This window comes from Pseudonocardia ailaonensis, from assembly GCF_039531635.1.
Classification (GTDB): Bacteria; Actinomycetota; Actinomycetes; order Mycobacteriales; family Pseudonocardiaceae; genus Pseudonocardia; species Pseudonocardia ailaonensis.
This window is the reverse complement of the sequence record NZ_BAAAQK010000007.1, coordinates 11,548-67,003: the sequence shown is the minus strand read 5'-3', so window position 1 is coordinate 67,003 and position 55,456 is coordinate 11,548. Positions and strand designations below refer to the sequence as shown.

57 protein-coding genes, 1 pseudogene and 1 riboswitch (1 of these 59 cut by a window edge) are annotated in these 55,456 nt (G+C 73.9%); of the genes and pseudogenes, 27 read left to right on the top strand and 31 right to left on the bottom strand.

The annotated features are described in order from the left end of the window. The 6 genes from ABD324_RS15005 to ABD324_RS14980 form a co-directional block, all read left to right on the top strand. Positions 1-465, top strand: the end of a protein-coding gene (locus tag ABD324_RS15005; protein ID WP_425565855.1) for a nitrite/sulfite reductase. Its footprint begins 1,212 nt before the window's first position; only the last 465 of its 1,677 coding nucleotides appear in the window; the start codon falls outside the window, past its left edge; the stop codon is at positions 463-465. After that, a complete protein-coding gene (locus ABD324_RS15000; RefSeq protein ID WP_344416885.1) occupies positions 462-629 on the top strand; it encodes an Insertion element protein in 168 nt (55 codons plus the stop codon). The genes ABD324_RS15005 and ABD324_RS15000 overlap by 4 nt, the downstream gene beginning before the upstream one ends. Next, the gene (locus tag ABD324_RS14995; RefSeq protein ID WP_344416883.1) at positions 626-1,309 is read left to right on the top strand and encodes a phosphoadenylyl-sulfate reductase; all 684 of its coding nucleotides are present in this window, start codon (positions 626-628) and stop codon (positions 1,307-1,309) included. Before ABD324_RS15000 ends, ABD324_RS14995 begins: the two co-directional genes overlap by 4 nt. Continuing rightward, positions 1,306-2,205: a sulfate adenylyltransferase subunit CysD gene (gene cysD, locus ABD324_RS14990; RefSeq protein WP_344416881.1), complete on the top strand. Its 900-nt coding sequence runs from the start codon at positions 1,306-1,308 to the stop codon at positions 2,203-2,205. The genes ABD324_RS14995 and cysD overlap by 4 nt, the downstream gene beginning before the upstream one ends. After that, a complete protein-coding gene (locus tag ABD324_RS14985) occupies positions 2,205-3,506 on the top strand; it encodes a sulfate adenylyltransferase subunit 1 (protein ID WP_344416879.1) in 1,302 nt (433 codons plus the stop codon). The genes cysD and ABD324_RS14985 overlap by 1 nt, the downstream gene beginning before the upstream one ends. Positions 3,507-3,685: 179 nt before the next feature. Beyond that, complete coding sequence (locus ABD324_RS14980; protein ID WP_344416877.1) at positions 3,686-4,378, top strand: sirohydrochlorin chelatase; 693 nt, start codon at positions 3,686-3,688, stop codon at positions 4,376-4,378. Positions 4,379-4,789: 411 nt separating this feature from the next. On the opposite strand, the gene ABD324_RS14975 is transcribed toward ABD324_RS14980, so the two are convergent. Next, entirely contained in the window at positions 4,790-6,643 is a 1,854-nt protein-coding gene (locus ABD324_RS14975; RefSeq protein WP_344416875.1) for an FAD/NAD(P)-binding protein, read from the bottom strand. Positions 6,644-7,061: 418 nt separating this feature from the next. Between ABD324_RS14975 and ABD324_RS14970 the strand changes: the two genes are divergently transcribed. After that, positions 7,062-8,045: an LLM class flavin-dependent oxidoreductase gene (locus ABD324_RS14970; RefSeq protein ID WP_344416872.1), complete on the top strand. Its 984-nt coding sequence runs from the start codon at positions 7,062-7,064 to the stop codon at positions 8,043-8,045. Between the two features lie 40 nt (positions 8,046-8,085). Here the strand turns inward: ABD324_RS14970 and ABD324_RS14965 are convergent, their stop codons facing one another. The 3 genes from ABD324_RS14965 to ABD324_RS14955 all read right to left on the bottom strand — a co-directional run bounded on the left by ABD324_RS14965 (position 8,086) and on the right by ABD324_RS14955 (position 10,645). Continuing rightward, positions 8,086-9,444 (bottom strand): phenylacetate--CoA ligase family protein, encoded by a 1,359-nt coding sequence (locus ABD324_RS14965; protein WP_344416870.1) that lies wholly within the window; start codon positions 9,442-9,444, stop codon positions 8,086-8,088. Positions 9,445-9,478: 34 nt separating this feature from the next. Next, complete coding sequence (locus ABD324_RS14960; RefSeq protein WP_344416868.1) at positions 9,479-10,339, bottom strand: LLM class F420-dependent oxidoreductase; 861 nt, start codon at positions 10,337-10,339, stop codon at positions 9,479-9,481. Between the two features lie 114 nt (positions 10,340-10,453). Next, positions 10,454-10,645 (bottom strand): hotdog domain-containing protein, encoded by a 192-nt coding sequence (locus tag ABD324_RS14955; RefSeq protein WP_344416866.1) that lies wholly within the window; start codon positions 10,643-10,645, stop codon positions 10,454-10,456. Between the two features lie 35 nt (positions 10,646-10,680). Between ABD324_RS14955 and ABD324_RS14950 the strand changes: the two genes are divergently transcribed. From ABD324_RS14950 to ABD324_RS14935, 4 genes are read left to right on the top strand one after another with little or no spacing between them, the layout of a single operon-like run. After that, positions 10,681-11,496: a helix-turn-helix domain-containing protein gene (locus ABD324_RS14950; protein WP_344416864.1), complete on the top strand. Its 816-nt coding sequence runs from the start codon at positions 10,681-10,683 to the stop codon at positions 11,494-11,496. Positions 11,497-11,548: 52 nt separating this feature from the next. Beyond that, a complete protein-coding gene (locus tag ABD324_RS14945) occupies positions 11,549-11,968 on the top strand; it encodes a VOC family protein (RefSeq protein ID WP_344416862.1) in 420 nt (139 codons plus the stop codon). A gap of 1 nt (position 11,969) precedes the next feature. Beyond that, positions 11,970-12,374 (top strand): MmcQ/YjbR family DNA-binding protein, encoded by a 405-nt coding sequence (locus ABD324_RS14940; protein ID WP_344416860.1) that lies wholly within the window; start codon positions 11,970-11,972, stop codon positions 12,372-12,374. Position 12,375: 1 nt separating this feature from the next. Next, complete coding sequence (locus tag ABD324_RS14935; RefSeq protein WP_425565854.1) at positions 12,376-13,155, top strand: enoyl-CoA hydratase-related protein; 780 nt, start codon at positions 12,376-12,378, stop codon at positions 13,153-13,155. A 16-nt stretch (positions 13,156-13,171) separates the two neighbouring features. Here the strand turns inward: ABD324_RS14935 and ABD324_RS14930 are convergent, their stop codons facing one another. After that, entirely contained in the window at positions 13,172-13,762 is a 591-nt protein-coding gene (locus ABD324_RS14930) for a TIGR03086 family metal-binding protein (RefSeq protein ID WP_344416855.1), read from the bottom strand. 56 nt (positions 13,763-13,818) lie between these two features. On the opposite strand from ABD324_RS14930, the gene ABD324_RS14925 reads away from it, so the two are divergent. After that, positions 13,819-14,685, top strand: a complete 867-nt coding sequence (locus ABD324_RS14925) for a Sir2 family NAD-dependent protein deacetylase (protein ID WP_425565858.1) — start codon at positions 13,819-13,821, stop codon at positions 14,683-14,685. A 50-nt stretch (positions 14,686-14,735) separates the two neighbouring features. Here ABD324_RS14925 and ABD324_RS14920 read toward each other — a convergent pair whose 3' ends face one another. Then, complete coding sequence (locus tag ABD324_RS14920; RefSeq protein WP_344416849.1) at positions 14,736-14,900, bottom strand: hypothetical protein; 165 nt, start codon at positions 14,898-14,900, stop codon at positions 14,736-14,738. Between the two features lie 43 nt (positions 14,901-14,943). On the opposite strand from ABD324_RS14920, the gene ABD324_RS14915 reads away from it, so the two are divergent. Continuing rightward, a complete protein-coding gene (locus ABD324_RS14915) occupies positions 14,944-15,909 on the top strand; it encodes a quinone oxidoreductase family protein (RefSeq protein ID WP_344416847.1) in 966 nt (321 codons plus the stop codon). 78 nt (positions 15,910-15,987) lie between these two features. Beyond that, on the top strand, positions 15,988-16,485 hold the full coding sequence (locus ABD324_RS14910) for a MarR family winged helix-turn-helix transcriptional regulator (protein ID WP_344416845.1): 498 nt from the start codon (positions 15,988-15,990) through the stop codon (positions 16,483-16,485). Positions 16,486-16,583: 98 nt separating this feature from the next. Here the strand turns inward: ABD324_RS14910 and lepA are convergent, their stop codons facing one another. Continuing rightward, entirely contained in the window at positions 16,584-18,425 is a 1,842-nt protein-coding gene (lepA, locus tag ABD324_RS14905; RefSeq protein ID WP_344416843.1) for a translation elongation factor 4, read from the bottom strand. A 129-nt stretch (positions 18,426-18,554) separates the two neighbouring features. Here lepA and ABD324_RS14900 point away from each other — a divergent pair, with 129 nt between their 5' ends. After that, entirely contained in the window at positions 18,555-19,949 is a 1,395-nt protein-coding gene (locus tag ABD324_RS14900; RefSeq protein ID WP_344416841.1) for a TIGR04086 family membrane protein, read from the top strand. Here the strand turns inward: ABD324_RS14900 and ABD324_RS14895 are convergent. Both ABD324_RS14895 and ABD324_RS14890 read right to left on the bottom strand, forming a co-directional pair. After that, positions 19,901-20,884 (bottom strand): maleylpyruvate isomerase N-terminal domain-containing protein, encoded by a 984-nt coding sequence (locus tag ABD324_RS14895; RefSeq protein WP_344416839.1) that lies wholly within the window; start codon positions 20,882-20,884, stop codon positions 19,901-19,903. The genes ABD324_RS14900 and ABD324_RS14895 overlap by 49 nt on opposite strands. 166 nt (positions 20,885-21,050) lie before the next feature. Beyond that, complete coding sequence (locus ABD324_RS14890) at positions 21,051-22,493, bottom strand: FAD-dependent monooxygenase (protein ID WP_344416837.1); 1,443 nt, start codon at positions 22,491-22,493, stop codon at positions 21,051-21,053. 81 nt (positions 22,494-22,574) lie between these two features. Here ABD324_RS14890 and ABD324_RS14885 point away from each other — a divergent pair, with 81 nt between their 5' ends. The 3 genes from ABD324_RS14885 (at position 22,575) to ABD324_RS14875 (ending at position 25,481) form a co-directional block, all read left to right on the top strand. Then, on the top strand, positions 22,575-23,273 hold the full coding sequence (locus ABD324_RS14885) for a TetR family transcriptional regulator (protein WP_344416835.1): 699 nt from the start codon (positions 22,575-22,577) through the stop codon (positions 23,271-23,273). 60 nt (positions 23,274-23,333) lie between these two features. Further along, the gene (locus tag ABD324_RS14880) at positions 23,334-24,752 is read left to right on the top strand and encodes an MDR family MFS transporter (protein WP_344416833.1); all 1,419 of its coding nucleotides are present in this window, start codon (positions 23,334-23,336) and stop codon (positions 24,750-24,752) included. A gap of 63 nt (positions 24,753-24,815) precedes the next feature. Continuing rightward, positions 24,816-25,481: a Clp protease N-terminal domain-containing protein gene (locus ABD324_RS14875; protein ID WP_344416831.1), complete on the top strand. Its 666-nt coding sequence runs from the start codon at positions 24,816-24,818 to the stop codon at positions 25,479-25,481. Position 25,482: 1 nt separating this feature from the next. Here the strand turns inward: ABD324_RS14875 and ABD324_RS14870 are convergent, their stop codons facing one another. From ABD324_RS14870 to ABD324_RS14860, 3 genes are read right to left on the bottom strand one after another with little or no spacing between them, the layout of a single operon-like run. Next, complete coding sequence (locus ABD324_RS14870; RefSeq protein ID WP_344416829.1) at positions 25,483-26,325, bottom strand: transglutaminase family protein; 843 nt, start codon at positions 26,323-26,325, stop codon at positions 25,483-25,485. Between the two features lies 1 nt (position 26,326). Continuing rightward, positions 26,327-27,271, bottom strand: a complete 945-nt coding sequence (locus tag ABD324_RS14865; protein WP_344416827.1) for an alpha-E domain-containing protein — start codon at positions 27,269-27,271, stop codon at positions 26,327-26,329. Beyond that, a complete protein-coding gene (locus tag ABD324_RS14860) occupies positions 27,271-28,917 on the bottom strand; it encodes a circularly permuted type 2 ATP-grasp protein (RefSeq protein WP_425565853.1) in 1,647 nt (548 codons plus the stop codon). Before ABD324_RS14860 ends, ABD324_RS14865 begins: the two co-directional genes overlap by 1 nt. 228 nt (positions 28,918-29,145) lie before the next feature. Here ABD324_RS14860 and rpsT point away from each other — a divergent pair, with 228 nt between their 5' ends. Then, the gene (gene rpsT, locus ABD324_RS14855; protein WP_344416823.1) at positions 29,146-29,412 is read left to right on the top strand and encodes a 30S ribosomal protein S20; all 267 of its coding nucleotides are present in this window, start codon (positions 29,146-29,148) and stop codon (positions 29,410-29,412) included. Between the two features lie 261 nt (positions 29,413-29,673). On the opposite strand, the gene holA is transcribed toward rpsT, so the two are convergent. Next, positions 29,674-30,642 carry a DNA polymerase III subunit delta gene (gene holA, locus ABD324_RS14850; RefSeq protein ID WP_344417254.1) on the bottom strand — a complete coding sequence of 323 codons (969 nt, stop codon included), beginning with the start codon at positions 30,640-30,642 and terminating at the stop codon, positions 29,674-29,676. A 211-nt stretch (positions 30,643-30,853) separates the two neighbouring features. Further along, a riboswitch (SAM riboswitch) is annotated at positions 30,854-30,999 on the top strand. 6 nt (positions 31,000-31,005) lie between these two features. Here holA and thrC point away from each other — a divergent pair. Continuing rightward, positions 31,006-32,268, top strand: coding sequence for a threonine synthase (gene thrC / locus ABD324_RS14845; protein WP_344416821.1), 1,263 nt, complete (start codon positions 31,006-31,008; stop codon positions 32,266-32,268). A gap of 399 nt (positions 32,269-32,667) precedes the next feature. Here thrC and ABD324_RS14840 read toward each other — a convergent pair. From ABD324_RS14840 to ABD324_RS14805, 8 genes and pseudogenes are all read right to left on the bottom strand, one after another. Then, positions 32,668-34,110: pseudogene (locus tag ABD324_RS14840) on the bottom strand (ComEC/Rec2 family competence protein); the annotation flags it as partial. A gap of 686 nt (positions 34,111-34,796) precedes the next feature. Then, positions 34,797-35,843, bottom strand: coding sequence for a ComEA family DNA-binding protein (locus ABD324_RS14835; RefSeq protein ID WP_344416819.1), 1,047 nt, complete (start codon positions 35,841-35,843; stop codon positions 34,797-34,799). 295 nt (positions 35,844-36,138) lie between these two features. Next, positions 36,139-36,996 (bottom strand): DegV family protein, encoded by an 858-nt coding sequence (locus ABD324_RS14830; protein WP_344416816.1) that lies wholly within the window; start codon positions 36,994-36,996, stop codon positions 36,139-36,141. A gap of 10 nt (positions 36,997-37,006) precedes the next feature. Beyond that, entirely contained in the window at positions 37,007-37,759 is a 753-nt protein-coding gene (octT, locus tag ABD324_RS14825) for a diglucosylglycerate octanoyltransferase (protein ID WP_344416813.1), read from the bottom strand. A gap of 8 nt (positions 37,760-37,767) precedes the next feature. Further along, positions 37,768-38,391, bottom strand: coding sequence for a histidine phosphatase family protein (locus ABD324_RS14820; protein ID WP_344416811.1), 624 nt, complete (start codon positions 38,389-38,391; stop codon positions 37,768-37,770). Next, positions 38,388-38,777 (bottom strand): ribosome silencing factor, encoded by a 390-nt coding sequence (rsfS, locus tag ABD324_RS14815; RefSeq protein WP_344416808.1) that lies wholly within the window; start codon positions 38,775-38,777, stop codon positions 38,388-38,390. Before rsfS ends, ABD324_RS14820 begins: the two co-directional genes overlap by 4 nt. 91 nt (positions 38,778-38,868) lie before the next feature. Beyond that, positions 38,869-39,480 (bottom strand): nicotinate-nucleotide adenylyltransferase, encoded by a 612-nt coding sequence (gene nadD / locus ABD324_RS14810; RefSeq protein WP_344416806.1) that lies wholly within the window; start codon positions 39,478-39,480, stop codon positions 38,869-38,871. Positions 39,481-39,497: 17 nt separating this feature from the next. Then, positions 39,498-40,118, bottom strand: coding sequence for an alpha-ketoglutarate-dependent dioxygenase AlkB (locus tag ABD324_RS14805; protein WP_344416803.1), 621 nt, complete (start codon positions 40,116-40,118; stop codon positions 39,498-39,500). Positions 40,119-40,215: 97 nt separating this feature from the next. On the opposite strand from ABD324_RS14805, the gene ABD324_RS14800 reads away from it, so the two are divergent. Further along, entirely contained in the window at positions 40,216-41,412 is a 1,197-nt protein-coding gene (locus tag ABD324_RS14800; RefSeq protein ID WP_344416801.1) for an MFS transporter, read from the top strand. On the opposite strand, the gene ABD324_RS14795 is transcribed toward ABD324_RS14800, so the two are convergent. Continuing rightward, positions 41,375-41,968 (bottom strand): TetR/AcrR family transcriptional regulator, encoded by a 594-nt coding sequence (locus ABD324_RS14795; RefSeq protein WP_344416799.1) that lies wholly within the window; start codon positions 41,966-41,968, stop codon positions 41,375-41,377. The genes ABD324_RS14800 and ABD324_RS14795 overlap by 38 nt on opposite strands. Before the next feature lie 76 nt (positions 41,969-42,044). Further along, positions 42,045-42,404: an SPW repeat domain-containing protein gene (locus ABD324_RS14790; protein ID WP_344416797.1), complete on the bottom strand. Its 360-nt coding sequence runs from the start codon at positions 42,402-42,404 to the stop codon at positions 42,045-42,047. A 252-nt stretch (positions 42,405-42,656) separates the two neighbouring features. On the opposite strand from ABD324_RS14790, the gene ABD324_RS14785 reads away from it, so the two are divergent. Further along, complete coding sequence (locus ABD324_RS14785; RefSeq protein ID WP_344416795.1) at positions 42,657-43,469, top strand: S41 family peptidase; 813 nt, start codon at positions 42,657-42,659, stop codon at positions 43,467-43,469. Positions 43,470-43,473: 4 nt separating this feature from the next. On the opposite strand, the gene ABD324_RS14780 is transcribed toward ABD324_RS14785, so the two are convergent. Both ABD324_RS14780 and ABD324_RS14775 read right to left on the bottom strand, forming a co-directional pair. Further along, positions 43,474-44,883 carry a vWA domain-containing protein gene (locus ABD324_RS14780; protein WP_344416793.1) on the bottom strand — a complete coding sequence of 470 codons (1,410 nt, stop codon included), beginning with the start codon at positions 44,881-44,883 and terminating at the stop codon, positions 43,474-43,476. After that, positions 44,883-45,758 carry an AAA family ATPase gene (locus tag ABD324_RS14775; protein ID WP_344416790.1) on the bottom strand — a complete coding sequence of 292 codons (876 nt, stop codon included), beginning with the start codon at positions 45,756-45,758 and terminating at the stop codon, positions 44,883-44,885. Before ABD324_RS14775 ends, ABD324_RS14780 begins: the two co-directional genes overlap by 1 nt. 139 nt (positions 45,759-45,897) lie before the next feature. Between ABD324_RS14775 and ABD324_RS14770 the strand changes: the two genes are divergently transcribed. The 5 genes from ABD324_RS14770 to ABD324_RS14750 all read left to right on the top strand — a co-directional run bounded on the left by ABD324_RS14770 (position 45,898) and on the right by ABD324_RS14750 (position 50,350). After that, positions 45,898-46,326: an SRPBCC domain-containing protein gene (locus ABD324_RS14770; RefSeq protein ID WP_344416787.1), complete on the top strand. Its 429-nt coding sequence runs from the start codon at positions 45,898-45,900 to the stop codon at positions 46,324-46,326. Continuing rightward, positions 46,316-46,642, top strand: a complete 327-nt coding sequence (locus ABD324_RS14765; RefSeq protein ID WP_344416785.1) for an ArsR/SmtB family transcription factor — start codon at positions 46,316-46,318, stop codon at positions 46,640-46,642. The genes ABD324_RS14770 and ABD324_RS14765 overlap by 11 nt, the downstream gene beginning before the upstream one ends. Further along, positions 46,639-47,370 carry a DUF899 family protein gene (locus ABD324_RS14760; RefSeq protein WP_344416782.1) on the top strand — a complete coding sequence of 244 codons (732 nt, stop codon included), beginning with the start codon at positions 46,639-46,641 and terminating at the stop codon, positions 47,368-47,370. The genes ABD324_RS14765 and ABD324_RS14760 overlap by 4 nt, the downstream gene beginning before the upstream one ends. A gap of 33 nt (positions 47,371-47,403) precedes the next feature. After that, entirely contained in the window at positions 47,404-49,548 is a 2,145-nt protein-coding gene (locus tag ABD324_RS14755) for a RecQ family ATP-dependent DNA helicase (RefSeq protein ID WP_344416780.1), read from the top strand. 352 nt (positions 49,549-49,900) lie between these two features. Next, positions 49,901-50,350: a DUF6918 family protein gene (locus ABD324_RS14750; protein ID WP_344416777.1), complete on the top strand. Its 450-nt coding sequence runs from the start codon at positions 49,901-49,903 to the stop codon at positions 50,348-50,350. Positions 50,351-50,420: 70 nt separating this feature from the next. Here ABD324_RS14750 and ABD324_RS14745 read toward each other — a convergent pair whose 3' ends face one another. The 6 genes from ABD324_RS14745 to ABD324_RS14720 form a co-directional block, all read right to left on the bottom strand. After that, the gene (locus ABD324_RS14745; RefSeq protein WP_344416775.1) at positions 50,421-51,575 is read right to left on the bottom strand and encodes a methyltransferase domain-containing protein; all 1,155 of its coding nucleotides are present in this window, start codon (positions 51,573-51,575) and stop codon (positions 50,421-50,423) included. Between the two features lie 99 nt (positions 51,576-51,674). After that, complete coding sequence (gene proB, locus ABD324_RS14740; protein ID WP_344416773.1) at positions 51,675-52,787, bottom strand: glutamate 5-kinase; 1,113 nt, start codon at positions 52,785-52,787, stop codon at positions 51,675-51,677. Positions 52,788-52,854: 67 nt separating this feature from the next. After that, a complete protein-coding gene (obgE, locus tag ABD324_RS14735; protein WP_344416771.1) occupies positions 52,855-54,432 on the bottom strand; it encodes a GTPase ObgE in 1,578 nt (525 codons plus the stop codon). Between the two features lie 109 nt (positions 54,433-54,541). Continuing rightward, entirely contained in the window at positions 54,542-54,799 is a 258-nt protein-coding gene (gene rpmA / locus ABD324_RS14730) for a 50S ribosomal protein L27 (RefSeq protein ID WP_344416768.1), read from the bottom strand. Positions 54,800-54,812: 13 nt separating this feature from the next. Continuing rightward, positions 54,813-55,121, bottom strand: coding sequence for a 50S ribosomal protein L21 (gene rplU / locus ABD324_RS14725; protein WP_344416765.1), 309 nt, complete (start codon positions 55,119-55,121; stop codon positions 54,813-54,815). Between the two features lie 118 nt (positions 55,122-55,239). Continuing rightward, a partial coding sequence (locus ABD324_RS14720) for a hypothetical protein (protein ID WP_344416762.1) occupies positions 55,240-55,456 on the bottom strand: 217 nt, incomplete at its 5' end.

Genomic DNA, 55,456 nt, shown 5'->3' with positions numbered 1-55,456 from the left:
GGCCTGCAGGCGAACCCGTCGCCGTGGCGGCGCGCGACCATGGCGTGCACCGGCATCGAGTTCTGCAAGCTGGCCATCGTCGAGACCAAGGAGCGGGCGATCCGCCTGGTCACGGACCTGGAGGAACGCCTCGCGGACATCCAGGGCGACATCGACACGCCCGTCTCGATCCACCTCAACGGCTGCCCGAACTCCTGCGCCCGCACCCAGGTCGCGGATATCGGGCTCAAGGGCATGATCGTCCAGGACGCCGACAAGAAGTCGGTCGAGGGCTTCCAGGTGCACCTGGGCGGCGGCCTGGGTCTCGACGCCGGCTTCGGCCGCAAGCTGCGCGGCCTCAAGGTCACCAGCGCCGAGCTCGGCGAGTACGTCGAGCGGGTGGTGCGGAAGTACGTCGCGCAGCGCGAGCAGGGCGAGCGGTTCGCGCAGTGGGTGCTCCGCGCCGAGGAGGCGGACCTCAAATGACTTCCCGCGTCGTGCCGTACCACTGCCCGTACTGCGGCGAGGAGGAGATCTCCCCCGCCGAGCGTTCGGAGAAGGTCCCCGGCGCCGCCTGGTGGTGCGCCTCGTGCCTGCGCACCTTCGTCGTCACGTTCGTCGGTATCGGGGTACCGGAAGGAGCATCGTGAGCCTTCGTGAGCTCGCCGCACAGGGGACCGAGGAGCTCGGGCCCGACGCGAGCGCCGAGGCGGTCCTCGCCTGGGCGGACGCGACCTTCGACAAGCTGATCGTCGCCTCCAACATGCAGGACGCCGTGCTGGTCGACCTGGCCGCCAAGGCCCGGCCCGGCATCGAGATCCTGTTCCTGGAGACCGGCTACCACTTCGCCGAGACGATCGGGACCCGCGACGCCGTCGAGCAGGTCTACGACGTCACGATGGTCAACGCGCTGCCCGCGCAGACCGTCGCCGAGCAGGACGCGAGCGAGGGCAAGGACCTCTTCGCGACGGACCCCAACCGCTGTTGCGCGCTGCGCAAGGTCGCCCCGCTCACGGACACCCTCGCGAAGTACGACGCCTGGGTCACCGGTGTCCGCCGCGTCGAGGCCCCCACCCGCGCGAACACCCCGCTCGTCACCTACGACGAGAAGTTCGACCTGGTGAAGATCAACCCGATCGCCGCCTGGAGCGACGAGGAGATGGCGCAGTACATCACCGAGCACCAGATCCTGGTGAACCCGCTGGTCGACGCCGGGTACCCGAGCATCGGCTGCGCGCCCTGCACCGCCAAGCCCCTCCCCGGGGCGGACCCGCGCAGCGGCCGCTGGGCGGGCACGTCGAAGATCGAATGCGGGCTGCACGTCTCATGACCACTGCTCTGGACGCCCTCGACGCGCTCGAGTCCGAGTCCATCCACATCTTCCGCGAGGTCGCCGGCGAGTTCGACCGCCCGGTGATCCTCTTCTCCGGCGGCAAGGACTCCACGCTGCTGGTGCACCTGGCCGTCAAGGCGTTCGCGCCCGCGCCGGTGCCGTTCCCGCTGCTGCACGTGGACACCGGGCACAACTTCGACGAGGTCATCGACTTCCGGGACGCCGTCGTCGAGCGCTTCGGCCTGCGGCTCGAGGTGGCGAAGGTCCAGGACTACATCGACGACGGCCGGCTGCTCGAGCGCGCGGACCTCACCCGCAACCCGCTGCAGACCCAGCCGCTGCTCGACGCGATCGTCGACAACAAGTTCGACGCCGTGTTCGGCGGCGGGCGCCGGGACGAGGAGCGGGCGCGCGCCAAGGAGCGGATCATGTCGCTCCGGGACGCGTTCGGTCGCTGGGACCCGCGCAAGCAGCGCCCCGAGCTGTGGAACCTCTACAACGGGCGGCACGCGCCGGGCGAGCACGTCCGCGTGTTCCCCATCTCCAACTGGACCGAGCTCGACGTGTGGCGCTACATCCAGCGCGAGAACATCGAGCTGCCGACCATCTACTACGCGCACCGGCGCGAGGTGTTCAAGCGGGACGGCATGTGGCTCACCGAGGGCCCGTGGTTCGGCGCCGGAGCCGGCGAGACGCTGGAGGACCGGTCCGTCCGCTACCGCACCGTCGGCGACGGGTCCTGCACCGGCGCGGTGGAGTCCACGGCGACCACGCTGGACGAGATCATCGCCGAGGTCACGGCCTCCCGGCTGACCGAGCGCGGCGCCACCCGCGCCGACGACCGCCTCTCCGAGGCGGCCATGGAAGACCGCAAGCGCGAGGGATACTTCTAATGCCTAGGGATCTTCTGCGCTTCGCGACGGCCGGCTCCGTCGACGACGGCAAGTCCACGCTGGTCGGGCGGCTGCTCTACGACACGAAGTCCGTGCTGGCGGACCAGATCGAGGCCGTGCAGCGCGCGTCCGTCGACAAGGGACTGTCCACTCCGGACCTGTCGCTGCTGGTCGACGGCCTGCGCGCCGAGCGCGAGCAGGGCATCACGATCGACGTGGCGTACCGCTACTTCGGCACGCCCACGCGCGAGTTCGTCCTGGCCGACACCCCCGGGCACGTCCAGTACACCCGCAACACGGTGACGGGCGCGTCGACCGCCGAGCTCGCCGTCCTGCTGGTCGACGCGCGGAACGGCATCGTCGAGCAGACCCGCCGGCACGCGACCGTCCTCGCGCTGCTGAAGGTCCCGCGCCTCGTCCTGGCGATCAACAAGATCGACCTCGTCGAGTACGACGAGGGCCTGCTGCGCGCGATCGAGAAGGAGTTCACCGGGCTCGCGAAGTCCCTCGGCTTCCCCGAGGACGCCGTGCAGACGATCCCGCTCTCGGCGCTGGTCGGGGACAACGTCGTCGAGCGCTCGGCCCGCACCCCCTGGTACGACGGCCCGACCCTGCTCGGCCACCTCGAGTCCGTCCCCGTGGTGGTGCCGGAGGTGACCGCGCCCTTCCGGATGCCGGTGCAGTACGTCATCCGGCCGCGGAGCAGCGCCGATGCGGACGCGTCGCGCTGGGGCGAGCTGCACGACTACCGCGGTTACGCGGGCCAGGTCGCGTCGGGCGTCGTCCGCCCCGGCGACCAGGTGGTCGTCCTCCCGGAGGGCCGCACCACCACGGTCACCCACGTCGACACCGCCGACGGCCCCCTCGAGTCGGCCGCGGCCGGGCTCTCGGTGACGATCCGCCTCGCGGACGACATCGACCTCTCGCGCGGCGACATGCTCGTCGCGGCGGACGCGCAGCCGACCGTCACCTCGGAGATCGACGCGACGCTGTGCTGGCTGGGCGACAAGCCGCTGCGCCCCAACGCCCGGCTGCTGCTCAAGCACGGCACCCGCACGACGCAGGCCATCGTCGGCGCCCCGGACTGCCGGATCGACACGGACACCCTCACCGAGGTGGACGCGGAGACCTTGTCGCTCAACGACATCGGCCGGGTCACGATCCGCACCGCGGACCCGCTGCCGGTCGACGAGTACGCCGACATCCGCGCCACGGGCAGCTTCCTGCTGATCGACCCGCCCACCGGCAACACCCTCGCCGCGGGCCTCGTCGGCACCCCCCTCTCCCTCACCACCGCCTGAGCCGTGCGCCCCCACGACCCGCGAGCGCCCTCTCCCCCAACCCGCGAGTCGGCACTTCCGGGAGGCCGGAACACACGCTCACGACGCGAGCGCGTCTCCCACGCCCACCGAGTAGCCACGCGGGCGGAGCCCGCCGTCGGCCGGGCCACGACGCACATTCTGACGACGGGCCCCCGGCCGTGACCGCCCCCGTCCTGGTCGCGGTCGCCCACGGCAGCCGCGATCCCCGCTCGTCGACGACGGTCCGGGCGCTCGTCGACCTCGTCCGCGAGCGCGCACCGGGCACCGACGTCCGGCCCGCCTTCCTCGACTTCGACCACCCGGGCCTCACGGACGTGCTCGCCGGCCTCGGCGACCGCCCGGCGGTGGTCGTCCCGCTGCTGCTCGGCTCGGCGTACCACGCCCGCGTCGACATCCCGGCGATCGTGGCCGCGACCAGGCCGGACGTCCCGGTGGCCGACGTCCTCGGCCCCGACCCGGCGCTGCTCGACGTCGCCGCCGAACGGCTCGGCGAGCTGGGTCTCACCCCCGGCGACCCGGGGCTGGGCATCGTCCTCGCCGCGACCGGGTCCACGCACGCGGCGGCGAACGAGGTCGTCCACCGGCTGGCCGCGCGCTGGCCGGGCACCCTCGCCGGTTTCGCGACGGCCACCCCCGGGATCGGGCACGCGGTCGCGCGGCTGCGGGCGCAGGGCGCCGAGCGGATCGCCGTCGCCTCGTGGTTCCTCGCCCCGGGCCGCCTCCTGGACCGGGTCCACGAGCAGGCCGGCGCCCCGGTCGCGGAGGCGCTCGGAGCCCATCCGGCGATCGCCGATCTCGTGATCACCCGGTACCGGAGGGCGCTGACCAGCCACCTCCTCCGCGCAGCCTGACCCGCGGGCTGCGCTTCCCCGGCTCCCGCCGCACGCGAGTCGGCACGCGAACGGAGCGCGCCATCTGCGGGCCGATCGCCCGAATCGCGCACGTCCGTCGACCGTCGACCGTCGACCTGTCGACCCGTCCGCCCGGCCGCGACCGCCCGACCGCCCGACCGCTACGAGCCGGGCAGGCTCGCCCCCACTCCCCACTCGTGGTGTGCGGCGGACGACCCGGGCGCCTGTCGCTCCGCCTCGTTCCGGTCGCTCCGGTCCCTGGCCGCGCCGCGGCCGGATTCGACCGGCGAGCACAAGACCTGCTCGCGTCGTCAGCGTGTGTTTCGGCCTCCCGGAAGTGCCGACTCGCGGGTTGGGGAGGGGCGCTCGCGTGCCGGCTCGCGGGGGTGTCGGGGGCCGACTCGCGGTGGGTCAGGCCGCGGCTTCGGATTCCGCGGCCACAGACTGCAGGACGGCGCGGGCGACGGCGTCGTTGTAGCGGAGGCTCTGGGCGTTCATGCCGGGTCTGGTGAAGGCGCCGGCGACCTTGACCATGGTGTGGGGGCCGACGGCGAAGCGGTGGGGGTGGGCCTCGCCCGCCGCGTCGATGATCGCGCCGTCCGACGGGCGGACCTGGATCAGGCCGGTGCGGCGGAGCTCGGTGCCGTCGGCCGCGGTGATGATCTGCTCGCTCACCTCGCCCGTGGCGTACAGGCTCGCGAGGAGCGGATCGGCGGTGCGGTCGAGGCTGGGGTCCGGGAGGCGGGCGTCGACCAGGATCGTGGACTCCACCGGCGGGGCACCGGCCAGCGCCGTACTGCCGGCCCGGAAGACGGATCCGTCGAGGTCCACCCACATCCCCGGGCCCAGGAACTGCACGTACCCCGCCTCGGACAGCGCCAGGAGCTGGCGCACCCGGAAGCCGGGCGGCCCGCTCGCGACGCCGTTGAAGAAGCCCTGCCACCAGCCCAGGTCCCGGGCCCGCGACTCGGGCGAGAGCGCCGGGTGCAGCCGCATGAGCTCGCCGTAGACCCCGAGCATCGCGACGAAGGCGCCCAGGTGCGGGGTGTGTCGCTCGTCGACGTGCTGGCGCAGGTCCTCCGCGATCCGCTCCCGGACGAGCGGCTGCAGCTCCTCGAGCGAGTCCGCGGTGAGCCCGGCGAAGGGCCGGTCGAGGGCGTCGAAGTCGATGCGGTCCACGGGATCCGGCACCGCCGCGGCCAGGAGCTCCGCCATCGGTGCGGTGCCCCAGTCCAGCGGGGCGAAGTCCGCGAGGAACGCGGACCACGACCGCGTGACCAGCGACGGATGCCCCAGGAACAGCTCGTGGTACCAGCCGAACGCGATCTCCTTGGCGATCAACGGCCAGAGGTCGCGGTGCAGGTCGAGCGGCTGCGGCAGGGCGTCGGTGACCTCGGGGACGAAGAAGCGCGGCACGGGCGGGCGGCCGCCGAGGAGCTGGTAGTGCGTCTTCGAGTGGTAGGGCGCCCCGCGCGGGGAGCCCGCGACCAGCCGCGGTTCCCGTCCGGAGGGGATGTAGCGACCGCCGGAGAACCGCCCGCCGCGACCCTCGAACAGCAGCACCACGAGATCGACGAAGGCCAGCCCGAGCCCGCGCGCGATCACCGTCTCCCCCGGTTCGATCACGGAGAGGTCGCTGTCCGCGGTCTGCTCCGGCGGCAGATACCGCAGGCCACGGGCCTGCGCGTCCTCCAGCAGCGTCTGCTCATCGGGCGCCGGCGTGGCGTCCAGGTGGCCCGACGCGAGCACCACCGCGTCCGCCACCACCGGCGGCTCATCCTCGATCGAGACGACCTGCCGGCCGCCCCGCTCGGCGAGCCCGACGGCCCGGGCGGCGTGGACGTGCACCCGCACGGACGACGGCAGGCCGGCGACCACGGAGTCCAGCACCGCACCCAGGTAGCGGCTCTGCAGGCGCCGGCTCGGGAAGGTCGACGCCGTGACCGCGCCCAGCTCGGCCGCGAGCTCCGCGGGCCAGCCGGTGGTGTCCGCCGTCCGGGACCAATCGAAGAAGGTCGGGCCCGGCACGATCGGGCCGGCGCAGACCACCGAGTCGTCCGTGAACATCGTGACGTCCGCGGCCATGGAGTTCATCGCGAGCAGCCCGGGCTGCGCGTCCCGCCAGATCCGCCCGGCCCCCGCGGGGTACGGGTCGATCAGGTGCACGTCGAGGTCGCCGGTGGCGAGCTCGGGCGCGCTGGCGGCGATCCGTTCCAGGATCCCGACGCCGCGCGGTCCGGCGCCGACGATCGCGATGGTGGGCATGAGGGTCCTCTCTCCGGGGATGGCGACGGGAGAGGTGCGGTCAGAGCGCGGCGGCACACCGGCACAGGTCGACGTGGCGGCGCAGCGCCGGCCAGGTCGAACGTGCCTTGTCCATCGTTCGACAGTAGCGCCGGGCACCCCTGGCCGCATTCCCGTTGCGGCCCCGGTCACGCGGATCGTTGCGCCGGGCGCCGCGGCGTGCTGTCGTGGAGCCATGACGCCGCTGGTCTCCCGCCGGCACATCGACCTGGGCCGCACCGCGTCGGCCCTCTAGTTCGCCCTGCCGTCACCGATCCCCACGACGACAGGACACCCATGCCCATCGAGTTCCTCGGCATCGGAGCGACCAACGACGGGACCGAGACCCGTCCCCGCTCCGGCCCCGCCTTCGATCCCCGGTACACGCTCGCCCTGGCCCGTGCTCACGAGGAGCACGGCTGGGACCGCGTCCTCACCGCCTACTCCTCCGGCAGCCCCGATCCCGGGCAGGCCGCGGCCTACATCGCCGACCACCGAGCGGCTGCAGCTGCTGCTCGCGCACCGCCCGAACGTCTCGTACCCGACCTTCACGGCCAAGACCGTGGCGACGCTCGACGCGATGTCCGGCGGCCGGCTGACCCTGCACGTCATCACCGGCGGCAACGACCACGAGCAGCAGCGCGAGGGCGACACCCTGCCCAAGGACCGCCGCTACGACCGCACCCGCGAAGCGGTGCAGATCCTCAAGCGGGCGTGGACCGAGTCCGAACCGTGGGACTTCCACGGCGAGCACTACGACTTCACCGACTTCGTGCTCGACGTGGAGCCCGCCCAGAAGCCGCGCCCGAAGATCTCGTTCGGCGGCTCCTCGCCGGCCGCCTACAAGGTCGGCGCCGAGGAGGCGGACATCTACGCGCTGTGGGGCGAGCCGCTCGCCGGCACCGCCGAGCAGATCCAGACGATCACCCGGATCGCCGAGGAGGCCGGCCGGGACGCGCCGACGTTCCAGGTCGCCTTCCGCCCGATCCTCGGCCGCACCGAGGAGGAGGCCTGGGAGAAGGCCCACGCCACGGTGGCGCAGATCCGGGCGCGCACCGCAGGCGGGCAGCAGCTCACCCGCCGCCACAGCCTCACGGGGCCCGAGAACGCGGGCTCGCAACGACTTCTCGCGATCGAGGGCGAGCGCCACGACCGTGCACTGTGGACCGTCACGGCAGCGGCGACCGGCGGCGCGGGCAACTCGACGGCGCTGGTGGGCACCCCCGAGACGGTCGCCGCCGCACTGATGGACTACTACGACCTCGGCGTCCGGATCCTCTCCGCCCGCGGCTACGACCTCCTGGAGACGGCCCGGGAGTTCGGCGACCAGGTGATCCCGCTGGTCCGCCAGGAGGTGGCCCGCCGGGACGCCGCAGCCGCCTGACCCCGTGAGTGGCGATAGTCGCCAGAGCGACTATCGCCACTCACAGGGGCAGGAAACGGGCCAGCTTCCCCGACGCGGCGTTGCGCGGGATCCGGTCGACGAGGCGGACGTCGACCACGGCGCCGGGGAAACCGAAGCGCGCCAGCTCCGTGATCAGGGCGGCGCGGACCGCGGCGGGATCCGGGGAGCCGACCACCAGCACCTCCGCGCCCGCGCGCGTCTGGTGCACCTGGTACTCCGATATCCGCGGGTCCACGCCCAGGACCAGCCGGAACGCGCTGGCGGGCACGACGAGGGCGCCGTAGCGGAAGTCGTCGTCGCGCCGGCCCGCGACCGCGGCGATCCGGGGCATCGCGCTCCCGCAGGGGCACGGCCCGGGCAGCGGGGTGACATCGTCGCCGAGGTCGTAGCGCAGGAAGGGGAACGCATAGCCCGCGAGGCCCGTGGCGAGCGTGCGCACCGCGGGCTCGTCCGGGCCGACCGGGCGGCCCACGGCGTCGACGCGTTCGAGGATCACCTCGTCCGCGCACACGTGCAGCCCCTCACCGATCCCGCAGCCGACCGCCTGCACGCCGATCTCCGTGGAGCCCCAGAGGTTGTGCACCGGTGCGCCCCAGGCGTTCTCGATCGCCTCGCGGTCCTCCTCGGTCAGCGGCTCGGAGTTGGTGCTCACGCGTGCCGGCCGGATGTCGAGGTCCCCGGCGAGCGTGGCGCGGGCCAGCCGGCCGATCACCGACGCGTACCCGACGAGGGCGGCGGGCCGGGCCACCCGCGCGGCGGCGAGCACCTCGTCGAACGGGGCCGCCGCCGGGATGACGACGGTGCTCGCCGAGGCCGAGGCCGGCACGTCGAACAACGGGGTGCTGGCGTGCGGCGGCCCGCCCGCGGACAGGACCGCGAGCCGTTCCGGTCCGGCCGGATCGGCCCGCCGCTGCCACCGCCACGCCAGGCACGCGAGCGTCACGAACTGTTCCCAGCCCCACACGTACACCCCGCGCACCCCGCTGGAGCCACCGGAGCTGAAGACCTGCAAGGCATCCGGCGTGTAGCCGAACCACTCCTGCGTGGCGAGCACCCGCTCTGCGGCGGCCCGGTCCACGCCCGGGACGGTGACGATCGCGTCCCACTCCTGCTGCGCCTCACCCTTGAGCATGGGTGGCAGCGCGGCCAGATCGGCGACCGTCGCCGTCGCCGGGTCGAGACCGCCCATCCGGGCGGCGTGGAAGGGCGAGCGCTCGCGTGCCCATCCGAGCAGTGCCCGCAGCCGTTCGGTGCGGTGGCTCTCGATCCGCTCCGCGGACCAGTCGAGGCGTGCGACGTGGTCGTCGAGCGCGCCGCGGACCGCGGCCAGGTGGGCGGCGCGGAGCCGCTCGTACGCGGCATGTCCGGGGTGGGCCACAGGCAGGAGTGTGGCCCACCCCGGGACGGTCCGGCTAGAACTCCGCGACCGCCGGCACCACCTCGGCACCGAGCCGGCGGATCGGCTCGATCTCCGACACGTCCGGCATCAGGCCGTGGAACTGCTGGATGCCGAGCTTGCCGAGCTCCTCCAGGTGCGCGACGAGCTCCTTCGGCTCGCTCGCGTAGGCCGGGCCCATGACCGTCTTCTCGATCGTGTCGTAGTCCCGGCCGAGGTCGTCGCAGTGCTGGCGCAGCACGTCGAGCTTGTGCGACAGCTCGGGGCCGTCGAAGAGGTTGCAGGCGTCCGCGTACTGGGCGACCATCCGCAGCGTCTTCTTCTCCCCCGCGCCGCCGATCAGGATCGGCGGGTGCGGGCGGCGCAGCGACTGGGGCGAGTTCATGGTGCGCGCCAACGTGTAGTGCGTGCCCTCGTAGGCGCCCTCGTCGTCGCCCCACATCTGCAGGCAGATCTGCAGCGTCTCCTCGAGGCGCTCGAAGCGCTCCTTGGTCGACGGGAAGAACAGCCCCAGACCGCGGGACTCCTCCTCGTTCCACGCCGCGCCGATGCCGAGCATGGCGCGGCCCTTGGACAGCACGTCCAGGGTCGTCACGATCTTGGCCAGCAGGCCGGGATCGCGGTAGCTGACGGCCGTGACCCAGGCCAGGAGCTCGACGCGCTCCGTGCGCGCCGCCAGGTAGCCCAGGGTCGTGTAGGCCTCGAGCATGTCGTTCTCGATGGGGCCGACCGGCCCGATCTGGAACACGTGGTCCATCACGCTGATCCGGGACAGACCGGCCTCCTCCGCCGCGACGGCGATCCGGGTGAGGTCGTCCGCGAGGCCGGTGGGGCCGTTCGGGTAGGTGAAGTCCGCGATGTGCAGGCCGAGTTTCACGCTTCTCCTCGTAGGTGGATGGTCCTCCGTTTACGAGGTTAGTCCTCTTCCCGCGACTCCGCCCGCCCGCGCTTCGCCCGGGCCCGGAGCGTCAGAGCACGGCCTGGGACCGGGTCACCCGCGCGGTCGGGCGACCCCGGTCGTCCCGGACGTCCGCGACCCGACGATCGAGGTCCGGCCCGCGTGCAGCACGGTGGCCGCGGCCTCGATCCCGCCCTCGGTGACCGGCCGCAGGAAGGTGGTCGACGACGACGTGAGCCGACCCTGGCCCGATCCGTGCGCCCGCGCCATTACCCACGAGGTCATCGCGGCGCGTACCCCGCGGCCGTAGCGTCGCCGCCATGACGATGGCACTCGAGACGGGGTTCGGCGGGCTGCTGCGGGAGTGGCGGCAGCGCCGCCGGCTCACGCAGCTCGACCTGGGGTTGGCGGCCGAGGTCTCGGCGCGGCACCTGTCCTTCCTCGAGACCGGCCGCTCGAGGCCGAGCCGGGACATGGTCCTGCACCTGGCCGAGCAGCTCGACGTGCCGCTGCGCACGCGCAACGAGCTGCTGGTCGCGGCCGGTTTCGCGCCGGCCTACACGCAGCACTCGCTGGCGTCGTCGGAGATGGCGGAGGTCCACGCGTCGCTGAACCGGCTGCTCGCGGCGCACGACCCGTTCCCGGCCGTCCTGGTCGACGGGCAGTGGGACATGATCGACGCCAACCGGGCCGCCTCGGTGTTCGTCGAGCTCGTGGACCCGGGCCTGCTCGCCCCGCCCGCCAACGTCCTGCGGCTCTCGCTGCACCCGCGGGGGCTCGCGCGGTACGTCGACGGCCTCGACGAGTACGCCGCCCACCTGGTCTCGCGGGTACGCCGGCAGGCGGAGCGGGCCGCCGATCCCGCCCTCGGCGCCCTGCTCGACGAGCTCACGGGCTACTGCCGCACCCTCGGCCTGGACCCGCACGCCCACCCGCGCAACACGGTCGTCCTGCCGCTGCGGCTCCGTCATCCCGGCCACCCGGACGGCCCCCTGACCTTCTTCTCGACGGTCGCGGTGCTGGGCGCCCCCCTCGACATCACCCTGGAGGAGGTGGCCGTGGAGTCCTTCTTCCCCGCCGACACCACGACCTCCGGGTACCTGACCCGCCGGTTCGGCGGAGCCACGCCCTCGTGAGTGGCGATGGTCGCCATGGCGACCATCGCCACTCACGGGCATGCTCGGGCGCATGACGCGTCCGCCCTTCCACCTCGCCATCCCTGTCGACGACATCGAGGCCGCGCGGCGCTTCTACGGGGAGGTCCTCAGGTTCGGCCGGGGGCGCTCCGCCGAGCACTGGACGGACTGGGACGTCCACGGGCACCAGGTCGTCACCCACCAGGTGGCGAGCCACCCCGGGCCCGCCGGCACCAACCCCGTCGACGGGAAGGCGGTCCCGGTGCCGCACTTCGGGGTCGTGCTGCCCGTGCCGGAGTTCACCGCGCTGGCCGAGCGGGTGCGCGGCGCCGGGGTCGAGTTCGTGATCGAGCCCTACGTCCGGTTCGCGGGCGAGCCCGGCGAGCAGCACACGATGTTCTTCCTCGATCCGGCCGGGAACGCGCTGGAGTTCAAGGCCTTCGCCGATCCCGAGCAGCTGTTCGCGGTGTGAGATGGCCACTGTGGAGGACGTGCACGAGCTGGCGCTGGCGATGCCGCACGTGACCGTCGTCGAGGGTCCGAAGAGCAATCCCGTGTACCAGGTGGGCGGGAAGTCGTTCGTCTTCTTCCGCACCCCGCGCCCGGACGCCGTCGATCCCACGACCGGCGCGCGCTACGACGACGTGATCGTGTTCTGGGTCCCGTCCGAGGAGGACAAGACCGCGCTCGTCCAGGACCCCGGCTCGCCCTTCTTCACCACGCCGCACTTCGACGGCCATCCGTCCGTGCTGGTCCGGGCGTCCCGGCTCGGCGAGCTCGACCGGGCCGAGCTCGCCGAGGTCGTGCAGGACGCCTGGCTCTCCCGGGCCTCGGCCCGGCGGGCGGCGACCTGGCTCGCGGCGCACCCGTCCCAGTAACGTGCCGGGGGTGAGCTCCCTCGTGCACCGCGACACCATCGACGGCGTCGCCACCATCACGCTCGACTCCCCGGCGAACCGCAACGCCCTGTCCGCGCAGCTGCGCCGCGAGCTGATCGGGCACCTCGACGCCGCGATCGCGGACGAGAGCGCGCGGGTGATCGTGCTGACCCACACCGGCACGGTCTTCTGCGCCGGCATGGACCTCAAGGAGTCCCGGGGCGCGGGCGCCGAGCAGCAGGGCGTCACCGAGGTCCCGCGGATCCTGTCGACGATCTGGGAGTCGCCGACGCCCGTGATCGCCCGGCTGACCGGGCCCGCCCGCGCCGGCGGCGTCGGGATCGTGGCGGCCTGCGACCTCGCGATCGCGAACGAGGAGGCCACGTTCGCCTTCTCCGAGGTGCGCATCGGCGTCATCCCCGCCGTCATCTCGGTGACGGTGCTGCCGCGGCTGTTCCCGCGTGCCGCCCACGAGCTGTTCCTGACCGGCGAGACCTTCGACGCCCGCCGCGCGGTGGAGATCGGGCTGCTCAACCGCGCGGTGCCCGCCGCGGAGGTCGACGCCGAGGTCGCCCGCTACGCCGCCATGCTGCGGCTCGGCGCCCCCCTCGCGCTGGCCGGCACGAAGGAGCTGTTGCGGCGCAGCTCCTCCGGCGTGATGGCCGACGACTTCGCGGCCATGAACACGCTCTCCGCGGGCTACTTCGCCGGCGAGGAGGGCCAGGAGGGCATCCGCGCGTTCGGCGAGAAGCGCAAGCCCTCCTGGGTCGCCGCGGGCTGAGTCCGGCCGCCGCCGGTCAGGTGGTCCGGGCCGGGTCGCGGCCCGCCACACCGAGGGCCCGCTCGAACGCCGGGCGGTCCTCGGCGACGGCGACCTCCGGGCCGATCCAGCCGGCGTCGCGGCCCATGGCGGCCATGCCGGACATGGCCTCCAGCGTCACCTCGCCCAGCGCCGGCGGCACGGCGAGCTCCTGGCCGGTCGCCGTCGCGAGGTCCCAGGAGTGGACGACGAACTCGCCGGTCATCATCGCGCCGATGGCGGCGGCGGGCATGGGGCCGCCACCCAGGTGGGACTCGCCCTCCCACACGGCCGGGTCCGCCCAGGCGGCCGCCGCGGCGGCGCCCTCCTTCGCGGCGGCCTCCGCCCACTCGGCCTCGGGGAGGTCGCGCAGGAAGGGCGCCCGGTCCGTGGCGGCCCAGGACTCCGGCCAGGGTTCGCGGGTGGCGGCGTGGTGGGCGAGCAGGAAGCCGAAGGCCAGGTGGTTCACCACGTCGGCCACGGTGTAGTCCGAGCACGGCGTGGAGTCCGTGTACCGCTCCGGGCCCGCCCCACGGATGGTGGCAACGGCGAGGTCGACGGCGGCTGCGAGATCGTCTGCTGCGGTCATGGGCACCAGCCTGCCCCGGTTCCGCGGGCGCGCATTGGATTTCTGCGACACGTACGCTGGATCGGGTGCCGTCGCTGCAGCTCGCCGAGCTCGACCGGGCCCTGGACCTGCTGTCCGGGCGCCCGCTCGTCGCCCTGACCGGGGCGGGGCTGTCCACGGACTCCGGCATCCCGGACTACCGGGGCCCCGGCTCCCCGGCGCGGCGGCCGATGACCTACGGGGACTTCGTGTCCGGCCCCGCGGCGCAGCGCCGCTACTGGGCCCGCAGCCACGTCGGCTGGGCGCGGATGCGCAGGGCCGCACCGAACCCCGGGCACCATGCGCTGGCCGCGCTGGAGTCCGCCGGTGTGCTGCGGGGCCTGATCACGCAGAACGTCGACGGCCTGCACACCGAGGCCGGCAGTCGGGCGGTGATCGACCTGCACGGCCGGATCGCGGACGTGATCTGCCTGTCCTGCAAGGAGATCAGCCCGCGCGCGGCGCTGCAGGAGCGGTTCGAGCAGGCCAATCCCGGGTTCGCGGAGTCGGTCGGGCCGGAGATCGAGACCGCCCCGGACGGCGACGTGCTCCTGGAGGCCACGGACGGCTTCCGGCTGGTCGGCTGCACCACCTGCGGCGGCCCGCTGAAGCCGGACGTCGTGTTCTTCGGCGAGAACGTGCCGAAGGAACGGGTGCTGGCCTCGTACGCCCTGGTCGACGGGCTGGTGGGCGGCGGCGCGCTCCTGGTGGCGGGCTCGTCGCTGGCGGTGATGTCCGGGCTGCGGTTCGTCAAGCACGCGGAGAAGCACGGGGTGCCCGTGGTGATCGTCAACCGGGGCGAGACGAGGGGCGACCCGCACGCCACCCTCCGGGTCGACGGCGGCTGCTCCGAGGTCCTGTCGGCCTTGGCCGCCACCCGCCCAGGCCGCGTCATGGAACCATAACGCGCCCAGGAGCCGTCAGAAACTGCGTTATGGTTCCATGACGCAGTTGGTCAGCGGCGGCGGGTGAGGGCTCCGGCGATCCGGTCGACGAGGCCCGCCGTGAACCAGCAGAGCGGCAGCAGGACGACGATCGCCAGCAGCACCTGGAACGGGAAGGCGAGCTGGGTGACCCACAGCTCCACCGCGTCCCACCAGTCCGCGATCGCTCTCGACACGACTCACACGGTAGCCGGGCCTGCGGGGCGTTAGGTTCGGGGCATGTTCGCCGTGTATGCCGCTGAGCCCAACGCCGACGCTCCGCTCGACTCGCTGACCGTCGGGGAACGCCCGGACCCCGAGGTGCCCGAGGGCTGGGTGAAGGTGAAGGTCACCGCCGCCAGCCTCAACATGCACGACCTGTGGACGCTGCGCGGCGTGGGGATCAAGGCGGAGGCCTTCCCCATGATCCTCGGCTGCGACGGCGCGGGCACGCTCGAGGACGGCAGCCCGGTCGTCGTCCACTCGATCATCGGCGACCCGACGTGGAGCGGCGACGAGACGCTCGACCCGAAGCGCACGCTGCTCACCGAGGTGCACCAGGGCGCGATGGCCGACCACGTCGTCGTCCCGAAGCGGAACGCGGTGCCGATGCCCGCGGGCATCACCGCGGCGCAGGCGGCCGTGATGGGCACCGCGTGGCTCACCGCCTACCGGATGCTGTTCACCAAGTCCGGCCTCCAGCCGGGCCAGACGATGCTCGTCCAGGGCGCCTCGGGCGGGGTCTCGACGGCGCTGGTCCAGCTCGGCCGCGCGGCCGGCATGACCGTGTGGGTCACCGGCCGCACCGAGGAGAAGCGGAACCTCGCCGAGAAGCTCGGGGCGCACGCCGTGTTCGAGTCCGGCGCCCGGCTGCCCGGCAAGGTCGACGCCGTCTTCGAGTCCGTCGGCGAGGCCACCTGGAAGCACTCCATGCGGGCGCTGCGGCCGGGCGGCGTGATCGTCTGCTGCGGCTCGACCAGTGGGCCCAACCCGGGTGCAGACCTCCAGCGGCTGTTCTTCCTCCAGTTGAGCGTGATCGGTTCCACCATGGGGACCCGCCAGGAGCTCGCGGACCTCCTCGCCTTCGTCGCCAACGCGGGCATCACCCCGGAGATCGGCCTCGAACTGCCCCTGGACCAGGCGAAGGACGGCTTCCGCGCGATGCTCGACGGTGATACGGCCGGCAAGATCGTGTTCACTCACTGACACCGGTAACGTTGCTGTCCGCCCGGATTCCTCGAAGACTGAGGCAATCGGGGCGGGCAACAAGTACAGTCGGTCATCGTGTCCGAGCCACTGAGTCCCCAGGCGTCGGGGTTCCGCGGTCCCACCGCGACGATCCCGGCGCCGCGCGTACCCGGTCTCGTCGAGCTACTCGACCGGGTCGAGCGTGCTGTGTCGGCCGCGCTCACCCCGGTCACGACGCAGCACGGAGTCAGCCGAGACGGCTGGCGAGTCCTGTTGATGCTCGCCCGCGGCTCCACCTCCGGAGGCCGCAGCATGGGCGAGATCGCCACCCACACCGCGCTCCCCGCGCCCACCGCCACCCGCGTCGTCGACCGACTGGTCACGGACGGGCTGGCTTACCGGCAGAACGACCCGGTGGACCGGCGGCGCGTGCTCGTCCACCTGGCCGCGGGCGGCCGTGAGGTGGTCGAACGCGTCTGCGGGAGCATCGAACGCCGCGTCGGCACCGCCCTCGGTGCCGCCCGGACTCCGGAGCGGGTGCAGCTCGCCCGGCTCCTCGACGACCTCGCCACCGCCGGCGACGAGGTCCACTAGCTCCCTGTCGGGCCCATGGTCGGCTCCGCGAGCTCCGCCTCCGAGCCGATGGTCGGCTCCGCGAGCTCCGCCTCCGCCGGTTCAGCAGTGAGCCGGCCCTACTTCTTTGCCTTGTCCGGGGACGAGTCCGTGGACAGCGCCGCGACGAAGGCCTCCTGTGGCACCTCGACCCGCCCGATCGTCTTCATCCGCTTCTTGCCCTCCTTCTGCTTCTCCAGCAGCTTGCGCTTGCGGCTGATGTCGCCGCCGTAGCACTTCGCGAGGACGTCCTTGCGGATGGCGCGGATGGTCTCGCGCGCGATGATGCGCGAGCCGACGGCGGCCTGGATGGGCACCTCGAACTGCTGGCGCGGGATGAGCTCGCGCAGCTTCGACGCCATCGTCGTGCCGTAGCCGTACGCCGAGTCCTTGTGCACGATCGCCGAGAACGCGTCGACCGGCTCGCCCTGCAGCAGGATGTCCACCTTGACCAGGTCGGACTCCTGCTCGCCCGCCTCCTCGTAGTCGAGGCTGGCGTAGCCGCGGGTGCGGGACTTCAGCGCGTCGAAGAAGTCGAAGATGATCTCCCCGAGCGGCATCGTGTAGCGCAGCTCGACGCGGGTCTCGGACAGGTAGTCCATGCCGCCGAGCTGGCCGCGCCGGCTCTGGCAGAGCTCCATGATCGTGCCGACGAACTCCGACGGCGACAGGATCGTCACCTTCACGACCGGCTCGAAGATCTGCCCGACCCGCCCCGTGGGCCAGTCCGACGGGTTCGTGACGGTGAGCTCCACGCCGTCGTCGCGGATCACGCGGTACACGACGTTCGGCGCGGTGGAGATGAGGTCGAGGTCGAACTCGCGCTCGAGCCGCTCGCGGGTGATCTCCAGGTGCAGCAGGCCGAGGAAGCCGCAGCGGAAGCCGAAGCCCAGGGCCGCGGACGTCTCGGGCTCGTAGGTGAGCGCGGCGTCGTTGAGCTGCAGCTTGTCGAGGGCCTCGCGCAGGTCCGGGTACTGCGAGCCCTCCACCGGGTAGAGCCCGGAGTAGACCATCGGGCGCGGCTCGCGGTAGCCGGTGAGCGCCTCGGTGGCCCCGTGGCGCTGGGAGGTCACGGTGTCGCCGACCTTGGACTGCCGGACGTCCTTCACCCCGGTGATGAGGTAGCCGACCTCGCCGACGCCGAGGCCCTCGGTGGGCTTGGGCTCCGGGGAGACGATCCCGACTTCCAGCAGCTCGTGTGTGGTGCCCGTGGACATCATCTTGATGCGTTCGCGCGGGGTGATCTTCCCGTCGACGACCCGGATGTAGGTGACGACGCCGCGGTACGTGTCGTAGACCGAGTCGAAGATCATGGCGCGGGCCGGGGCGTCGGGGTTCCCGACGGGGGCGGGCACCTTGCGGACGCACTCGTCGAGCAGGGCCTCGACACCCATGCCGGTCTTGGCGCTGACCCGCAGCACGTCCTCGGGCTCACAGCCGATGATGTGCGCGATCTCGGCGGCGTAGCGGTCCGGGTCCGCCGCCGGCAGGTCGATCTTGTTGAGGACCGGGATGATCGTCAGGTCCTTCTCGAGCGCAAGGTAGAGGTTCGCCAGCGTCTGCGCCTCGATGCCCTGCGCCGCGTCGACCAGCAGGATCGCGCCCTCGCAGGCCTCCAGCGCGCGCGAGACCTCGTACGTGAAGTCGACGTGCCCGGGGGTGTCGATCAGGTGCAGGACGTGCTCGGTGTCCCCGACCGTCCACGGCAGGCGCACGTTCTGCGCCTTGATCGTGATGCCGCGCTCGCGCTCGATGTCCATGCGGTCCAGGTACTGCGCCCGCATGGCCCGCGGGTCGACCACGCCGGTGATCTGCAGCATGCGGTCCGCCAGCGTCGACTTGCCGTGGTCGATGTGGGCGATGATGCAGAAGTTGCGGATGCGCTCCGGCGGCGTGAACGTGCGGTCGGCGTACGTCGTCACTCAGGATCCATTTCCGGTACTGGGGTTCGCGTCCATCGTCCCATGTCGGGTGGTGTGGCCTCGCAGGCCGGGCGCCCGTCACCCGGGTGTGAGGCGCGACACGGCGGGGTACCCGGCGCCATGGACTCCGTGAGCGCCGGTACGCCGAGGTCGTCGCAGCCCGTCGATCCGCCCCCTGGTGAGGGACGGCGGGACGAGGACCGCGGCGGGATCTGGCGCTCGGGCCGCCATGCGGCCGAGGACCGGGCCGCGGCGGCCGGGCGGCACGCACCGGCGTCCGGGCCACGGGCGGCGGATCCGGACGGGTCCGGGCAGGCCGCGCACGGACCCGCGGGCTCACCGGACCCGTCGCACGGACCCGCGGGCTCACCGGACCCGTCGCACGGACCCGCGGGCTCACCGGACCCGTCGCACGGACCCGCGGGCTCGCCGGACCCGGAGGCCGACCCGGCCACCCGGCGGATCCCGGTCCGGCACGACGACGGCGGGGCGCCGGCCGACCTCCACCGCACCGGTCCGCAGAGCACCGGACCCCAGGACACCCGCCCCCCGGACACCGGGCCGCAGGGTGCCCGGCCGCACATGGCCGGGCCGCAGGGTGTGCATCCGCAGGGGGTGTATCCGCACGGTGCGGGGCAGCAGGGCACCGGTCCGCAGGGAGCTGAGCCGCAGAGTTCCGGACAGCAGGGTTCCGGACCGCAGGGTCCGGAGTCGCTCGTGGGGAGCACGGTCCACGATCGGTCGGGTGCCGCGCTCGGCAAGGTGACGAAGATCGTCCCCGGCCCCGACGGCAGCCCCTGGGGCGTGGTGCGGTCTCGGTTCGGCGGCTCCCGCACCGTGCCGCTCGAGGGCGCAACGCCGGGCGACCGCGACGGACACGTCTCGGTCCCCGTCGACCGGCGCACCTTCCGCAGCGCCCCGGCCGGCGGCCCGGACGCCGAGACCGCACGCCACTACACCGGCCGCGGCGCCCTCACCGCCGCCCACGAGTACCAGCACGAACGCTTCGGCGGGCTCAAGGTCGGCTCCGCCTTCTTCGGCTGGCTCGTCGCCGTCGGCCTGACGGTGCTGCTCGGCGCGCTCGCGTCGCTGGTCGTGCGGCTGGCCGGGGTCTCCCCCGCGCTCGACGCCGCACCGGGCCAGGACCCGCGGATGCTCGGGATCGCGGGCGGGATCGTCGCCGTCGTCGTGATGCTGCTGGCCTACTTCGCCGGCGGCTACGTCGCGGGCCGGCTCGCCCGCTTCGACGGCGCCCGCAACGGTGTCGCCGTCTGGGCCATGGGGGTGGTGGTGACGGTCGCGATCTCGATCGCCACCGCGGTGACCGCCACCGGCACGGGACTCTTCGCCGCCCTCCGGGTGCCGGGCATCGCGGTGTCGGGCGAGGCCCTGACCCTCACCGGCGTCATCGCCCTCCTGATCGCCGCCGCCGTCGCCCTCATCGGCGCGGTCGCGGGCGGCAAGGCGGGCGAGCGCTACCACCGCCGGGTGGACCGCGCCGCAGAGACCGCCCTGGCCCCCTGACCCACCCTGCCGCCCCGTCCCGCCCCTCCCCGCGAGTCGGCACTTCCGGGAGCGCGAGTCGGCACTTTCGGGAGGCCGAATGTGACGGTGGCGAGCGTCGGCGTCGGGTGCGCGAGGAACGCCGGGCCGAGGTGTCGCCGCCGTCGGCAGCCCATCGCGCTTCGCACGGTTCCGCGCGCTGGGCGTCGCCGGCCGTCCGCGCGCTGGGAGCCGCCGGCCGGCAGCGCGTCACCGGCAATCCGTGTCGTGCGGTGTCGGCGGTTGTCGTGCAGGGGCGGCCCCGCACACGTCGTCAGCGTGTGTTTCGGCCTCCCGAAAGTGCCGACTCGCGGGTTACGGGGTGGTGCCGTCCCACTCGTCCAGGGGGCGCAGTGCCAGCGCCAGTCGGTGAGTCTCGGGCGGTCGCCCAGGGGGGCGCGGCCGTTGGCCCAGCGGAGGGTGGGCCAGGAGCGCTCGTCGTGGGGTGCCCACGGGAAGAGCCGGCGCAGGACGTGGGCGGCGAGGTGCGCGTCGGGCTCGAAGGCCAGGCCCAGGCCACGGGCGGCGTCGTCGGTGTGCAGCAGCAGCTCGTCGCACGCCATCGCGGCGAACCCGGAGGGATCGGCGGCGCCGTCGGGGTGGTAGCCGCGGATGTCGTCGGGCGAGGCGTCGACGACCGCGGCCAGCACCGTCGCGGCCGACCCGACCGTGGCGAGCAGGACCTCCGGTGGACGGTCGGCGCGGACCGTGAGGTCCAGGGCCTCTCGCTCGGGACCGCCCTCGGGACCGCCGGCAAGGTCCGCGGCGTACCAGTACAGCGCGGCCGCCACGTGTGCGACGACCTCCGCGACCGACATGTCGAGGGTCCCGGCCCGCGCCGACCAGTCCCGCCCCACGGCCCCGCCGAGGAAGCCGGTGCAGGCCTCCGCCGCGGTACGCACGTCGTCGCTGCGCATCCGGACACGGTACGCGCGCTCCCCCTGCCGCGCGGCTCCTGCGCCACCCGCCCGTGGGACCTCCGACCCGCTCGTGGGCGATCGCGGCCGGTGCGCGAGGCCGAGATCGAGGCAGGCCTCCGACGCCGGCCCGGTGGTCGGGCGGCTGCCCGGACCGGAACCGCCGTCAGGCGGTCGGCGCGCCCTCCGGCACCGGGCTCCACCGGGCGATCTCCGCGGCGACCTGCGCCGCCGTGCCCCGCGGGCCGACGTGGCGGTCCGGGCGGATCGCGATCACCTCGCCCGGCTCCGGTGCGTAGGCCGCGGCCAGGTGCCCGTCCGCGTCGAGGACGTCCACGCCCACCTCGACGAGCCGGCCCGGGCCCTCGGGCCGCACCCCGAACCCGAGCTGGGTCCACCGCGGCACCCTGAGCAGGTCGAACAGGCGCGCCGGTTCCCCGTCGGGGGTCCGCAACGGCGCATCCGGTGCACGGTCGCCGGGGCGCGCGCCGGGCCCCGCCGAGAGGGGCGCCAGCGGGCCGCCCCGGTAGGTCAGCCCGAGCTGCATGGCCTCCTCACCTTCCGCGCCGCGGTTGCCGAGCCCGCGCGTGGACAGCAGCGACGACAGCCCCAGCACCCCGGCCGCGATCGGCAGCCGCTCCGCCTCGTAGGTGTCCAGCAGGGCGGGATCGGCGCCGCGCAGGACGCTGCCGAGCTTCCAGCCCAGGTTGACGCCGTCCTGGATCCCGGTGTTGAGGCCCTGCCCGCCCGCCGGCGAGTGGACGTGCGCCGCGTCGCCGGCCAGGAACACCCGGCCGGCCCGGTAGCGGTCGACCATCCGCACGTTCATCCGCCACCGGCTGCCCCAGGTGACCTCGCGGACCCGCACCCCGGTCGTCACGGAGTCGATCGCCGCCTGGAACGCCTCGGGGCCCGGCTCGGGCATCGCAGCCCCCGGCATCACCGCCGCCTGGAACTGGAAGGTGTCCGTGGAAGGCAAGGGGCACAAGGCCAGGAACGGGTACTGCTCCGACGCCCAGCCGTGCCAGGCGTCCCGGTCGAGCCCCTCGAGCCGGACGTCGCCGAGCAGCATCCGGGCCTCCTCGTACGTCTCACCGAGGAAGTCGACGCCGATCAGTTGCCGCACCGTGCTGCCGCCGCCGTCCGCCCCCACGACGTACCCGGCCTCGATCCGCTCCCCGCCGACCGTCGCGCCGCCGTCGTCCAGCGCCGTCACGCGCCGGCCCCACTCGACCTCCACGCCCAGCTCGGAGAGCCGCTCGCGCAGCACCTGCTCGGTCCGCCACTGCGGCACCATCAGCGAGCGGGCCCAGGGCGTGTCCGGCGTCGGCTCGGCACCCGGATGCAGGTCCACCTCGGTGCCGGTCCGGTCCGTGCGGTCGGCGTACTGCCGCAGGGGCATCCGGAACCGGCCCCACGACACGAGCCGCCCCGCCAGGCCGAGCGCATCGAGCACCTCGAGGGTCCGGGGCTGCACCCCCTTGCCGCGCGAGCCCGCGAACGGTGCCTGCGCACCGTCGACGACCCGCACCGTCGCCCCCCACTCGCGGAGCGTCACCGCTGTCGCGAGCCCGGTCGGGCCCGCCCCCACCACCAGCACATCCGTCATGCGACCGACGCTAGCACGCTTCTGATACTCAGTGTCAAAAGAATCTGAGTCTTAGATCGGACGTCGTGTCATACTCCGGACATGAGCGGCCTGCGCGAGCGCAAGAAGGCCCGCACGCGCGCCGATCTGCAGCGGCACGCCCTGCGGCTGATCCGGGACCGGGGCTGGGCCGAGACCACCGCGGACGACATCGCGGCGGCCGCCGAGGTCTCCCGCAGCACCTTCTTCCGCTACTTCCCCAGCAAGATCGACGTCGTCCTGTTCGACGACGTCGATCCCCTGATGGCGGAGGCGATGGCCGAGCAGCCTGCGGGAACCCCCCTGCTGGTCGCGCTGCGCCGGTCGCTGACCACCGCGTTCGGCCGGCTCGATCCCGAGAAGCGCGAGCTCGAGGAGCTGCGGATGCGCCTCGCCGCCGAAATCCCCGAGATCTCCGCGGCCCTGCGCGAGCGCGGCGGCCTCGAGATCGACACGTTCGCCGCGGCGCTCGGCGAGGGCTTCGGCCTGGACCCGGGCTCGATCGACGTGCAGCTGTTCTGCGGGCTGTTCCTCGGCGCCCGCTCGGCCGCCCGCTCGCTGGTGCAGCGGGAGCCCGGCCGCAGCTACATCGACACCCTCGACATGACCCTGCGGCGTCTCGAGCAGGGCGTCCCGCTGGCCGACGTCACGATCCCGGGGGACCGGGAACCACCGCCGCCCCGGCCCGTCGAGCACGACGGTGGGGCACGGTCGCCCGCGGCGCCGGCCGCTTCCCAGCGCGGATTATCGGATGGCCGATGACTTTTCGGTCCGCCTACTGTCGGTACTGCGAGACCCGCACGCGAGACTTGGAGATCCGGCATGACCGCCCACGACGCACCCCCCGCCCCGGCCGGGACGGCGCCCCGCTCGGCCTCGACGGTGGTCTGGCTGCTCGTCGGCTCGGCCTTCGTCATGATCCTCAACGAGACGATCATGAGCGTGGCGCTGCCCGTGCTCGTCACGGACCTGCAGGTCACCGTCGGCACCGCCCAGTGGCTGACGTCCGGGTTCCTGCTGGCCATGTCCGTGGTCATCCCGGTCACCGGGTACCTGCTGCAGCGGCTCACCCCGCGCACCGTCTACCTCGGGTCGATGACGGCGTTCAGCCTCGGCACGCTGATCTGCGCGCTCTCGCCGGGCTTCGCGATGCTGATGACCGGGCGCGTGGTGCAGGCGCTCGGCACGGCCGTGATGCTCCCGCTCCTGATGACCTCGGTGATGCGGCTCGTCCCCGCCGAGCGGCGCGGCGCGACCATGGGCACGATCACCGTCGTCATCGCCGTGGCGCCGGCCATCGGGCCGACCATCTCCGGGCTGGTCCTCTCGACGCTGGGCTGGCGCTGGATGTTCCTCATCGTGCTGCCGATCGCCCTGATCGCCCTGGCCGTCGGCACCGTGCTGATGCGACTGTCCGGCGAGACCCGGGCGATCCCGCTCGACTGGGTGTCCGTGGTGCTGAGCGCGCTCGGGTTCGGCGGGCTGGTGTTCGGCCTGTCGAGCATCGGCGAGGCCGCCCGCGGTGAGGCCCTGCTGCCGCCGTGGCTGCCCATGGTGGTCGGCGCCGTGGCGCTGCTGGTGTTCGTGCTGCGCCAGCTGCGACTGCAGCGCGACGGCCGCGCCCTGCTCGACCTGCGCCCGCTCACGATCCGGCCGTTCGTGGTGTCCGTGGCCCTGGTCGTCCTCGGCATGATGTCGCTGTTCGGCGCGCTGATCCTGTTGCCGCTGTACATGCAGGACGTACTGAAGGTGTCCGCGTTCGTCACCGGGCTGGCGGTGCTGCCCGGCGGGCTGGTGATGGGGCTGCTCGGCCCGATCGTCGGGCGCCTCTACGACCGGGTGGGCGCGCGCCCGCTCGTCATCCCCGGCGCGGTCGTGCTCGCACTCTCGCTGTGGGGCTTCACCACGATCGGCGCGGCCACGCCGATCGGCCTGCTCGTCGGGCTGCACGTCGTCCTGATGACGAGCCTGTCGCTGATGTTCACCCCGCTGATGACGGACGCGCTGGGCCGCCTGCCCGGCGAACTCGACTCCCACGGCAGCGCCATCCTGGCCACGCTGCAGCAGGTCGCGGGGGCCGCGGGCACCGCGCTGTTCGTCACCCTGATGGTCGTCTTCGCCGCGACCCCGGGCGTGGCGGCGGACGTGCCGGGCGCGCGGGCCGCGTTCCTGTGCGCCGCGATCATCGCGACGGTCGCGGTGCCGATCTCGCTGATGGTGAGCCGCAAGCAGGCCGCCTGAGCTTGCCCCGCCGGCCCCGTTGGGGTTATAACCCTACTTATAACCCCAACAGGGAGACGACCCGTGCCGAAGATCAACGTGTACCTGCCGGACGAGCTGGCCGCCGCCGTGAAGGAGGCCGGCATCCCGGTGTCCTCGGTGTGCCAGCAGGCGCTGGCGGACGCGGTGCGCGCGGCCGGCGGCGCTCCCCCGGCCGCAGGAGGAGCGGACATGAGCGGAACGCCGGGCTGGAACAGGTTCACCGCGCGGGCGCGCACCGCGGTCAAGGGAGCGCTCGCCGCCGAGCCGCCCACCACGACCGCGCTGCTCGCGGCGATCGTCGACGAGGGCGAGAACCTGGCGCTCACCGTGCTCGCCACCCTGGACGTCGAGCCGCCGGACCTGCTCGCCGAGGCCCGCGGGCTGGGCGAGCCGACCCCGCTGGCCGACGCGCTGGAGCGCAGCACCACCGAGGCGCTGCGCCTGGAGCACAACTACATCGGCTGCGAGCACCTGCTGCTCGGGCTCGCGACCGGCCCGCAGGACGACGCCGTGGTCCGCGCCCTGACCTCCACGGGCCTGACCGCGGACAGGCTCCGGCTGGCGGTCTCCGCCGCGGTCGCGGGCGTGGCGTTCACGAGGAGCCAGCAGGCGAGCGCGGGCCTCTCGGGCCCCGTCCGCACGATCCTCGAGGACATCCGCACCCGCCTGGGCAAGCTGGAGCGCGGCACGAGCGGCACGGCCACCTGAGTCACGCCAGGCGGGTCATCTTCACCGTCACGTCCAGGGCCTCCGCGTTGCCGCCGGAGTAGATGCCCTTCAGGGGGCTGACGTCCCCGTAGTCCCGGCCGACCCCCAGCCACACGTGCCGCTCGCCGGTCGGGATGCCGTTGGTCGGGTCGTACCCCCACCAGCCGCCGGTGCGCGCCTCGATCCAGGCGTGGCTCTCCCCGGACACCGTCTCGCCGACCGCGGTCTCCTTGCGCGGCAACAGGTATCCGGAGACGTACCGGGAGGGGATGCCCATCTCGCGCAGCAGCACGAGCGTGAGGTGCGCGTAGTCCTGGCACACGCCCTTGCCCGCCTGCCAGGCCTCGGCGGCCGAGGTGTGGACCCCGGTCGTCCCCGCCTGATAGGTCATGACCTCCCGCACCTGGTCGCACGCGGCGAGCACCGCGTCGGCCGGCTCCTTGCCCTTCTTGAGGGCCTTCGCGAGCTTCGCCAGCTCCGGATCGCGGCTGACGTACTCGGTGAACTCGAGCATCTCGGTGTAGCGGTCCCGGATCGGCTCGGACGCCAGCTCCGCCCAGGTGGTCTCGCGGACCGGCTCGGAGTCCTCCCCCGTCTCGACCACCGAGGTGCCCGTGACCAGCAGCTCCGTGTGCGGCGCGTGCAGGTCGAACGCGGTGACCTGGGTGCCCCAGTAGTCCTCGTAGCGGTAGGCCCGGGTGGCCGGGACGGTCTCGACCCGGCTGACGACGGCGTTCTGGTGCGCGTCGCTGCGCGGGGTCAACCGCACCTCGTTGTAGGTCTCCAGGACCGGGGCACTGTACTTGTACCCGGTCTCGTGCACGACCCTGATCCGCCAGCTCATCTCACACCACCTCCGGCGCCGTCCACGCCACCCAGGGGGCGGCGTGGAAGAACTGCAGCGAGACGGCCTCGCCGACCTCGCGGATGCACTCCTGCAGGCCCTCGAGCTGGGCGGGCAGGTCGTCGAGCAGTGCCTCCGGGCGCAGGAACTCGAGCTCGCTGCGCGCCCGGCCGAGCAGCCGCAGCGCCTCGGCGTTCGCCCCGACCCGGGCCGTCGGCCGGTTGTCGAGCTGGGCCAGGCACGTCTCGGCCTCCCGGAGCGCGTGGAACACCGAGCGCGGGAACAACCGGTCCATGAGCATGAACTGCACGACGCGCACCGCGTCGACGGCACCGCGATAGGTCCGCAGGTAGGTGTCCTGGGCGCCGGCGGAGCGCAGCACCAGGAGCCAGGCCGGCGAGCTCATCCGGTCCGACACCCGGCTCATCAGCAGCCGGACCACCATGTCGACGCGTTCCACCGAGCGTCCGAGCAGGTAGAAGCGCCACGAGTCGTCCCGGCTCATGGTGCTCGCGGCCAGCCCGGAGAACATGGCCGCCCGGTCCTCGATGTAGCTGAAGAAGGCGTGCGGGCCCACCCACCGCGCGTAGCGCTGTCGCTCCGGCACCGCGTTCCACGTGACGTTGAGGCACTCCCACATCTCCGAGGAGACGACCTCGCGGGCGCCGCGGGCGTTCTCGCGCGCGCTGGTGATGGAGGAGACGATCGAGCCGGCGGTCTCGGCGGAGTAGCCGAGCAGCTCGGTCAGCCCGAAGGCGTCCAGCGGCTCCGACGTGCCGGGATCCACCCCCATCACGGCGAGCAGCCGGCGCGCGGCCGCGTCGACGTCGATGGTGGCGTCCTCGAGCAGCTGGTGGACGGACACGTCGAGGATCCGGGCCGTGTCGTCGGCGCGCTCGACGTAGCGGCCGATCCAGAACAGGGACTCGGCGTTGCGGGCGAGCATCAGGCGTCCCTCCCCTGCTGTTGCTGCTGTTGCTGTTGCTGCTGGCCGATCGTCAGCTCCGGGCCCTGCTCGGCCGCCGGGCCGCTGGCCGGGGCGTCCGAGGCGATACCGCGCTCGCCCAGCTCCCGCTCGGCCTCGGTGGAGCGGCTCGCCGCCAGCACCCAGGTGTCCTTCGAGCCGCCGCCCTGGCTGGAGTTCACGACCAGCGACCCCTTCGGCAGGGCCACCCGCGTGAGCCCGCCCGGCAGCACGAACACGCCCTCGCCGTCGTTCACCGCGAAGGGCCGCAGGTCGACGTGCCGCGGGACCAGCCGGTCGTCCACCTTGGTCGGCACGGTCGACAGCTGGACGACGGGCTGCGCGATCCAGCCGCGCGGATCGGTCCGGATCGCCTTGCGCGCGTCCCGCAGCTCCTTGGCGCTCGCGTTGGGCCCGAACAGGATGCCGTAGCCGCCCGAGCCCTCGACCGGCTTGATGACGAGCTCGTGGAGGGTGTCGAGGACCTCCTCGCGCTCGAGGTCGAGCCAGCACCGCAGGGTGGTGACGTTCGGGATGACCGGGCGCTCGCCGAGGTAGTACTTGATCATCTGGGGGACGTAGGTGTAGACGAGCTTGTCGTCGCCGACCCCGTTGCCCACCGCGTTGGCGATCACCACGTTGCCCGCGCGGGCGGCGTTCATGATCCCGGCGACGCCGAGCACCGAGGTCGGCTGGAACTGCAGCGGATCGAGGAAGTCGTCGTCGATGCGCCGGTAGACGACGTCGACGCGCTGCTCCCCCTCCGTCGTCCGCATGTAGACGAGGTTGTCCCGGCAGAACAGGTCCCTGCCCTCGACCAGCTCCAGGCCCATCTGCCGGGCGAGCAGCGAGTGCTCGAAGTACGCCGAGTTGTAGACGCCCGGGGTCAGCACGACGACGGTCGGGTCGGCGACGTTCGGGGCGGCGGCCGCACGCAGCGCCCGCAGCAGGTGGGTGGAGTAGTCGCCGACCGCGCGCACCCGCTGGCGGGTGAACAGGTCAGGGAAGACCCGCGCCATGGTGCGGCGGTTCTCCATCACGTAGGACACGCCCGACGGGTTGCGGAGGTTGTCCTCCAGCACCCGGAACGTGCCCTCCTGGTCGCGGACGAGGTCGATGCCGGCCACGTGGATCCGCACCCCGTTGGGCGGGTTGAGCTGGTTGGCGGAGCGCTTGAAGTGCTCGCAGCTGGTGATGAGGCGCCGCGGGACGACGCCGTCGCGGACGATCTGGGCGTCGTTGTGCACGTCGTGCAGGAAGGCCTCGAGTGCCTTCACCCGCTGCACGATGCCGCGCTGCAGCCGGCTCCACTCGCTCGCCGAGATCACCCGCGGCACGATGTCCAGCGGGAACGGGCGCTCCTGGCCGGAGAGGCTGAACGTGATGCCCTGGTCCAGATAGGCGCGGTCGAGCGCCTCCGAGCGCGCGGCGAGGTCCGCGGCGGCGGTCGGGGCGATCGCGTCGTGCAGGTGCCGGTAGGGGGCACGCACGCTGCCGTCCGGCGAGAACATCTCGTCGAACGCGTCCGGGTTGGGCCGGTCCGGTTCGAGGTAGCCGGCGAACAGGGCGTCGTCGGCCCCCGATGTCCCTGCTGGTCTACGGTCGAGTGCGCGGCTCACGACGGTCATCTTGACCGGTCGGACGGGGCCGGGCCAGACGGGACGGGTTACGTCGATGTCAACGGCACGGCGCCGCTCACCGGGGTGGTGGGGGGCCGCAAGGGGCCGTCTGTAAGATGGACAGCCGAGTGCTCGGCGTGCTCGCTCGCATCGGAAACCACGGTCGGGATCGCCGGAGCCCCCCGAAGCGAGAGTCCACCCAGAGTCAACCGAGTACGACTGAAGAGGCACACCAGCGTGGCGAACATCAAGTCCCAGATCAAGCGCGTCAAGACCAACGAGAAGGCGCGCCAGCGCAACAAGTCGGTCAAGTCGTCGGTCAAGACCGCTGTCCGCAAGTTCCGCGAGGCGGCCGACGCCGGCGACACCGAGAAGGCCCTCGAGCTGCAGCGCGCCGCGGCCAAGGCCCTCGACAAGGCGGCCGGCAAGGGCGTCCTGCACAAGAACCAGGCCGCCAACCGCAAGTCGGCGATCGCGAAGCGCGCCGCCTCGCTCTCGGCCTGATCCCGGACCCGGCCTGATCGCAGAGTCTCCGCGCCCGACGGGGCGCGGTCGCGCTCCTCGGTGAGCGTTCCGACGACGGCGCTGCCCTTTCCCGTGGGGCAGCCCCGTCGTCGTGTCCGGGGCACCGGGCTGGGGCGCCGGGCCCGTGGATGAGCGAACGGCACTCTCGCTCATACCTAGTGAGCGAACGGCACTCTCGCTCCTGACCGGTGAGCGAACGGGCCGCCGCGCGGTACCGGGCCGGCGGGCGGGATCTCGGGGTCAGCTCGTGCCGCGGGCGTCGACGATCGCCAGGACCGCCCGTTCGAGGGCGTAGCCGGGGTCGGCCGCCGCGCCCTTGACGTCCGCGTTGACCTGCGCCGTCGCCGCGATCGCGACCGCCAGCCCGTCCGGGTGCCAGGAGCGGACCTGCCCCTGGGCCTTGCGGATCTTCCAGGGCGGCATGCCGAGGCTGCCGGCCAGCCGGTTGGGATCCCCCCGCCCGGCCGAGCCGACCTTCGCCAGCGTGCGCACCGCATCCGCCAACGCGTCGGCCACCAGGACCGGCGCGACCCCGAGCACCAACGCCCACCGCAACGCCTCGAGCGCCCCCGACCGGTCCCCCGCCACCGCCTTGTCGGCCACCGCGAAGCCGGACGACTCCGCCCGCCCGCGGTGGTAGCGGCGCACGGCGTCGCCGTCGACCCGGCCGCCGGTGTCGGCGACGAGCTGCGCGGTGGCGGCGGCGAGCTCGCGCAGGTCGGAGCCCACGGCCTCCAGCAGCGCCGCCACGGCGTCCGCGGTGATCATCCCGCCCTCGCGCTTCGCCTCGGCGCGCACGAACTCCGCCCGCTCCTCCGCCCGGGAGAGCTTGTCGCAGCGGGTGACGTTCGCGCCGCGCTTGCGCAGGTCGTCCATCAGCTGCTTGCCGCGCGCCCCGCCCGCGTGCACCGCGACCAGCACGATCCCGTCGGCGGGTTCGGCGGCGTAGGCGAGGATCGCCGCGGCGACCTCCTTGCCGGCCTCGTGCGCGCCCTGGACCACCACGACGCGGCCCTCGGCGAACAGCGACGGGCTCAGGTGCCCGGCCAGCTCGCCCGGCGTGATCTCCGACGGCTTGAACCGCATGATGTCGGCCGCGGGATCCGCCGCCCGGGCCGCCCGCAGGATGCCCTGCACGGCCCGCTCGACCAGCAGCTCCTCCTCACCCACGACCAGCTGGAGCGGGTCGGGCGGCTTCGTGGCCGGCATGGGGCTCCTCACTCGGTACCGCGCCGCGCGGGGCGGCTCGGGGCTGTCGGGGGACGGGTCCCCCGCATCGTCGCGCACCGCACCGACAATCCGTGACCCGGCTCCCAGATCCTGGATTCCGCTGGCAGGGGCGCCCCGAGGTGCCGTAACGTGCACGGCATCCGGATCTTTCGGGCCCAGTGCGGCCCGCGGCCGGGGAACAACTTCACATGGCTCATCCAGAGGGGCAGAGGGAACGGCCCGTTGAAGCCCCGGCAACCGGCGTCGAACGACGATCCGCGCGTTGCACCTTCGTGGTGTGCGCACGTCGACGAACCAGGTGCCAATTCCGGCCCGCGCGAGCGGGACAGATGAGGAGATCTGATGACTCTCACTGCTGACACCACTGCGACCTCGTACGACCTCGGCTCCGCGCGCGCCCTGTCCTGTCGGGAGTGCGGCCACCAGAGCGCGCTGGCCGCCGAGTTCGCCTGCAGCCAGTGCTTCGGCCCACTCGAGATCGCGTACGACTTCCCGAAGGTCACCCGCGAGTCCATCGAGGCCGGCCCCAAGTCGATCTGGCGCTACCAGGACCTGCTCCCCGTCCCGTCGGACGTGCGCGAGCACGCCAACACCGAGCCCGGCTTCACCCGCCTCATCCAGGCGGACCGGCTCGCCGCCGAGCTCGGCGTGCGCAAGCTCTGGATCAAGGACGACACCGGCAACCCCACGCACTCCTTCAAGGACCGGGTCGTCGCCGTCGCCCTCGCCGCCGCCCGCGAACTCGGCTTCTCCGTGCTCTGCTGCCCCTCGACCGGCAACCTGGCCAACGCCGTGGCGGCCGCGGCCGCGCGGGCCGGCTGGGACTCCGTGGTCCTGATCCCCTCCAACCTGGAGCAGGCCAAGATCACCACGACCGCCGTCTACGGTGGCACGCTGCTCGCGGTCGACGGCAACTACGACGACGTCAACCGCCTGGCCACGGAGCTGGCCGCGGAGCACGAGGACTGGGCGTTCGTGAACGTCAACGTCCGGCCCTACTACGCCGAGGGCTCCAAGACCCTGGGCTACGAGGTCGCCGAGCAGCTCGGCTGGCGGCTCCCGGACCAGATCGTCATCCCGGTCGCCTCCGGCTCGCAGCTCACCAAGGTGGACAAGGGCTTCGGCGAGTTCGTGAAGCTCGGCCTGGTCGAGGACAAGCCCTACAAGATCTTCGGCGCCCAGGCCTCCGGCTGCTCGCCCGTGGCCACCGCGTTCGAAGCCGGCGTCGACTTCATCCAGCCGGTGAAGCCGGACACCATCGCCCGCTCGCTCGCGATCGGCAACCCGGCGGACGGCCCGTACGTGCTCGACTCGGTGCGCCGCACCGGCGGTGCGGTCGGCCAGGTGACGGACGACGAGGTGCGCGAGGGCATCACGCTCCTCGCCCGCACCGAGGGTGTGTTCGCCGAGACCGCCGGCGGCGTCACGGTGGCCACCGCGCGGAAGCTGATCGAGGCCGGCCTGATCGACCGGGATGCCGAGACCGTCCTGCTGATCACCGGCGACGGCCTCAAGACCCTCGACGCCGTGTCCGACACCGCGCGCCCGACCGCCACCGTGCCGGCCACCAGCGCCGCCGTCGCGGAGGCCCTCGAGGGCCGCTGAGCGTCCTCCCACCGGGAGCGGCGGCGGGTCCACCACCGCTCCCGGGGCCTGACCTCCTCGGCCGGGTGGCGCCGCGGCAGTGCTCGGCGCCCTCACCCGGGGCTGCGGATCGGGACCGGCGCCGTCGTCGGGGTCCCGTCCACGCCGTCGCCGGCGGCGCCGCCCCCGTCTCGTCCCGCGCGGGGCCGGGAGCGGCTCGCCCCGGGCCACGATCTCGTCCGCGGCGGTCACCGCGACGTCCCCGCTCTGGTCGGTGCGCCGCACCACCGTCCCGGACCGGGTCAGCTGGTCGAGCACCCCGGCGTTGGGGTGCCGGTAGGGGTTGCCGGCGCCGACGCTGACCAGCGCCGCCCGCGGCGACACCGCCCGCAGGAAGTCCGGGTTCGTGGAGCGGGATCCGTGGTGCGGGACCTTGAGGATGTCGGCGCGCAGGTCCGCGCCCGAGTGCAGCAACGCGGCCTGGGCGTCGAGCTCGACGTCCCCGGTGAGCAGGACGCGACCCGCCGGCGTGGTCGCGCGGAGCACCACTGAGGTGTTGTTGACCGCCGTGCCGTCCTCACCATCCACGAAGGACGGTGCCGACGCCGGGGCGAGCACCTCCAGGACCAGCGAGGGCCAGGCGAGCCGGCGGCCTGCCGTGAGTTCCAGCAGCGCCGCACCGGATCCGGCCGCATCGGCCGCGATCCGGCGCAGCGCCGATCCCGGCTCGTGCGCCGGGCCGATCGCGATCCCACCCACCGACCGACCGCGCAGGGCGCCACCGAGGCCGCCCATGTGGTCGGCGTGCAGGTGGCTGATCACGACGAGGGCCAGGGAGTCCACGCCGAGCCGGCGCAGGCACGCGTCGACGGTGCCGTCCTCCGGCCCGGCGTCGACCAGCACGGCCCGGCCCGGCTCGCCGGTGGCCAGGACGATCGCGTCCCCCTGCCCGACGTCGCAGGCCACCACGCTCCAGCCCGCGGGCGGCCAGCCCGGCCGGACGACCCGGGTCGGGATCAGGACCAGTGCCAGCCCGACGACCACCGCCAGGACCAGGAGCCGGGAGCGGCGGAAGCGGAGGAGCACCACCAGCGCGAGCAGGAGCCCGGCGAGCAGCGCCGCGCCCGCGAGCCCGTCCGGCCACGGGAGCACCGCGCCGGGCAGGGCGGCCGCCCGGTCCCCCACGAACACGAGCCACTCGACCGCGGGCCCGGCCACCCACGCGCATGCCGCGGCCAGCGCCGGGCTCACCGGGGAGACGACCGCGGCGAGCACGCCCAGCACGGTCGCCGGCGCGACGGCGGGCACCACGAGCAGGTTCGCCAGCACGGTGACCGGGCTGATCTGCCCGCTCAGGCCCGCGATCAGCGGCGCGGTCGCGAGGCACGCGGCTGCCGGGATCGCCAGCATCTCCGCGATCCCGAGCGGCACGCCCCGGCGGTGCAGCGCGGCGGCCCAGGGCGGCGCGACGAGGACGAGCGCGGCGGTGGCGAGGACCGACAGGGCGAACCCCGGATCGACCGCGAGCGCGGGATCCACGAGCAGGAGCACCAGGACCGCCGCGGCCAGGGCCGGCACCGCGGACCGGCCACGACCGATCGCCAGGGCGAGCAGCACGATCCCGCCCATCACCGCGGCCCGGACCACGCTCGGCGAGGGCCGGGCCAGGACCACGAAGCCGACGACCGCGGCCCCGGCCACCAGCGCCGACCAGCGCGGATCGGCTCGCGCGAGGCGCAGGAGACCCAGCACCGCACCACCGATGACCGCGAGGTTGGCCCCGGATACCGCAGTCAGATGCGTCAGGCCGGCGGCGCGGAAGTCCTGGTCGACCTCCGCCGTCTGATCCCGGGTGTCGCCCACCGCCAGACCGGGCAGCAGGCCGGCCGGGGCCTCGGGGAGGACGTGGGCGGCGGTGCGCAGACCGTCCCGCAGGCCGCCCGCCGCGCCCTGCCACCAGGGCGGCGGCCCGGTCCCGGACGGGCTGCCGCGGACCTGCAGTACCGCGACCGTGAGATCGCTGCGCTGGGCGGGCAGCAGCAACCCCTCCGCGGTGACGGCCTGGCCCGGGAGCAGCGTCGACCAGCCCTCGGCCGGGGCGAGGAGCAGGACGCGGCCGCCGGCCGTCCACGAGTCGGCGCCGGCCTCGGCGGACTCCAGCTCCGCGGGCACCGTGACCCGCTGCACGCCGACGCTCGCGCCGAAGGACGCGGCACGGACCGGGGCCGGATCGTCCGTGAGCACGACCCGCAGGATCGCCGCCGATCCGCGCTCGGCCGCGGCCCGCAGCGGGTGCTGGTGCACCTGGAGCGCCAGGAAGGAGGAGAGCAGCCCGGTCGCGAGGGCGACCGCGGCCGCCGCCGGCACGACCGCGCGGCGCGCCGGGCGCAGCCGCGGCCGGACGACGAGGGCGGCGGCCGCGAGCAGGCAGGCGGCCAGGCCGCCCACCGGTCCGGTGAGCAGCGCCGCCAGAACCGCCGCCCAGGCCGCCAGCGCCGCCGGGACGAGCCGCAGATCGGGCCGTGTACGGGGCTCGTCCTCCCGGGCCCTCACACCGCCACCAGCTCACGGAGCTGGGCGAACCGGCGCTCCCCGATACCGTCGACCTCGCGGAGCTGGTCGACGCGGCTGAACCGGCCATGCGCGGTGCGCCAGTCGAGGATCCGCTGCGCGGTGACCGGGCCGACGCCGGGCAGGCCGTCGAGCTGGTCGACGGTGGCACGGTTGAGGTCGACCTTCCCGCCGGGCGCGGAGCCCGGCGTCCCCGCGGCGCCGCCCGCGGAGCCCTGCGCGTCGGCGGCCGCGGGGACGCCGATCGCGACCTGTTCGCCGTCGACCACCTTGCGGGCGAGGTTGACGGTGGCCAGATCGGTGCCCGGCAACGTCCCCCCGGCGGCCTCGAGCACATCGGCGACCCTCGAGCCGTCCGGGACCCGGACCAGGCCCGGCCGCCGCACCCGGCCCGCCACCCCCACGACGAGCTCCACCGGGGTGGCGGTGGGCGCGGCACTCGCGGCGGTGCTCGGCTCGGGCGCGGTGGTGGACACGGTCGGGAGTGCGGGCATCTGCTCGGCGCGCGGCCGGGCTCCCCACACCCCGACCGCCGCCACGACGGCGGCGACCGCCGCGACCAGGACCAGCGCGATCGCCCCGGCCCGGCCGGGATTCAGCCGGGCGCCGCGCCAGGCCTCCGGAACCCAGCGGGCCGCGACCCGCGCCGCGCGGCTCGGCCGGGAGCCGGGGACGTACCCCGGGCCGTCGGTCTCCTCGACGGGCTCCGGATCGGGCGGGTCCTCACCCTCCTGCACCAGGAGCGGCAGCGTCGGCGGGTCCTCCTCGGGCGCCGGGGGCAGGCCGGCGGGGCGGGGCATCCGGGGGCGGAAGGAGGCGGGGAGCGGCGGGTGGGTCGACGGCCGGCGGGGTGCGGGGATCGCCGAGACGACCGGCGGTGGGTCCGCGGGGGGCGGCGGGGCCGCGGGGGGCGGGACGGGCACGGCGGGGCCCGGGGGCGGCCCGGGATAGGGGCGGCCCAGCGGGGTGCCGAGCAGCGCGGCGAGGCGCCGGCCGGCATCGGGATGAGGGGAGCTGCGAGCCACGCGCCCGACGCTAGGACGGATCGGGCCAGGTCAGGGCACCGAGTTTCGATCTGTGGACGGAGGGGACCGGGTGGGGACAACTCGGCCCCTCGGGCACCGTCCGCCGCGGTTCTGTCGGTGCGATGCGGCAGGATCGGAGACGGGGGTTCCCCCTCTGGGAGGGCGGGCTCCGACCGCGGGACGGACCTCTGCCCGCGCGACGGGCTGCTGACTGCGCGACGGGCTCGCACCGCGGGACGGGCATCCACCGCGGGACCGGCATCCACCGCGGGACGGGCATCGGCGGCGCCGCGACCTACCCCCGCGGCACCACCACGACCCCCAGCGCCCCCACCCCCACGTGCGCCCCGATCACCGCACTGATCTCCGAGACCAGCAGCCTCGACGCGTCGGGCAGCCGTTCCCGCAGCCGGTCGGCGAGGTCCGCGGCCCGGTCGGGGACCCCGAGGTGGTGCACCGCGAGGTCGGCGTGGGCGCCCGCGGCGGCGACCGCGTGCTCGACCAGCCGCTGGGTGGCGCGGGCCGTGGTGCGCACCTTCTCCAGGGCGGTGATCCGCCCGTCGACCAGGTGCAGCAGCGGCTTCATCGCCAGCACCGTGCCGACCATGGCGGCGGCGGCGCCGATCCGGCCGCCCCGGCGGAGCCGGTCCAGGTCGTCGACGCTGAAGAAGACCTTGCAGCGCACCGCGACCGAGGTCGCGGCCGCCTCCACGTCGGCAGGGTCGGCGCCCGCCTCGGCGGCCTGGTCGGCGGCCAGCACCGCGTAGCCCAGACCCATGCCCATCGCCCGCGAGTCGACCACGCGCACCCGCGTCGGGTCGACCTCCTCGGCCGCCAGCCGGGCCGCGTCCCAGGTGCCCGAGAGCTCCCGGGACAGGTGGACGGACACCACGGCGCGGGCGCCGCCGTCGAGCAGCTCGCGGTAGAGCTCGGCGAAGGCGGCCGGGGTGGGCCGGGAGGTCTGGACGTCGAGGCGCTTGTCCTTGATCGCGGCGCCGAGCTCGGCGGGGCCGATGTCCACCCCGTCGCGCCCCACGCGGTCGCCGAGGCGCACCTCGAGCGGCACGACCCGGATCGTCCCGACGGTCCCGGGCGGCAGGTCGGCGGTGGAGTCGGTCACCACGGCGACCCGGCCGGGGGAGGAATCGGACACGAAAGCGAACCTACTGCCTGGACGGGGTCGCGGACGACGCGCCGTCGATCTCGCCACCCAGCAGTTCGGCGAGCGTCTCCCCCACCCGCCGGTGCGCCGCCCAGCCCCAGTGCATGCCGTCCGGGTTGCCGTGGCCGCCGAGCACGTGCGCGGCCACGAGCGCCGCCGTGTCGAGCACCCGAACCCCTTGTGCCGCAGCCCATTCGCGCGTCGCACGCTCGGCGGCGGCCCGGCCCGCGTGCACTCCGCCGTAGATCTCGGCCCGGTGCACGGACGGCAGCAGCGCCACGACCGGCAGCCCCGGCCGCAGGGCCGTGACGGCGGCGCGGCAGCGTTCGAGGTACGCCACGGTCAGCCGCGGGGGCAGCGCGACGGGTCCGCCGCCGGGCAGGTGCGAGAACGCCCGCGACAGCCTCGGCTGGGCCCGCTGGTACCCGGTCCGGACCTTGCGCCGCAACGACTCCGGCCGCAGCACCGGGATCAGCTCGCGCAGCGCGCTGGGCAGCGGCGAGGGCAGCGTGTCCATCCCGCCGACGCCGAGGACGAGGGCGTCCGTGCGCGGCATCGCGGCCCACACGCGCGGATCGTGGCCGAGGGCGTGCCAGGCGTGCCGGGCCGTCCAGCCGATCCCCGCGACGAGCTCGACCGAGCCGCCGAGGGCGCGGGCGGCGACCTGCGGCCAGATGTCCGGATGGTCCGCGGGCTCGGCGCGCTCCGGTCCGTGGAACGCCAGCGAGTCCGCGAGGACCAGCAGCTCGGGCACCGCCGACGTCAGACGACGCCGATGTTGTACCCGGACAGGCGCCAGCGCGGGTGGTCCGCCCGCCGGGCGATGACCGCCCACTTGCAGTTGCCCATCCCGCCGATGATCGGCCACACCGACTCGGGCAGCGCCAGCAGACCCGACACGAGCCCGCCGATCATCCCGCCGTGGGCCACGAGCAGCAACGACTGCTCCCCCGGCTCGCCCGCGAGCTCCTGGTCGATCTCCTCGACCACGGGCAGCGACCGGGCCACGACGTCGACGCGCGACTCGCCGCCGGGCGGCGTCCACCGCGGGTCCGAGCGCCAGTCGGCGATCTGGCCCGGGTAGTCCTTCTCGACCTCGGCGACGTCGTGTCCCTGCCAGTCGCCCAGGTTCGTCTCGCGCAGCCGGGAGTCGTACTTGACGGGCAGCCCGACGGCCTCGGCGACGATCCCCGCGGTGTCGACGGCGCGGCTGAGGTCCGAGCTCACGATCCGGTCGAACGGCATCGTGGCCAGCACCGGAGCGGCCAGCACGGCCTGCGCGCGGCCCTCGTCCGTGAGGTGCGAGTCGATGTGGCCCTGCATGCGGCCGGCGACGTTGTAGTCCGTCTGCCCGTGCCGCAGCAGCACGACGCGCCGCAGGGTCACGCCTCCCCCTCCGCGGGCGGGGTCGTCCGTGCCTCGGGGAAGTCGATCGCCGGGCAGTCCTTCCAGAGCCGGTCCAGCCCGTAGAAGCCGCGCTCCTCGGTGTGCTGCACGTGGACCACGACGTCGGTGTAGTCCAGCAGCACCCAGCGGCCCTCGCGGGTGCCCTCGCGCCGGGTCGGCTTGACGCCCTGCTCGCGCAGCTTCTCCTCGACCCCGTCGACGATCGCCTGCACCTGACGCTCGTTGGGCGCCGAGGCGAGCACGAAGCAGTCCGTGATCACCAGCTGGCCGGACACGTCGAGCACGACGATGTCCTGTGCGAGCTTGTCCGCGGCGGCAGCCACCGCCACCCGGGCGATCTCCACCGCTTCTTTCGTCGCCGCCACTCGGCCGCTCCTCCCGGCGGCCGGATCTCGGCCGCGCACCGCCGTACAGTGTCGCAGCACCGCGATCGCCCCACGACACGGGCCGGACGGCTCAGACCGCGGCCTCGGACGCGGTGTCCGCCGCGGAGTAGAGCCGCCGCTTCGAGATGTACTGCACCACCCCGTCCGGCACCAGGTACCAGACCGGCCGGCCCGCCGCGACGCGCTCGCGGCAGTCCGTGGAGGAGATCGCCATGGCGGGGACCTCGACAAGGCTGACCGACCCCTTGGGCAGGTGCCGGTCGACGAGCTCGTAGCCGGGCCGGGTGACGCCGACGAAGTGGGCGAGGGTGAACAGCTCCTCGACCTTGTGCCAGGACAGGATCTGGGACAGCGCGTCGGCGCCGGTGATGAAGTACAGCTCGGTGTCCGGCAGGGAGGCGCGCAGGTCGGCGAGGGTGTCCGCGGTGTAGGTGGGGCCGTCGCGCTCGATGTCCACCCGGCTCGTGGAGAACCGCGGGTTGGACGCGGTGGCGATCACCGTCATCAGGTAGCGGTCCTCGGCGGGGCTGACGGCCTTCGCGGACTTCTGCCACGGCTGTCCCGTCGGCACGAACAGCACCTCGTCCAGCCCGAAGCGGTCGGCGACCTCGCTCGCGGCCACGAGGTGCCCGTGGTGGACGGGATCGAACGTCCCGCCCATCACCCCGATCTTGCGCTGCATCGGCGCAGGATAACGGTCTACGGGCCGGGTTTCTCGTACGCGTGGCGGAACTGGACGCTGATCCGGGCGGCCGCGGCGCGCACCTTGGGCACCGAGTGCTGCCAGGTCCGCTGGCAGCTCCCACCCATCACCAGCAGGTCGCCCGGCCCGGGGAGGAACCCGACCGACGCACCACCACCGTGGGGACGCAGCCGGAACGGCCGCACGCCGCCGAGGGACACCAGCCCGACCAGCGCGCTGGGCAGCTCGCGGGCCACCCGGTCCCCGTGCCAGGCCACGCTGTCCGCGCCGTCCCGGTACAGGTTGGCCCCGACCTGCGTGAACTCCTGCCCGTAGTGCTCCGAGAGCCGCTCCGCCATCTCGTGCAGGACGGGCTCGGGCAGGCCGTCGGCGACCGCCCAGCGGTGCGTGAGCCGGGGCTCGGGCAGCGTCCGCTCGTACATCCGGACCTCGCGTTGCCCCCACGCCGTGTCCCGCAGCAGCCGCGCGAACAGCTCGTCCGCCCCGCGCAGCCAGCCGGGCACGAGGTCGACCCACGCGCCGTCGGCCAGCTCGCGGCGCCGCAGACCGTGGAACCCCCCGTCGACCTCGAGGGCGCCACCCCACAGCGACGGCTGCCACGACAGGTCCGCTCCCACACCGGCGACCGTACGCCGGAGTATCGAACATCAGTTCGATTTCTCACATCATGGTACCCGATTCCCAGGAGATAGGAAGGGGCGTAGCGTCCCGGGCATGCCCACCGCCCCCGCTCCTCCCGCCTCCCGGCGCCGCTGGGTGGTCCTCGCGATCGGCGTGCTGGCCCAGACCTCGGCGTGCGCCTTCGTCTACGGCGTGCCGTTCCTGGTCCCGGGCCTGCGGGACTCGCTCGGCCTCTCGCTCGCCGGCGTCGGCACCTACGTGGCGGCGCCGACCGTCGGGCTGCTGCTGATGCTGATCGCCTGGGGCGCCGCCGCGGACCGGTTCGGCGAACGGCGGGTCATGGCGCTGGGGCTCACGATCGCCGGCCTCGTGATCGGGACCGTCGCGCTCGCCACTCCGGCGAGCCACGGCGCCGTCCTGGCCCTGCTCGTGCTGGGCGGCGCGGCCTCGGCCAGCGTGTTCGCCGCCAACGGCCGGATGATCATGGGCTGGTTCCCGCGGACGGAGCGCGGGCTCGCGATGGGCATCCGGCAGACCGCGCAGCCGCTCGGCGTGGCCCTCGCCGGCCTCGTGCTCCCCCGGCTCGCCCAGCACGTCGGGGCGTTCCCCGCGCTGGTCGTGCCCGCGGCGGCCTGCCTGCTCTCGGCGGTGCTGGTGGCCGCCTTCGCCCCGGACCCGGCCCGCCCGCCGCGCTCGGAGGCCGGGCCCGCGCCGTCGCCGTACCGCTCGCCGGTGCTCTGGCGGCTGCACGCGGCCAGCGCGATGCTCGTGGTGCCCCAGTTCGCGATCAGCGCGTTCGCCACCGAGTACCTCGTGCGCGAACAGGGCTGGGGGGTGACGGGGGCGGGGGCGTTCGTCGCCGTGGTCCAGATCGTGGGAGCGCTGGGGCGCATCGCCTCGGGCGTCTGGTCGGACCGGGTGGGCTCGCGGCTGCGGCCCATGCGCCAGCTCGCGGTCGGCGCCGCGCTGGTGCTGCTGGTCTTCGCGCTGGGGGACGCCGTGGCGCCGTGGCTGGCGGTCGCGGCGCTGGCGGTCGGCGGGATCGTCACGGTGGCGGACAACGGGCTCGCCTACACCGCCGTCGCCGAGCTCGCCGGGTCCTCGTGGTCCGGCCGGGCGCTGGGCATCCAGAACACGGGCCAGAACGTCGTCACCTCGCTGACCCCGGTCGCGCTCGGTGCGCTGGTGGGGATCGCGGGCTATGCGGTCGGGTTCGCGGTGGCCGCCGTGGCCCCGGTGGCGGCCATCGTGCTCACCCCGGTGTCCGGCGAGGGCGAGTCCCGCTGGTAGTGGCGAGGGCCTCCGCGAGGAACCGCAGCTCGGGGGTCATGTCCGCCCGGCTGGACGACTCCTCGTCGGCGTGCCGGAAGACGGAGTGCCGGTAGCTCAGGGCGGACGCGAGCAGCATCGCCGCGCTGTCGACACCGCGCTCGTCGCCCTCCCGGGCGGCCACCAGCACGTCGCGGATCTCGGTGACCATGCGCTCGAAGCGGTCGTGCAGCGCGTCCCGCACCGCGGGATGGGTGTCGGCCTCGCGCCAGAGCAGGTGCGAGAGCACGGCGGAGGAGTCCAGCAGCGCGTCGAGCCGGGCGACGAGCCGGCAGAGGCTCTCCGAGACGTCCCCGGGCACGACGACCTCGCCGCGGTCCACCCGCTCCTCCGGCAGCCGCTCGACCAGCGCGGCGAGGAGGTCGATCTTGCGCGCGAAGTAGTAGTGCACCAACCCTTTCGGCACGTCCGCCCGCTCGGCGATCCGCGACGTGGGCGTGGCGTCGAACCCGCGCTCGGCGAAGAGCTCCTCCGCCGCGACGAGGATCCGCTCGCGGGCCGGTTCGGGTTCGGTCATGGGACATCCATCCTGGCACGGCGAAGGGGCCGGCTCCCGCGGGAACCGGCCCTCCTCGACGGCGGAGCCGAGTGGATCAGTGGGCGGCCACCCCGCGGTGGGCGGTCTGCGCGGCCGGCAGCGCGCTGGCGGCGACGATCACCGCGAGCACCCCGGCGATCCACGAGGTCCACGCCGCACCGTTCAGGTCGCTGTAGCTCAGCACCCACGGGGCGATGAACAGCAGCACGCCGAGCACGCCGTGCCCGTACTCACTGGCCACCGAGCCGGGCTGCGCGAGCGACCAGAGACCGGTCACGGCGAGCACGGCCCCGAGCACGATGAGCGTCGAGAGTGCCGCCGCATCCGTCGTCACCACGATCGGCGACAGCGCCACCAGAACGCCGATCACCACGGCGGCCCAGTCCTGCCAGCGAGTCCACGCGTTCGCGGTCATCGCGATCACTTCCCTTCAGAAGTTCTTATCGATATCTCAGGTGTACGCCTTGGTTGGCCGCCCGGTCAACTGATCGAAAGAGTGACGCCCACCTCCCCTGAGCTGGGAATACCAGCGGCTGCGGGCCGCCGCCCGCGCGCGCCCGGCGCGGTGCGGTCGAGCACCCGTGCCGAGGAAGGACGGGGCGACGGACATACTGGAGCCGTGTTCGGGCGCGAGCGTAGGGCCGGCAGGTCGGGCAGGGCAGGCAGGGTGGATGCCGAGAAGGCGGTCGAGCAGGCCCTCGACGTGCTGCAGCACCAGGCCCTGCACGCGGACCGGGTGGCCGACTGGCCGGCGGCGCGCGCCGGGGTCCGGGCGGCGCTCGACGATCCCGAGCAGCTCGAGCTGGCCCTGTTCCACCTCACGCGCAAGGCCGGCGGCCCGCACAGCGGGGTGCGACGCCCCCGCCCGGTCGCGGCCGGGGAACCCGACCTGCCGGCCGTCGAGCAGCTGGAGGACGCCGCCGTCCTGACCCTCCCGGCCTGCACCGCGGACGCGGGCGAGGCCTACGTCGCGGCCGCGCGGAAGGGTCTCGCCGGGGTCGAGGCGGCCCGCTGGGTGATCGACCTGCGGGGCAACGGCGGCGGCGCGATGTGGCCGATGCTCGCCGCCGTCGCCCCTTTCCTGCGCGGCGACGGCGACGTCGGCGCCTCCGTGTACCGCGACGGCAACCGCGACGCGTGGCGCCTGGAGGGCGGGATCGTCCTGCTGCGTGGCCGCGAGATGGCCCGTGGCGAGGCGGGCCGGCGGCCGGGCTCGGTCGCCGTGCTGACCGACGAGGTGACGGCCGACGCGGCCGAGGCCGTCGCGGTCGCCTTCCGGGGCCTGCCGGACGTGCGCTCCTACGGCACCGCCACGTTCGGGTTCCCCACCGGCAACGTGGCCCTCCCGCTGCCGGGCGGCCTGCAGCTCACCGTGACCACGAGCCGCTTCGCGGACCGGACGGGCCGCGTGCACGAGGGCCCGCTGACCCCGGACGTCCCGGGCGAGGACCCGCTCAGCCTCGCCCTCTGGGACCTGTGAGCGCTCAGACCGGCAGGAGCGCCTCGACCACGTCCGCCAGCTGGCCCGCCGTGCGGCACTCGTGCATCGGCAGGAGGTCCGCGTAGCGCAGCGCCGCGGAGTCCCCGGATCCCCACTGCCGCTTGGGTTCCGGGTTGAGCCAGTGCGCGTGCCGGGCCTGCCCGACGAACCGGCGCAGGACCGCGAGGTTCGGGTCCCGGTAGTTGGTGCGCGCGTCGCCGAGGATCAGCAACGAGGTCTTCGAGGTGATCGCCTCCGGCCAGAACTCGGCGAAGCTGCCCAGGGCGTGGCCGTAGTCGCTGTGCCCGTCGAACGTCGTGAGCTCGGCCTCGCGCAGCACCCGCTGCATCACGCCGGACAGCTCGGCGCCGGGCTCGAACAGGTGCGTCACCTCGTCCGTCCTCTCGACGAACGCGAACACCCGGACCTTCGAGAACTGCTCGCGTAGCGCCTGCACCAGCAGCAGGGTGAAGTGCGAGAACCCGGCGACCGAACCCGAGACGTCGCAGAGGATCACGAGCTCGGGGCGGCCCGGACGGCGCGTGCGGTACGCGGGCTTCATCGGCACGCCGCCCGTGGACATCGAGCGGCGCAGCGTGCGCCGCATGTCGAGCTGGCCGCGCTTGGAGTGCTTGCGGCGCACCGCGAGCCGGCTCGCCAGCCGCCGGGCGAGGGGATGGACCGTCTTGCGCAGCAGCACGAGCTGGTCCGCGTACGCCGACAGGAACTCGACCTGCTCGGCCTGCTTGGGGACCGCCGTCTTCGCCACCTGGTCGCGGCCGCGCTGCTCGGCGGTCCGGCGGCGCACCTCGTCCTGCACCATCGTGCGGAACCGGGCGATACGGTCCCGGATCTCGCGGCGGCGCACCTCGTCGGTGAAGGCGTCGTCGGGCCCGGATCCCTGGAGCCCCTCCATGATCCGCGCGAGCAGCGTCTCCGGGGAGAGCACCCGCAGCGCCTGGTAGGCCGACCAGCTGGGCCGGGCGTTCTGCCCCTGCACGCCGGTGCCGCTCGCGCCCGCCTGCCCCAGGGCGTCGACCACGGCGCGGACCAGCTCGCGCAGCCGCTCCTCGTCGTCGGCCGCCAGGAGGTCGGCGAGGATGTCGCGCAGCGCGTCGACGTCCACCGGACCGTCCGGCTCGGTGCGGGGCACCACGATCTCGGTGGACGCGGCGCCCAGCGCGGGCGGGAAGTAGAGGTCGAAGAGGGTGTCGAAGACCTGGCGCTGGCCGGAGCGGCGCAGCAGCGCGGCGGCCAGGCCCTCGCGCAGCTCCGCGCGGCGGAGCAGGTCGAGCACCGAGACGACCTCGGCCGCGTCGATCGTCTCCCCCGGGCCGACCGCGACCCCGTGCCGGCGCAGCGCACCCACGAAGTCGACGAGATGGCCCGGCAGGCCGTGGACCGGCGCCTCCATCAGTTGAGTCGCAGTTCCGCGGTCGCCTTGACCAGGTCGGACTGGTGCTTGAGGACGACGCCGAGGGTCGCCCTGACCGCCTCGTCCGTGAGGGTGTCCATGCCCAGGGCGAGCAGCGTGCGCCCCCAGTCGATGGTCTCGGCGACGGACGGGACCTTGCGCAGCTCCATCGCCCGCAGCACGCGCACGGTGCGCACCAGGGAGTCGACCAGCGCCTCCGGCAGCTCGGGCACCCGGGTGAGCACGATCCGGCGCTCGAGGTCCGCGTCGGGGAAGTCGAGGTGCAGGAACAGGCAGCGGCGCTTGAGGGCCTCGGAGAGCTCACGCGTGGAGTTGGAGGTGAGCAGGGCGAACGGCTTGCGGGTCGCCGTGACCGTCCCCATCTCGGGGATGGAGACCTGGTAGTCCGACAGGACCTCCAGGAGCAGGCCCTCGACCTCGACGTCCGCCTTGTCCATCTCGTCGATCAGCAGGACGGTCGGCTCGTCCCGGCGGATCGCGGTGAGCAGCGGGCGCGGGAGCAGGAACTCCTCGGAGAACACGTCGTCGCGGGTGGCGTCCCAGTCCTCGGTGCCCTGTCCCGCGGTGATCCGGAGCAGCTGCTTGGCGTGGTTCCACTCGTAGAGCGCGCGGGCCTCGTCGATGCCCTCGTAGCACTGCAGCCGGACGAGCCCGGAGTCCGTGGCGGCCGCGACGGCCTTGGCGAGCTCGGTCTTGCCGACGCCGGCGGGGCCCTCGACCAGCAGCGGCTTCCCGAGCCGGTCGGCGAGGTACACCGTCGTGGCGACCGCGGTCGACGCCAGGTAGCCGACGCGCTCGAGGCGCTCGGTGACCTCGTCGACCGAGCCGAACAGTGGGGTCTGGGTGGCCGTCACCCGTCCATCCTGCCTGGTGGGACCCCGGCAGGCGCTGATCGTTCGTTCAGTCCGGGTGAGGAGTGCGTCACACCTTGACGCAACTCTCTGGTTGCCATACATTGAGTCGCAACCCACTGGTTGCTACTTGGAGGTTCCGATGGGATTCCCCGACCGCATCGAGCGCACCGTCGAGATCGCCCGCCCGCCGGAGCGGGTCTGGGCCGCGCTCACCACCGCCGAGGGGCTCGCCGCGTGGTTCCCGGAGTCCGCCGAGATCGACCTGCGGGTCGGCGGGGCGGGCGCCCTCAACTGGGAGGGCCACGAGACCGACTTCCGGGTCGAGCGGATCGAGGAGCCGCGCGTCTTCGGCTTCACCTGGCGGATCTACGGCCTGCCGGACTCCGATCCGCGCCGCACCTACGTGGAGTTCACGCTGACGCCCACCGGCTCCGGGACCAGCCTCACGGTCGTCGAGACGGGGTTCGCGCAGCTCGGGCCCGCGGAGTACGACTCCTCGTTCTCCGGCAACGTGAAGGGCTGGGCGGCGGAGCTGGACGAGCTCGTGGCCTACTGCAATGGATCCTGAGTCCGTCGCGGAACAGGTCTTCGTCGCCCTCGCCGATCCCACCCGCCGCGGCCTCCTGGCCGATCTCGCGGCGCACGGGCCGTCCACGGCGACCGACCTCGCCACCCGGCTGCCCATCAGCCGGCAGGCGATCGCGAAGCACCTGGCCCTGCTCACCGACGCGGGCCTGGTCAGCGCCGAACCGGGCGAACGGCGTCGCGTCCGGTACCGGCCCGAGTCCGCACCGATGCGGACCGCCCAGCAGTTCCTCGCCGCCCTGGCGCGGGACTGGGACGGGCGCCTCGACGCCTTCGTGAAGCACGTGGAGGAATCATGATCGTCACCTCGCAGGAGTGGGAGGCGGCTCGTCTGGAGCTGCTGGTGAAGGAGAAGGAGCTGACCCGGGCCGCCGACGCGGTGGCCGCCGCGCGCCGGCGGATGCCGTGGCAGGAGGTCAGCCCGGAGTACGTGTTCGAGGGGCCGTCCGGGCAGGTCACGCTCGACGAGCTGTTCGCAGGCCGCTCCCAGCTCGTCGTCTACCGGGCCTTCTACGAGCCGGGGGTGTTCGGCTGGCCCGAGCGCCCGTGCCGGGGCTGTTCCATGATCGCCGACCACATCGGCGACCTGGCCCACGTGAACGCCCGGGACACGACGTTCGTGTTCGCCTCCCGCGCGCCCTACGCCGACATCGCCGGGATGAAGGAGCGGATGGGCTGGCGGATGCCCTGGTACTCGTTCTCGGGCACGTTCGACCGGGACCACGGTGTCGACGAGTGGCACGGCACGAACGTCTTCACGCGCTCGTCGGGGCGGATCCACCGCACCTACTTCCTGAACAACCGCGGCGACGAGTCCCTCGGCAGCACCTGGAGCATCCTCGACCTGACGCCGCGGGGCCGGCAGGAGGAGTGGGAGGACTCCCCCGAGGGCGTCCCCCAGAGCCCGCCGTACGAGTGGTGGAACTGGCACGACTCCTACGGCGCCGATCCGCGGACTGGCTGGTCGGAGCAGGTCGAACGCGGGATCGAGGCGTTCGAGGGCACGCGGGGATGCTGCTCCGGCTGAGATCCTGTCGGGGGTGGCGGCCAGTATGGGCACATGACCCCGCCGAGCGTGCCGACCGCCACGCCGACCCAGCCCGATCTGCGGACCCGTGCCGAGGAGATCCTCCGGACCCTCGCGGGCGAGGGCGCCCGGCTGCGCGAGGACCAGTGGACGGCGGTGCACGCGCTGGTCGCCGAACGCCGCCGCGCCCTGGTGGTGCAGCGCACCGGATGGGGCAAGTCCGCGGTGTACTTCCTGGCCACGGCCCTGCTGCGGGAGCAGGGCGCCGGGCCCACGGTGATCGTCTCCCCGCTCCTGGCGCTCATGCGCAACCAGATCGACGCGGCCACCCGGGCCGGGATCGTCGCCGTCACGGTCAACTCCGCGAACCTCGACGACTGGGAACGGACCTACGCCGAGATCGACGCCGGGGAGGTCGACGTGCTGCTGGTCAGCCCGGAGCGGCTCAACAACCCGGACTTCCGGGACCGGGTGCTCCCCCGGCTCACCGCGAGCGCCGGGATGCTGGTGGTCGACGAGGCGCACTGCATCTCGGACTGGGGGCACGACTTCCGGCCGGACTACCGGCGGCTGCGCGGCCTGATCGCGGACCTCCCGGAGGGCATCCCGGTGCTGGCCACCACCGCCACGGCGAACGACCGGGTGGTCACGGACGTCAGCGAGCAGCTCGGCCTGCGCTCTGCCGATGACCGCTCCGCTGCCGCTCCGCGGAGCGGTCAGCCCCTGGTCCTGCGGGGCTCGCTCGACCGGTCGTCGCTGCGGCTCGCTGTGGTCACGATCAAGAGCCCGGCCGAGCGGCTGGCCTGGCTGGCGTCGCGGCTCGACGAGCTACCCGGCGCCGGGATCGTCTACACGCTGACCGTGCAGGCCGCCGAGGAGGTCGCGGAGTTCCTGCGGTCCCGCGGCTTCGCCGTGCGGGCGTACACGGGGAAGACGGACGCGGAGGAGCGGCTCGACGCGGAGGGCGACCTGCTGGCCAACCGGGTCAAGGCCCTGGTGGCGACGTCGGCGCTCGGCATGGGCTTCGACAAGCCGGATCTCGGGTTCGTCGTGCACCTGGGGGCGCCGTCGTCGCCGGTGGCCTACTACCAGCAGATCGGCCGCGCCGGGCGTGCGCTGGAGCGGGCCGAGGTGGTGCTGCTGCCCGGCCAGGAGGACCGCGAGATCTGGGCGTACTTCGCGTCGCTGGCGTTCCCACCGGAGCCGCTGGTGCGCCAGACCCTGGCCGCTCTGTCGGAGAGCCCGCTGTCCACGGCGGCCCTCGAGACCCGCGTCGACCTCTCCCGCACGCGGCTGGAGATGCTGCTCAAGGTCCTCGACTCCGACGGCGCGGCGAAGCGGGTCAAGGGCGGCTGGATCGGCACCGGCGCCGAGTGGGTCTACGACCGGGAGCGCCACCAGCGGGTCGCCGAGGCCCGCAAGGCCGAGCAGCAGGCGATGCTGGACTTCCTCGCCACCACCGAGTGCCGGCTGGTGTTCCTGCGCCGCCAGCTCGACGACCTGGACCCGACCCCCTGCGGGCGCTGCGACGTGTGCACGGGCAGCGTCTGGACCTCCGAGGTCGCCGCCGAGGCCACGGCTGCCGCGGCCGAGCGGCTGCAGAAGCCGGGTGTGGAGATCGCCCCGCGCAAGATGTGGCCCAGCGGGATGAAGGAGCTCGACGTGCCGGCGTCGGGCAAGCTCAAGGCCACCGAGCTCGCGGAACCGGGGCGCGCGGTCGGGCGACTGTCGGACATCGGGTGGGGCATGCGGCTGCGCGAGCTGCTGGCCGGCCCGGACCAGCCCGTGCCCGCCGACCTGCTCGACGCCGTGGTCCGGGTGCTCGCCGGGTGGGACTGGGCGCAGCGGCCGGTCGGCGTCGTCGGGATCGGGTCGCGCACCCGGCCCGGGATGCTCGACCACCTGGCCCGGCGCATCGCCGAGATCGGCCGGTTGCCGCTGCTCGGCGCGCTCTCGCCGATCGGTGAGCGTCCGGGCACCCACGAGAACTCGGCGCAACGGCTCGCCGCGGTGTGGTCGGCACTCGGTCCGGCGCCGGATCTGTCCGGGATCGACGGCCCGGTCCTCCTGGTCGACGATCTCGTGGACTCCGGCTGGACGATGACCGTGGCCGCCCGGGCGGTGCGCGCCGCCGGGGCGCCGGCGGTGTTGCCGCTGGTCCTGGCCCAGGCGGGTTAGGGAGTGTCTGACGGATCGCCGTCGAGTCCGCGGCGTTCCAGGTGGGTGCCCCGCAAGGCGGCGCCGGGCCCTCATACCGGGCGTATTCGGGTTCGGCGCCAACGCCGCGGGGTGCCCGCCTGGGGCGTCGCGGGCCGGCGGGGGTCCGTCAGACGCTCCCCAGGCAGCGCCGTCCCGAGTGCGGGGGGTGGGGCCGCCTGCGGTGACGCAGGGTGCCCGGTCCCTCCTTAGCGCAATGGTCCGCGGGCGGAATGCACGGGGGCCGCGTCGGCGAATCCCGGCCGTGTAATACCTTCGCGCCGTTCCCCGTCGAGCCGCGGTCCCCCGACCCGCGAATGGAAGGACGGCCCCCGTGAGCCAGAACCTCGAGATCATCCTGACCGACCCCGCCCGGCGGCCCGCCGTCGTCTCCGACCTGAACGACCTGGTCGGCGCCGAGGTCAAGGACAAGGGTGGCGTCTCCGGCGCTGCCATCAAGCTGGGCTACAGCACCGTCACCAAGGTGCGCCCGGGCGTCGTCCCGGCCGTCGTGGACCGGATGTTGGAGCAGTTCGCCACCGCCCTGCAGCCGTACTACACGGACTACAAGGCCAGCGCGGGCACGGACTTCGGCGCCTACCTCGCCGGCCGCCCCGAGGCGGCGGACGCGCTGCTGTCCGTCACGGACCACCGCGCCGAGACCACCGACTCGGACGCGCTGCGCAAGGCGTACCAGAAGCTGCGCCCGAACGCCCGCAAGAACGTCGAGGAGGCCCTCCCGCGCCTCGGCAGCCTGATCGACAAGCACACCGCCGGCGTCTGAGCCGACCGTTCGCCGAACGCCCGCCGCCCTTCGGGGCCGGCGGGCGTTCCGCGTTCCCGGGGCCGCGGCCTCAGGGCAGGACGAGCAGGCGGCAGTGCGTCTTCTCGACGACCGTGCCGGTGCAGGGCAGGTCCGCCCCCGCGGGGACCGCGACGAGCCGCAGGTCCCGCGCGACCGGCATCCCGGCCGCCCGCCAGGCGCGCACGCAGTCCCGCAGCCGGGCCGCCGCCGCGTCGCCACCGGGGCCGTAGGCGCGGGTGCCGAGGGGATCCGCGGTCAGCGCGGCCAGGCCGTCGGGCCCGGTCAGGGCGATGGTCGCGTGCCCGTCACCGATCGGGACGAACTCGGCGCCGGCCGGATCCGTCGTCAGGATCCGCAGGGTGCCCGGGGTGTGGATCATCAGCCACAGGCCGACGCCGTGCCACACGTGCCCGTGGGTCAGCCGGCCACCGAGCTCGACGAGCTGCCCCGGCTGGTCCAGCAGCGCGCTCACCGCCCCGAGATCGGGCCGCGGGCCGTCGCCCGGTTGCGCCGTCCACCGCTCCCGCAGCAGCTCGTTCGGAGCCGGTCCGGCAGCGGAGCCCCGGAGCCGCATGAAGCCGCAGCCGTACACGCTGTCGCTGCGCAGCACGCGGTCGTCGGCCAGGTCGAAGGCCACCGAGAGCTGGCTGCCCTGCAGGGTGAGCGGCAGCAGCAGCCGGCCGCCGGGCGCCAGCTGGGCGACCCACTCCGGGCGGATGTCCCAGCTGCCGACCGTGAGGACGATCCGGTCGTAGGGCGCCGCGTCGGGCACGCCGAGGGCGCCGTCGCCGATCCGCAGGTCCACACCCTCGACGCCGGCCGCCGCGAGGTGCTCCGCCGCGCGGGCGACCAGGTCCGGATCGATGTCGATCGAGGTCACGGAGCCGCCGGGGCCGGTGAGCCGGGCGAGCAGCGCGGCGTTGTAGCCGGTGCCGGCGCCGATCTCCAGGACCCGGTGCCCGGGCCGGACGTCGAGCTGCCCGAGCATGATCGCCATCATCGAGGGCTGCGACGACGAGCTGGTCGGCACGCCGTCGGTGGTCTGGGTGGGGATCGCGCGGTCCTCGTAGGCCTCCTCGACCGGCGTCCCGGGCAGGAAGAGGTGGCGCGGGACCACGGCGAACGCGGCGAGGACCGCGGGGGGCGCGGCGCCGCCCTCGCGCAGCCGGGCGGTCAGCCCCGCGTGCGCCTGCGCCGCGTCCATGACCCGAGTGTGCCCGCACGCGGGCACCCCCGCAGCCGGACCTGACCGTTCGCGCAGGTCAGTGGGGGTCGTGCACCCCCTGGAGGGGGCCCGGCCCCCTCACAGGGGGACGAGGTCGTCGGCGTGGACGATCTCGCGGCGGTGGGCGCGCGGGAGGTCGGCGGAGCGGCGCCCGATGATCGCGGGGAGCTCCGCGGAGTCGTAGTTGACGACGCCACGCGCGACGACGACTCCCCCGGGGCCGACCAGGTCCACCACGTCCCCGGACACGAAGTCGCCCTCGACACCGTGGATCCCGGGGGCCAGCAGCGAGCGCCGGCGCTCGACGACGGCGGCGACCGCGCCCGCGTCGAGGTCGAGGCGGCCGTGGACGTCCGCGGCGTGCTTCATCCAGAACAGGCGCGCGGACATCCGGCGCCCGGAGGAGCGGAACGCGGTGCCGACCTTCGGGCCGGCGGGGTCCAGCGCGTCCGCCACGTCGTCGGCCGCGGCCAGCAGGACGGGGATGCCCGACGCGCTGGCCATCGCGGCCGCGGTGATCTTGGTGGCCATCCCGCCCCGGCCGAGGCTGCCCTGGCCCGGTTTCGCGACGGTGACGGCCTGGAGGTCCTCGGGCGAGTCGACCTCGGTGATCAGGGTGGAGCCGGGCTTGCGGGGGTCGCCGTCGTAGAGGCCGTCGACGTCGGAGAGCAGGACCAGCGCGTCCGCGCCGACGATGTGGGCGACCAGGGCGCCGAGGCGGTCGTTGTCGCCGACCCGGATCTCGTCCGTGGCCACGGTGTCGTTCTCGTTCACCACGGGCAGGACGTCGAGCCCGAGGAGGCGCTCCAGCGTGCGCTGCGCGTTCTTGTAGTGCGAGCGGCGGATCATGTCGTCCGCGGTGAGCAGGACCTGCCCGATCCGCTGGTCGTGGCGCAGGAAGCTCGCCGAGTAGGCGTGCGCCAGCAGCAGCTGCCCCACGCTCGCCGCGGCCTGCTGGGTGGCGAGGTCGCGGGGCCGCTTGGCGAGCCCGAGCGGGGCCAGTCCGGCGGCGATCGCCCCGGACGACACCAGCACGACCTGCGACCCCGCCGCGCGCCGGGCCGCCAGCGCGTCGACCAGCCGGTGCAGCCGGGCCGGGTCGAGACCGCCGGCCAGCGAGGTCAGCGACGACGACCCCACCTTGACGACGACCCGCCGCGCCTCGCCGATCAGCCCCCGCGTCGCACTCACGGGAAGATCATCCCGCGAGTCGGCACCCCCGGGACACCGAAATACACGTCCTGGTCGCCCGGGCGGCTCATCGGGCCTGGTCGGGCTCCTCCGGCCCGTCGGCCCAGACCTCGAGCTCGTCGTCACCGAGCTCGAAGGACTCCTCGTTCTCGACGTTGTCGTTCGTGCGGCGGGCCTCGTGGGCGTAGCTCGCGCCGGCGGCGAGCTCGGCGTCCGTGAGGTGTCTGCGGCGGGCGAGCCTCGACAGCTTGCGGTCCGCCGCGGAGATCCGGATGGTGCCGCCCTCCACCCGGACGTCCGTCCCGCGGCCCGACATGACCCGGGCGATGCCGGCCGGGGTGCTGGGCTGCCAGTCGAACGTGATGTCGCCGACCGTGACCGCGCAGCCGGGCTGGGCGCCGGCCTCGGCCAGCGCGTCCTCCACGCCGAGCCGGGCGAGCCGGTCCCCGAGGTAGCCGACGGCCTCGTCGTTCTCGAAGTCCGTCTGCCGGATCCAGCGCTCCGGGCGGGCGCCGCGGACCAGGAAACCACCCTCGAGCAGCGGATCGGGCTCGATGGTGAAGCCGGTGTCGTCGACCGCCAGGGGGCGGAGCACGATCCGGGTGGGCTCCAGGATCGGCTGCGCGGCACGGTAGGCCGCGACCTCCTCGGCCATGCCGAAGCTCAGCTCGCGCAGGCCCTTGCGGCTCGCCGTGGAGATCGGGAAGATCCGCCAGCCGAACCGCGCCGTCAGGTCGGCGGTGACGATCTCGACCAGGTCCGCGGCGTCCGGCACGTCGATCTTGTTCAGGGCGATCAGCCGGGGCCGGTCGGCCAGCTCGCCGCCCAGCGCCGGGGTGTAGCGGGCGAGCTCCTGCTCGAGGGCCTCGACGTCCGCGACGGGGTCGCGGCCGGGCTCGAAGGTCGCGCAGTCCACGACGTGGACCAGCACGGAGCAGCGCTCGATGTGGCGCAGGAAGTCCAGGCCGAGACCGCGGCCCTCGGAGGCGCCGGGGATGAGGCCCGGCACGTCCGCCACGGTGTAGATCTCGTCCCCCGCGGTGACCACGCCGAGCTGCGGGACCAGCGTGGTGAAGGGATAGTCCGCGATCTTCGGCCGGGCCTGGGACAGGGCCGCGACCAGCGACGACTTGCCCGCGCTCGGGAAGCCGACCAGCCCGACGTCGGCCAGCGAGCGGAGCTCGAGGGTCAGGTCGCGTGACTCCCCCGGCTCGCCGAGCAGCGCGAAACCCGGCGCCTTGCGGGCGCTGGAGGCGAGCGAGGCGTTGCCCAGCCCGCCGCGGCCGCCCTCGGCAGCGATGAACCGGGTGCCCGGCCCGACCAGGTCGGCGATGATCTCGCCGCGCTGGTCGAACACGACGGTGCCGTCCGGGACGCGCAGCTCCAGGTCCTCGGCGTTGGCGCCGGCGCGGAAGCCGCCCTGCCCCTGCTTGCCGTTCTTCGCGTCGGCGTGCGGGCGGTGGTGGAAGTCGAGCAGGGTGTGCACACCGGGATCGACGACGAGCACCACCGAGCCGCCGCGGCCACCGTTGCCACCGTCCGGGCCACCGAGCGGCTTGAACTTCTCCCGGTGGACGGAGGCGCAGCCGTTGCCACCCGCGCCCGCCGTGGCGTGCACGACGACCTGGTCGACGAACCGCGACATGTCCTGCTCCTACTCCGTGCCGTCCGGCGGCGGAGCCGCCCGAACAGCAGAACGGCGGACCCCGAGTCCGGGGCCCGCCGCTCGCGAACTAACTCTGGGTGGTCGGGCCTCAGGCCTCGACCGGCACCACGTTGACGACCTTGCGGCCGCGCTTGTGGCCGAACTCCACCGCGCCCTCGACCAGGGCGAACAGCGTGTCGTCGCCACCGCGACCGACACCCTCACCCGGGTGGAACTTGGTACCACGCTGGCGGATCAGGATCTCGCCGGCGTTGACGGTCTGGCCGCCGAACCGCTTGACGCCCAGCCGCTGCGCGTTCGAGTCGCGCCCGTTGCGGGAGCTGGACGCACCCTTTTTGTGAGCCATGGCGCAGGTCTCCTTACGCGCTGATGCCGGTGACCTGGACCTTGGTCAGCGGCTGACGGTGGCCCTGACGCTTGTGGTACCCGGTCTTGTTCTTGAACTTGTGAATGCGGATCTTCGGGCCCTTGGTGTGCTCGACGACCGTGGCGGTCACCGAGGCCTTGGCCAGTGCGTCCACATCCGTGGTCAGCTGGTCGCCGTCCACGAGCAGCACGGCGGGAAGGGTGATCTCGGCGCCGGGCTCACCATCGATCTTCTCGACGGTGACCACGTCGTCCACGGCCACCTTGTACTGCTTGCCGCCGGTCTTGACGATCGCGTACATCGTTGACGCACGACTCCTGAAACTCTCGGGGGGACTCATGGGCGCGACAGGGCGCGCACGCCGTGGCCAGAGGCCATGGCTCCTTGACTCCCAGGGTACGGAAAGGGAAATCGCAGGGTCACACCGGGTCCCCCCCGGCGCTGTCCTGCGGGCCGGAACCGACCGTGACCGGCTCCGACGGCTCCCCGTCGGCGGGTGGACCCGCCGGACGGGACGCGGCCCGCCGGGCGCGGCGCGGCCGACTGGTGGCGGCCTCCGGCTCCGGCTGGGGTGCGACGAGGGCGGGCCCCGGCGCGGCCGACGGGTCCGCCGGCTCGGTGCCGTGCCCGGCGGCC

Excerpts from the sequence above, each read along its gene's own strand:
- ABD324_RS15000 (WP_344416885.1), top strand. The coding sequence starts at position 462 with ATGACTTCCCGCGTCGTGCCGTACCACTGCCCGTACTGCGGCGAGGAG.
- cysD (WP_344416881.1), top strand. The coding sequence starts at position 1,306 with ATGACCACTGCTCTGGACGCCCTCGACGCGCTCGAGTCCGAGTCCATC.
- ABD324_RS14985 (WP_344416879.1), top strand. The coding sequence starts at position 2,205 with ATGCCTAGGGATCTTCTGCGCTTCGCGACGGCCGGCTCCGTCGACGAC.
- ABD324_RS14975 (WP_344416875.1), bottom strand. The coding sequence starts at position 6,643 with ATGCCCACCATCGCGATCGTCGGCGCCGGACCGCGCGGCGTCGGGATC.
- ABD324_RS14955 (WP_344416866.1), bottom strand. The coding sequence starts at position 10,645 with ATGACCTCGTGGGTAATGGCGCGGGCGCACGGATCGGGCCAGGGTCGG.
- ABD324_RS14950 (WP_344416864.1), top strand. The coding sequence starts at position 10,681 with ATGACGATGGCACTCGAGACGGGGTTCGGCGGGCTGCTGCGGGAGTGG.
- ABD324_RS14945 (WP_344416862.1), top strand. The coding sequence starts at position 11,549 with ATGACGCGTCCGCCCTTCCACCTCGCCATCCCTGTCGACGACATCGAG.
- ABD324_RS14940 (WP_344416860.1), top strand. The coding sequence starts at position 11,970 with ATGGCCACTGTGGAGGACGTGCACGAGCTGGCGCTGGCGATGCCGCAC.
- ABD324_RS14930 (WP_344416855.1), bottom strand. The coding sequence starts at position 13,762 with ATGACCGCAGCAGACGATCTCGCAGCCGCCGTCGACCTCGCCGTTGCC.
- ABD324_RS14915 (WP_344416847.1), top strand. The coding sequence starts at position 14,944 with ATGTTCGCCGTGTATGCCGCTGAGCCCAACGCCGACGCTCCGCTCGAC.
- ABD324_RS14895 (WP_344416839.1), bottom strand. The coding sequence starts at position 20,884 with ATGCGCAGCGACGACGTGCGTACCGCGGCGGAGGCCTGCACCGGCTTC.
- ABD324_RS14890 (WP_344416837.1), bottom strand. The coding sequence starts at position 22,493 with ATGACGGATGTGCTGGTGGTGGGGGCGGGCCCGACCGGGCTCGCGACA.
- ABD324_RS14885 (WP_344416835.1), top strand. The coding sequence starts at position 22,575 with ATGAGCGGCCTGCGCGAGCGCAAGAAGGCCCGCACGCGCGCCGATCTG.
- ABD324_RS14880 (WP_344416833.1), top strand. The coding sequence starts at position 23,334 with ATGACCGCCCACGACGCACCCCCCGCCCCGGCCGGGACGGCGCCCCGC.
- ABD324_RS14870 (WP_344416829.1), bottom strand. The coding sequence starts at position 26,325 with ATGAGCTGGCGGATCAGGGTCGTGCACGAGACCGGGTACAAGTACAGT.
- ABD324_RS14865 (WP_344416827.1), bottom strand. The coding sequence starts at position 27,271 with ATGCTCGCCCGCAACGCCGAGTCCCTGTTCTGGATCGGCCGCTACGTC.
- ABD324_RS14860 (WP_425565853.1), bottom strand. The coding sequence starts at position 28,917 with ATGACCGTCGTGAGCCGCGCACTCGACCGTAGACCAGCAGGGACATCG.
- holA (WP_344417254.1), bottom strand. The coding sequence starts at position 30,642 with ATGCCGGCCACGAAGCCGCCCGACCCGCTCCAGCTGGTCGTGGGTGAG.
- thrC (WP_344416821.1), top strand. The coding sequence starts at position 31,006 with ATGACTCTCACTGCTGACACCACTGCGACCTCGTACGACCTCGGCTCC.
- nadD (WP_344416806.1), bottom strand. The coding sequence starts at position 39,480 with ATGCAGCGCAAGATCGGGGTGATGGGCGGGACGTTCGATCCCGTCCAC.
- ABD324_RS14800 (WP_344416801.1), top strand. The coding sequence starts at position 40,216 with ATGCCCACCGCCCCCGCTCCTCCCGCCTCCCGGCGCCGCTGGGTGGTC.
- ABD324_RS14795 (WP_344416799.1), bottom strand. The coding sequence starts at position 41,968 with ATGACCGAACCCGAACCGGCCCGCGAGCGGATCCTCGTCGCGGCGGAG.
- ABD324_RS14790 (WP_344416797.1), bottom strand. The coding sequence starts at position 42,404 with ATGACCGCGAACGCGTGGACTCGCTGGCAGGACTGGGCCGCCGTGGTG.
- ABD324_RS14780 (WP_344416793.1), bottom strand. The coding sequence starts at position 44,883 with ATGGAGGCGCCGGTCCACGGCCTGCCGGGCCATCTCGTCGACTTCGTG.
- ABD324_RS14770 (WP_344416787.1), top strand. The coding sequence starts at position 45,898 with ATGGGATTCCCCGACCGCATCGAGCGCACCGTCGAGATCGCCCGCCCG.
- ABD324_RS14765 (WP_344416785.1), top strand. The coding sequence starts at position 46,316 with ATGGATCCTGAGTCCGTCGCGGAACAGGTCTTCGTCGCCCTCGCCGAT.
- ABD324_RS14760 (WP_344416782.1), top strand. The coding sequence starts at position 46,639 with ATGATCGTCACCTCGCAGGAGTGGGAGGCGGCTCGTCTGGAGCTGCTG.
- ABD324_RS14755 (WP_344416780.1), top strand. The coding sequence starts at position 47,404 with ATGACCCCGCCGAGCGTGCCGACCGCCACGCCGACCCAGCCCGATCTG.
- ABD324_RS14745 (WP_344416775.1), bottom strand. The coding sequence starts at position 51,575 with ATGGACGCGGCGCAGGCGCACGCGGGGCTGACCGCCCGGCTGCGCGAG.
- obgE (WP_344416771.1), bottom strand. The coding sequence starts at position 54,432 with ATGTCGCGGTTCGTCGACCAGGTCGTCGTGCACGCCACGGCGGGCGCG.
- rpmA (WP_344416768.1), bottom strand. The coding sequence starts at position 54,799 with ATGGCTCACAAAAAGGGTGCGTCCAGCTCCCGCAACGGGCGCGACTCG.
- rplU (WP_344416765.1), bottom strand. The coding sequence starts at position 55,121 with ATGTACGCGATCGTCAAGACCGGCGGCAAGCAGTACAAGGTGGCCGTG.